The 50,073-nt window shown below is 50.4% G+C and carries 44 protein-coding genes and 1 tRNA gene; 13 read left to right on the top strand and 32 right to left on the bottom strand.

Annotated elements, in window-relative coordinates; translation table 11 throughout:
- From QGG23_07265 to QGG23_07255, 3 genes are all read right to left on the bottom strand, one after another.
- Positions 1–1,809: DNA polymerase domain-containing protein (locus QGG23_07265; GenBank protein MDP6049223.1), on the bottom strand; the 1,809-nt coding region annotated here is incomplete at its 3' end.
- 51 nt (positions 1,810–1,860) lie between these two features.
- Positions 1,861–2,739, bottom strand: coding sequence for an agmatinase (gene speB / locus QGG23_07260; protein ID MDP6049222.1), 879 nt, complete (start codon positions 2,737–2,739; stop codon positions 1,861–1,863).
- Positions 2,740–2,788: 49 nt separating this feature from the next.
- Complete coding sequence (locus QGG23_07255; protein MDP6049221.1) at positions 2,789–3,049, bottom strand: DUF211 domain-containing protein; 261 nt, start codon at positions 3,047–3,049, stop codon at positions 2,789–2,791.
- A 238-nt stretch (positions 3,050–3,287) separates the two neighbouring features.
- On the opposite strand from QGG23_07255, the gene QGG23_07250 reads away from it, so the two are divergent.
- Positions 3,288–3,935, top strand: a complete 648-nt coding sequence (locus QGG23_07250; GenBank protein MDP6049220.1) for a hypothetical protein — start codon at positions 3,288–3,290, stop codon at positions 3,933–3,935.
- Between the two features lie 339 nt (positions 3,936–4,274).
- Here the strand turns inward: QGG23_07250 and QGG23_07245 are convergent, their stop codons facing one another.
- The 9 genes from QGG23_07245 to amrS form a co-directional block, all read right to left on the bottom strand.
- Positions 4,275–6,050, bottom strand: a complete 1,776-nt coding sequence (locus tag QGG23_07245) for a ribosome biogenesis/translation initiation ATPase RLI (GenBank protein ID MDP6049219.1) — start codon at positions 6,048–6,050, stop codon at positions 4,275–4,277.
- A gap of 942 nt (positions 6,051–6,992) precedes the next feature.
- Positions 6,993–7,160 (bottom strand): hypothetical protein, encoded by a 168-nt coding sequence (locus QGG23_07240; GenBank protein ID MDP6049218.1) that lies wholly within the window; start codon positions 7,158–7,160, stop codon positions 6,993–6,995.
- Complete coding sequence (locus QGG23_07235; protein ID MDP6049217.1) at positions 7,157–7,762, bottom strand: 50S ribosome-binding GTPase; 606 nt, start codon at positions 7,760–7,762, stop codon at positions 7,157–7,159. Before QGG23_07235 ends, QGG23_07240 begins: the two co-directional genes overlap by 4 nt.
- Before the next feature lie 176 nt (positions 7,763–7,938).
- The gene (locus QGG23_07230; GenBank protein MDP6049216.1) at positions 7,939–8,322 is read right to left on the bottom strand and encodes an arcadin 1; all 384 of its coding nucleotides are present in this window, start codon (positions 8,320–8,322) and stop codon (positions 7,939–7,941) included.
- Positions 8,323–8,788: 466 nt separating this feature from the next.
- The gene (gene prs / locus QGG23_07225) at positions 8,789–9,688 is read right to left on the bottom strand and encodes a ribose-phosphate diphosphokinase (GenBank protein ID MDP6049215.1); all 900 of its coding nucleotides are present in this window, start codon (positions 9,686–9,688) and stop codon (positions 8,789–8,791) included.
- Between the two features lie 35 nt (positions 9,689–9,723).
- Positions 9,724–10,512 (bottom strand): AN1-type zinc finger domain-containing protein, encoded by a 789-nt coding sequence (locus QGG23_07220; protein MDP6049214.1) that lies wholly within the window; start codon positions 10,510–10,512, stop codon positions 9,724–9,726.
- 59 nt (positions 10,513–10,571) lie between these two features.
- Positions 10,572–11,735 carry an MFS transporter gene (locus QGG23_07215; GenBank protein MDP6049213.1) on the bottom strand — a complete coding sequence of 388 codons (1,164 nt, stop codon included), beginning with the start codon at positions 11,733–11,735 and terminating at the stop codon, positions 10,572–10,574.
- Positions 11,736–11,751: 16 nt separating this feature from the next.
- A complete protein-coding gene (locus QGG23_07210) occupies positions 11,752–12,363 on the bottom strand; it encodes a hypothetical protein (GenBank protein MDP6049212.1) in 612 nt (203 codons plus the stop codon).
- A gap of 93 nt (positions 12,364–12,456) precedes the next feature.
- Entirely contained in the window at positions 12,457–13,479 is a 1,023-nt protein-coding gene (amrS, locus tag QGG23_07205) for an AmmeMemoRadiSam system radical SAM enzyme (GenBank protein ID MDP6049211.1), read from the bottom strand.
- Between the two features lie 229 nt (positions 13,480–13,708).
- Here amrS and QGG23_07200 point away from each other — a divergent pair, with 229 nt between their 5' ends.
- Positions 13,709–14,827 carry a radical SAM protein gene (locus tag QGG23_07200; GenBank protein ID MDP6049210.1) on the top strand — a complete coding sequence of 373 codons (1,119 nt, stop codon included), beginning with the start codon at positions 13,709–13,711 and terminating at the stop codon, positions 14,825–14,827.
- 290 nt (positions 14,828–15,117) lie between these two features.
- On the opposite strand, the gene QGG23_07195 is transcribed toward QGG23_07200, so the two are convergent.
- The 4 genes from QGG23_07195 to QGG23_07180 form a co-directional block, all read right to left on the bottom strand.
- The gene (locus QGG23_07195; protein ID MDP6049209.1) at positions 15,118–16,473 is read right to left on the bottom strand and encodes a TldD/PmbA family protein; all 1,356 of its coding nucleotides are present in this window, start codon (positions 16,471–16,473) and stop codon (positions 15,118–15,120) included.
- Positions 16,474–16,485: 12 nt separating this feature from the next.
- Positions 16,486–17,862: a TldD/PmbA family protein gene (locus tag QGG23_07190; GenBank protein ID MDP6049208.1), complete on the bottom strand. Its 1,377-nt coding sequence runs from the start codon at positions 17,860–17,862 to the stop codon at positions 16,486–16,488.
- A 161-nt stretch (positions 17,863–18,023) separates the two neighbouring features.
- The gene (locus QGG23_07185) at positions 18,024–19,385 is read right to left on the bottom strand and encodes an amidase (protein ID MDP6049207.1); all 1,362 of its coding nucleotides are present in this window, start codon (positions 19,383–19,385) and stop codon (positions 18,024–18,026) included.
- Positions 19,386–19,433: 48 nt separating this feature from the next.
- The gene (locus QGG23_07180) at positions 19,434–19,640 is read right to left on the bottom strand and encodes a hypothetical protein (protein ID MDP6049206.1); all 207 of its coding nucleotides are present in this window, start codon (positions 19,638–19,640) and stop codon (positions 19,434–19,436) included.
- A 422-nt stretch (positions 19,641–20,062) separates the two neighbouring features.
- On the opposite strand from QGG23_07180, the gene QGG23_07175 reads away from it, so the two are divergent.
- On the top strand, positions 20,063–20,347 hold the full coding sequence (locus QGG23_07175) for a hypothetical protein (GenBank protein MDP6049205.1): 285 nt from the start codon (positions 20,063–20,065) through the stop codon (positions 20,345–20,347).
- Positions 20,348–20,371: 24 nt separating this feature from the next.
- On the opposite strand, the gene QGG23_07170 is transcribed toward QGG23_07175, so the two are convergent.
- The 5 genes from QGG23_07170 to QGG23_07150 all read right to left on the bottom strand — a co-directional run bounded on the left by QGG23_07170 (position 20,372) and on the right by QGG23_07150 (position 25,301).
- Positions 20,372–21,349 carry a 2-dehydropantoate 2-reductase N-terminal domain-containing protein gene (locus tag QGG23_07170; protein MDP6049204.1) on the bottom strand — a complete coding sequence of 326 codons (978 nt, stop codon included), beginning with the start codon at positions 21,347–21,349 and terminating at the stop codon, positions 20,372–20,374.
- Between the two features lie 352 nt (positions 21,350–21,701).
- Positions 21,702–22,106, bottom strand: a complete 405-nt coding sequence (locus QGG23_07165; protein MDP6049203.1) for a cupin domain-containing protein — start codon at positions 22,104–22,106, stop codon at positions 21,702–21,704.
- Between the two features lie 99 nt (positions 22,107–22,205).
- On the bottom strand, positions 22,206–23,267 hold the full coding sequence (locus QGG23_07160) for a hypothetical protein (GenBank protein MDP6049202.1): 1,062 nt from the start codon (positions 23,265–23,267) through the stop codon (positions 22,206–22,208).
- A 152-nt stretch (positions 23,268–23,419) separates the two neighbouring features.
- On the bottom strand, positions 23,420–24,673 hold the full coding sequence (locus QGG23_07155) for an amidohydrolase family protein (protein ID MDP6049201.1): 1,254 nt from the start codon (positions 24,671–24,673) through the stop codon (positions 23,420–23,422).
- A gap of 130 nt (positions 24,674–24,803) precedes the next feature.
- Positions 24,804–25,301, bottom strand: a complete 498-nt coding sequence (locus tag QGG23_07150; GenBank protein MDP6049200.1) for a DUF3830 family protein — start codon at positions 25,299–25,301, stop codon at positions 24,804–24,806.
- A gap of 212 nt (positions 25,302–25,513) precedes the next feature.
- Here QGG23_07150 and QGG23_07145 point away from each other — a divergent pair, with 212 nt between their 5' ends.
- Positions 25,514–26,269 carry an aldolase/citrate lyase family protein gene (locus QGG23_07145; protein MDP6049199.1) on the top strand — a complete coding sequence of 252 codons (756 nt, stop codon included), beginning with the start codon at positions 25,514–25,516 and terminating at the stop codon, positions 26,267–26,269.
- 398 nt (positions 26,270–26,667) lie between these two features.
- The gene (locus tag QGG23_07140) at positions 26,668–27,570 is read left to right on the top strand and encodes a ribonuclease Z (protein MDP6049198.1); all 903 of its coding nucleotides are present in this window, start codon (positions 26,668–26,670) and stop codon (positions 27,568–27,570) included.
- 5 nt (positions 27,571–27,575) lie between these two features.
- On the opposite strand, the gene QGG23_07135 is transcribed toward QGG23_07140, so the two are convergent.
- A complete protein-coding gene (locus QGG23_07135) occupies positions 27,576–28,349 on the bottom strand; it encodes a sugar phosphate isomerase/epimerase family protein (protein MDP6049197.1) in 774 nt (257 codons plus the stop codon).
- 655 nt (positions 28,350–29,004) lie between these two features.
- Between QGG23_07135 and QGG23_07130 the strand changes: the two genes are divergently transcribed.
- On the top strand, positions 29,005–29,199 hold the full coding sequence (locus QGG23_07130) for a hypothetical protein (GenBank protein ID MDP6049196.1): 195 nt from the start codon (positions 29,005–29,007) through the stop codon (positions 29,197–29,199).
- Positions 29,200–29,641: 442 nt separating this feature from the next.
- Here QGG23_07130 and QGG23_07125 read toward each other — a convergent pair whose 3' ends face one another.
- The 3 genes from QGG23_07125 to QGG23_07115 all read right to left on the bottom strand — a co-directional run bounded on the left by QGG23_07125 (position 29,642) and on the right by QGG23_07115 (position 31,952).
- On the bottom strand, positions 29,642–30,238 hold the full coding sequence (locus QGG23_07125; GenBank protein ID MDP6049195.1) for a hypothetical protein: 597 nt from the start codon (positions 30,236–30,238) through the stop codon (positions 29,642–29,644).
- Positions 30,239–30,417: 179 nt separating this feature from the next.
- Complete coding sequence (gene nifU, locus QGG23_07120; protein ID MDP6049194.1) at positions 30,418–30,786, bottom strand: Fe-S cluster assembly scaffold protein NifU; 369 nt, start codon at positions 30,784–30,786, stop codon at positions 30,418–30,420.
- Positions 30,786–31,952, bottom strand: coding sequence for a cysteine desulfurase family protein (locus QGG23_07115; protein MDP6049193.1), 1,167 nt, complete (start codon positions 31,950–31,952; stop codon positions 30,786–30,788). The genes nifU and QGG23_07115 overlap by 1 nt, the downstream gene beginning before the upstream one ends.
- A gap of 73 nt (positions 31,953–32,025) precedes the next feature.
- On the opposite strand from QGG23_07115, the gene QGG23_07110 reads away from it, so the two are divergent.
- Complete coding sequence (locus QGG23_07110; protein MDP6049192.1) at positions 32,026–32,469, top strand: NUDIX domain-containing protein; 444 nt, start codon at positions 32,026–32,028, stop codon at positions 32,467–32,469.
- Positions 32,470–32,481: 12 nt separating this feature from the next.
- Here QGG23_07110 and QGG23_07105 read toward each other — a convergent pair.
- From QGG23_07105 to QGG23_07090, 4 genes are all read right to left on the bottom strand, one after another.
- Positions 32,482–32,595, bottom strand: a tRNA-Tyr gene (locus QGG23_07105).
- An 89-nt stretch (positions 32,596–32,684) separates the two neighbouring features.
- Entirely contained in the window at positions 32,685–34,535 is a 1,851-nt protein-coding gene (locus tag QGG23_07100; protein MDP6049191.1) for an ASKHA domain-containing protein, read from the bottom strand.
- 53 nt (positions 34,536–34,588) lie between these two features.
- Positions 34,589–35,674 carry an S-methyl-5-thioribose-1-phosphate isomerase gene (mtnA, locus tag QGG23_07095; GenBank protein MDP6049190.1) on the bottom strand — a complete coding sequence of 362 codons (1,086 nt, stop codon included), beginning with the start codon at positions 35,672–35,674 and terminating at the stop codon, positions 34,589–34,591.
- A 140-nt stretch (positions 35,675–35,814) separates the two neighbouring features.
- On the bottom strand, positions 35,815–36,474 hold the full coding sequence (locus QGG23_07090) for an N-glycosylase/DNA lyase (protein MDP6049189.1): 660 nt from the start codon (positions 36,472–36,474) through the stop codon (positions 35,815–35,817).
- A gap of 160 nt (positions 36,475–36,634) precedes the next feature.
- Between QGG23_07090 and QGG23_07085 the strand changes: the two genes are divergently transcribed.
- Both QGG23_07085 and QGG23_07080 read left to right on the top strand, forming a co-directional pair.
- Positions 36,635–37,132 carry a DNA replication complex GINS family protein gene (locus QGG23_07085; GenBank protein MDP6049188.1) on the top strand — a complete coding sequence of 166 codons (498 nt, stop codon included), beginning with the start codon at positions 36,635–36,637 and terminating at the stop codon, positions 37,130–37,132.
- A gap of 474 nt (positions 37,133–37,606) precedes the next feature.
- The gene (locus QGG23_07080; protein MDP6049187.1) at positions 37,607–39,655 is read left to right on the top strand and encodes a minichromosome maintenance protein MCM; all 2,049 of its coding nucleotides are present in this window, start codon (positions 37,607–37,609) and stop codon (positions 39,653–39,655) included.
- A gap of 148 nt (positions 39,656–39,803) precedes the next feature.
- Here the strand turns inward: QGG23_07080 and QGG23_07075 are convergent, their stop codons facing one another.
- Positions 39,804–40,802, bottom strand: coding sequence for an SDR family oxidoreductase (locus tag QGG23_07075; protein ID MDP6049186.1), 999 nt, complete (start codon positions 40,800–40,802; stop codon positions 39,804–39,806).
- A gap of 763 nt (positions 40,803–41,565) precedes the next feature.
- Here QGG23_07075 and QGG23_07070 point away from each other — a divergent pair.
- The 4 genes from QGG23_07070 to polX all read left to right on the top strand — a co-directional run bounded on the left by QGG23_07070 (position 41,566) and on the right by polX (position 47,654).
- The gene (locus tag QGG23_07070; GenBank protein MDP6049185.1) at positions 41,566–43,101 is read left to right on the top strand and encodes a phenylalanine--tRNA ligase subunit alpha; all 1,536 of its coding nucleotides are present in this window, start codon (positions 41,566–41,568) and stop codon (positions 43,099–43,101) included.
- Positions 43,102–43,107: 6 nt separating this feature from the next.
- Positions 43,108–44,769, top strand: a complete 1,662-nt coding sequence (gene pheT, locus QGG23_07065) for a phenylalanine--tRNA ligase subunit beta (GenBank protein ID MDP6049184.1) — start codon at positions 43,108–43,110, stop codon at positions 44,767–44,769.
- A gap of 75 nt (positions 44,770–44,844) precedes the next feature.
- Entirely contained in the window at positions 44,845–45,720 is an 876-nt protein-coding gene (locus QGG23_07060; GenBank protein MDP6049183.1) for a DMT family transporter, read from the top strand.
- A gap of 215 nt (positions 45,721–45,935) precedes the next feature.
- Positions 45,936–47,654 (top strand): DNA polymerase/3'-5' exonuclease PolX, encoded by a 1,719-nt coding sequence (gene polX, locus QGG23_07055; GenBank protein ID MDP6049182.1) that lies wholly within the window; start codon positions 45,936–45,938, stop codon positions 47,652–47,654.
- On the opposite strand, the gene QGG23_07050 is transcribed toward polX, so the two are convergent.
- Entirely contained in the window at positions 47,651–48,304 is a 654-nt protein-coding gene (locus QGG23_07050; GenBank protein MDP6049181.1) for a VTT domain-containing protein, read from the bottom strand. The two genes, polX and QGG23_07050, sit on opposite strands and share 4 nt — an antisense overlap.
- Before the next feature lie 211 nt (positions 48,305–48,515).
- Positions 48,516–50,073: flippase (locus tag QGG23_07045; GenBank protein MDP6049180.1), on the bottom strand; the 1,558-nt coding region annotated here is incomplete at its 5' end.

The following is a 50,073-nucleotide window of genomic DNA, read 5'->3' as shown; positions in this document are numbered from 1 at the left end:
TGCGGTGCTCTCTGCGAGGGGCGGGCAGTATAGGGGGAAGCTCTCGGCGCCGAAGACTCCATAGCTGGCGTTGAGGAAGACCTTGAGGGCTGCCTGGACCACGTCGTAGTATGTGCGTTCCTCCGGTGTAAGGCTTGGGTCCTTAGCGAGGGGCTTGTACCTGAGAACCCTGAGGTCCTTGAGGCTCCCGATGATGAGGCTCGTCATCCCCTTCTTGTGGGTGCAGACGTAGTGGCTGGTCCCCGGAACCATCTTGCTCTTGCAATCCTCGTGGTTGCAGAGGAGGGTCTCGTAGCTCAGGTTCCAGTTCTTGATGGCGGACGGGTAGAGGCTGGCGAAGTCGAGGACGGTGACCCCGAAGTGGACTCCCGGTTTCGGGTCCTGGACGATGGCTCCCTGATACTTTTTGCCCTTGATCATTGCGGTGGTGGTGGTGCCCCCTTTGGCGAGGAGGATGTCCTGGGAGTTGGGTATGAGCCACCCTCTCCTCCTGTGCTCCCACTCCATGAGGGCCAGGATCCACCTGCTCACCCCCATCCGGGTGAGGTCCTCCATGGTCTGCTTGCTGATACGACTCATGATCACCATGAGCTGCATCGCGAGGTCACCGTTGAAACTCGTGAGCCCGTAGGTGATATCCGCGTCGTTGAGGCAGTACATCGCCAGCTCATCGAAGCTGAGGTCGTTGATGGTCCCCACGGGGATCTTCTTATTCCCCGTGACCCCCCTGGAGACGGCGTCCAGGGTGTTCTCCCTGTACTTGTTCCCGAAGGCATAGATCTTGATAGCGTTGTTCATGAAGAACCTGTAGAGGTCGATATGGAGCCCGTTCCTGAGGTATGCGAAGCGCCTCCCCACAGTGATAGGAATATCATTGTTGGAGAACGCCAGGTTCTGGGCCCTGTTCCTCAGGTAGCGGAGGTCGAAGTTGTCACCGTTGAAGGTCAATACGACGGGGTACTCGTCGAGAACCCTGAACACCTCGGCGATGAGGCTCTTCTCGTCCTCGTAGAACTCGACCTCGGCATCCTCGATCACCGGGAGAGTCGCTTCATCCCCGGTCTCGTTGAGAAGAATCACCCGTCTTAACCCGTCCGAGGCGGTGAAGCTGACCGCGGTGATGGGCTCTATGGCCTCCTCGGGGTTCGGTAGCCTGTTCGCGACGGAGGTACGGACCTCGATGTCCACAGCGACCCGCCTGATCTCGGGGACGGGGCACTGGAGGAGGCGGGCCCACTCGAGCATGTTCTCGGTGAACTCTGGGTCCTCACCGGCGAAGGCCTCCTGCATCTCGGCCTTGACATCCGGGGGGAGCGGGTAGTCTACAGGAATCAGGTTGCCCTCTTCCATCCTGTAGGGCATCCCGGGGATGAGCCTCCTGTCGTAGATGTAGTTCTGGTGGTATCTTATCCGGCTCTCCCAGGTCTCCCCGATGATGTTCCTGATGCCTCCGCCTGCTCCTCCCCCGATGGCGAGGGGGTTCGTGGCGACGACCTTGGTGACCATGATAGGCTCGTCAGCGAGGGCGTCAAACTTCTCCACCCGCTCCAGTGTGAGGAAGCCGGGGTAGTCCATCAGCCTGCGGTTGCCTCTGAGCTGCTCCGGGGTCTGCTTGGAGACGGCGTAGGAGAGGTGGCTGGTGTTGTCGTACCAGAGGTAGATCTGGCGGGACTCGGGCTCGTAGAGGCGGAGGAAGGCTTTCTCCTGTTTGCCGTCGTATCCGGCTGATAGGAAGTATGATGGGGGGAGGTCGTTGGGGGCCACCCTGCCCTTCGGCGCCGATACTTTTTCCTCAGATCTGAATCCCATTAGATTCGAGTAATTACTCTTCGAAGTACCATATATTGCCTGTTGTAATGATCATAAGGTGGTGTTCGCATGGAGATACATGCACTCAAGAATGATATATGCCGCTTGGATAGCTGTCATCCCAGAGTCGTAATAGGGGGAGACCTCTGTGAGATCAAATCCCACGACCTTGGCTCCCATGCACGCTTGGAGGATGTCCAGGAGCATGGAAACCTCGATGCCCTCAGGGGCTGGGTTCCCGACCGCAGGGGCGGAGGCTGGATTCACCACATCCATATCGATAGTGATGTAAATTGAGGAGGCCATTGAGCTCCAATCCATGAGGTCTCTAGTCCACGCCTTCAGGTTCCTTTTTGGCAAGTCTAGGCCCGAAATCACATTGATCCGGGACTCAGATCTGACAAACTCTATCTCCTCTCGGGACACTGCCCTGCTCCCCACGAGAACAAGCTCTAAGTCGATCTCCTCAATAGCCCTCCGCATAAATGTGCTGTGGGATATTATCTCGCCGAAGAGATTGTCTCTGAGGTCCATGTGGGCGTCGAAGGAAACGACCAAGTCGGGTTTTAAGGCCCTCATGGAGGCAAGGGAGATGGTGTGCTCCCCGCCTATCATCACAGGAATCTTGTCGGCGCCGATTATTCGAATAGTTTCCTCGATCTTACCCAGGTCGTCCACCGACTCTAAGTCGAGAACGTTACCGATATCCGCTATGGCGATATTCTTCGCATCTAGACCTGACCGTAGGCTGTATGACTCTAGGGCGAGGCTCGCCCTCCTTATAGCGTCTGGGGCAAATCGGGTGCCTGAACGATGGGATGTAGTCGCGTCTAGAGGAGCTCCGAATATTGAATACACGGCCTCCTCGAGGGGCTTAGTGGTGTCGAGGAAAGACTGTAACACTTGTCCTAAAAGGCTCTTCAAGGTCATTCACCTCTCATCTAAACTCTCCTTTTCGGAGGGAGCCTCCGCAAGCTTACTATGCTTCTACCGTGACCTTGTCGACACTGTGGATAGAGGCGCCCTGTTTCCCCATGTGCTCTTCGAGAATGCTGTAGTCGATGTCTTCGCCTTGGAGGAACACTCCTATAGTCTCTGTTTTCTCGTCCATCTCCACTAGACTAACCTCTACTATTTCAATCCCTTTGAGTTCCGCTAGGAACGATGCGAAATCCGGGAGAGGGGGTCTATGAAGTTTCAATACATCGAGAACCAACTCTTTGATCTTGGGTTCGTCCAAACTTTTCACAATTCCTTAGAATATTAACCTTTTAGATACTTACTCTCCCCGTGGAATTTAATTATTGTGAATCCTTGAACACAATAGAGCAAAAATAAGGTTATAGATACAGGTGCTCTGTTTCATAATGTTTATTAAAGCCAATAAGATGTCATGATTACGTGTGTCACCCAGAAATGGGAGAAAACAGACCATCTAATTCTGAACGTAGCATGGTGGCTATGGAGCGAATCATTAATTGAATGAATCTTCGCAGGACGACGATCCGGAAGGCGAGCAGAACGGGATAATAACTTGGCTGACTGGGTACCTTGATGAGGTAGGAACCTATTTGAGGGTTACCAGCGCACACATGATCCTCCGACGCTACTTTGCCATGAACGCCTTTGACGGTTCAATGACAAGTCTCGGCGTCGTGATCGGGGCATATATCACTAAAATCGTAGACCCCCTAGCGGTCATTGGCGTTATCCTGGTGAGTGGAATAGCAATGGCGGTCTCTGGGTTTTCGGGAACCTATATGACTGAGAGCGCGGAGAGGAGTAAAAGTCTCAACGAATTAGAGAGTGCCATGCTCACCAACCTTGACGAAACCATCTACGGGGAGGCGTCCCGGTTCGTAGCAGTCTTCGCTGCCTTCGTGGATGGCTCGGCCCCTTTCCTCGCATCTATTCCCACTGTGATCCCATTCTACCTCTCTTACATCGGGATCCTGCCCCACGGTTATGCATTTATGACCAGTATCGTAGCAAGCCTTTCTACCCTGTTCCTCCTCGGAGTCTTCCTAGGCCGTATCAGCGATAACAACGTTCTCTATTCTGGGGTGAAGATGGTGATCGCAGGAGTAACTGTAGCCTTGTTAGCCCTTCTGCTAAACGCTGATTAGCTGAAATTAAGGCTTTGGTCAGTTTTCAGACATGGATCAATCCGTAGTCAGTAGCGTCAAGTCTTGAGCTACCCCTGGTGAACTTGATGATAATCATGATGTCGGATTCCAAGACCTCTTGCCTATAGAGGTTCATTTCCCTGCAATCCTGGAACCCTCCAGCTTCAAGGTCATACTCTATACCTTAGCTACTCATCTTCATATATACTTTGAAGAGGGGGGGGATCTCCCTTTCTAGGATAAAGTCAAGGCATTTTAATATTACACCAACGGGATAAATCCGGTCTTTTTCAAGATCCAGATGAGCTGCTTGATCGGGGTTTGCTTCCCTATTTCACTTTATCGGACGTAATAATATCTTCCATCTCGTTTTTGCTCCCTATCGAGACGGGAGTCATCCTTATTGACCCGAGGCCGTTTGGTTTCAGCATCCCTACGGAATGTGATACCCATCTCTCCCAGGAACTGGTTCATACCATCCTCAAGCTTCAGGGGATCTTCACCCCTTCCTTCGGAGCCCGCCTCCCCAGTAAAGACCATAATCTTGTCGCTGATGAAGTCTTGGGCGACGATGTCGTGCTCCACAACAAATGCAGTGACCCCGTTCATCTTGGTGATACGCCGGATGGCTTTAGCCACAGCGAGGCGTTCCTCGACATCGAGGTAGGCACTGGGCTCGTCCAGGAGGTAGATATCAACGGGTCGGCTGAGGCACTCAGCGATTGCAACTCTCTGGAGCTCCCCCCCACTAAGGACGCTGATGTCTCGCTCCAGCATCCCCTTAACGTGAAGGGGTTCAATGACCTCCGCGCTGAACCACGGCTCAAGGTACTTTTCCCCAGCGGCTCTGCGGAGCACATCCTCCACAGTGCCATAGATAGTGCCTGTGAGGTATTGGGGCTTGTAGCTAACCTTGATATCCCCTCCAATCACTCTCCCCAAGTCGGGCTTCTCCACCCCCGCAAGGATTTTGATGAAAGTGGTTTTACCAATCCCGTTCTTCCCCAAGATGCCGATGACCTCCCCGATGCCTATCTCCCCGGCAGCCACGTTTAGAGTGAAGTCGCTAAAGGACTTTTTGAGATCGGTCCAGCTGATGAGGGAACTACTCCTTCGGCTGTGAGGGGTGGGCGGTTTGACGTGGAATATTATGGGGCTCTCCCGGAACCTGACGTTCTCGTCAGGGATATAGCCATTGATATAGATATTTATCCCCTCCCGGACCCCGTGGACGTTAGATACAATGCCATAAACGTCAGGCTCCCCGTAGAGGAGGAATATATCGTCGCTCAAATAGTCCAGAACCGCAAGGTCGTGCTCCGCCACGACAACCCTCCGTCCCTCCTTGACGAGGCCCCGGATCACACGGGAAGCCCGGACCCTCTGGTAGATATCCAGATGGCTAGATGGCTCATCGAGGAGGTACACCTCAGCGTCCTTAAGGAGGGCCGCGGCGATTGCGACCCTCTGGAGCTCCCCCCCACTGAGAACTGATAGCTCACGGTCTAGGATCGAGTCAATTTCCAGGGCTATAGTGAGCTCATTAAAGGCCCCTCTTTCATCCTGGGCCTCGAGAACCTCTGCGGCAGTCCCCTTAACAACTCTAGGAATGCGGTCGACGTATTGGGGTTTGTAGACAACCTTTCTCTTACCGGAGTATAGGGATTCCAGGTAGTCGTGCATAGGCTTCCCTGAGAAGCTCTCCACAACCTCATCCCGAGTAGGGGGCTCCGCGAATTTCCCAAGGTTGGGTGTGAGGTTTCCAGCGAGAATGTTGAGAAGAGTAGACTTTCCTATGGCATTCCTGCCCAAGAGACCGACGACGGCGCCCTCTCGAGGGACAGGAAGGCGGTAGAGGGTGAACTGGTTGTAGCCATAACGGTGGAGGTGCTCGGATTCGAGCTCGTCAGGGAGATTCACTATTCGAAGGGCATCGTATGGGCACTTACGGATGCAAATTCCGCAGCCGCTGCAGATGAACTCGGAGATGCGGATGCCATCGCTGTCGAGGCGTATGGCCTCACGGCGGGTACGGACCATAGGGCAGAAGCGGATGCACTCCGTGTTGCACTTATCCGACTTACACCTCTGCCTATCGATTACTGCAACCCTCAATCCCAGCACCGTTCAGCATTCAATTCTCAGAGCCCCTTATTTAAGGCTGAGAGTTTGGGAAGTCGGCTCAACCAACGTTTTTATCACATCATAAAGGGCAGGGCACAATGGGTAACCAAGCCCGCCCTACTTCTATTTTAGTCATAATGGGCATCGATGCGCGAGCAACAGCCTCGCCAGTGTTTCCAAGGTATCAATCCAATTCGGATGTAGGGATCAATCGCACGAGATGACCCTCCTCCTTCCAAGGGAAGAAAGACGTTATCAAGAGGAGTATTAATTTAGCATTTTTTGTCCAAAATGTTCCTGAACGGGCCATATAAAGGTCTCATAGAGTCTCCATTAATGATGGAAGAAGGGCTATAGTTTCTCTAATGTTGAAAGATTCACTAGAGGATGAACTCTGTGTTTCCCAAAAAAACAAGACGATTCGTAATACCAATCACATTTTTCAAGTATAGTAGAAAAATCTATTTAATATGATAACATTATTGATTTTTTCTTTGCAATTATCCTTAGAATCGATTAATGTGTTACAAGGTGGTATAATATTCGGATATGCCCTAGAGGGGAGAGTAAAAAGATCCATGAAACTTGTGGGAAAAAAGGGGAGCGAGCAAGGATTAGTATCGAGAATTAAATCCACATTATATCTGATTATGTATGTGTTATGCATCTTGTCCTTCGATGTATCGGTGGTCACGCCGCTGAACAATTCGAGCCTTTACTCGGAGCTGTCCCGGCTCAGGGGACTTACAACGAACGTCTCTGCTGAGTAGCCTCACCGTGCCCATCACTCACACAAATTCGTGAACAGGGTGCGAGGGGATTGCCTCGCTTGATATGACTTGAAAAAAATGTCGCGAAGATCATTATGATAATATCCGGCTGTGGATGCTGGTTTTGGGGGTACCTCTCCTTAGAGAGCATCCTTCAGATCGATTAGGAGACTCTACTATTATCCATCCTAGACATCTTCAACTCCATTGGGGGTAGGAGTTCCAGAACGTGAACCTCCTGCTTTTCTCCTTTGAGCCTTTCTCTGGGGCGTTTTTCTACGGATAATAATTTGGTCTCCCGAAAACCTGCCCCGATCTCTGGCTGGTTCATTTCACATTGCTGAAAGGAGTCCTAAACCCTTCTGCTGCCAGCTTCCTATGGATTACGTCTTTTAATGCACCTATGCCCTCCCCGGTCCTAGCACTCACTGGGAGGACCATGCATCCTGTCTTCGATGAGGCGTCCTCATCGATCCTATTCTTAACCTCTGACAAGATGGAGGCCCAGTCGCCCTTTAACTTGTCTAACTTGTTCGCAGCCACTACGGGCATCTCCCCTGTGGTCTCCCCAATGTATTGGATCATCTCCAAGTCAATGGGCACAATACCCTTCGCCTCCAACCTCTCCGAGACCTCCATGAACGTGGAGAGGTCCAAGACATGGATCGTCAGGGCGATTGCTTCCCCTTGGGACTCTAGGAACTCCAGGATCTCGTCCTTCACCTGGCTAGTGCCCCATATGGAGGCACCAGTGATCCTCCCATACCCCGGCATGTCTACAAGGGAGAGGCCCCGACTAAGGGGGTAGATGGAGACCCGCCTCGTGGTGCCAGGGCGTTTACCTGATCTGATGTTCAGGCCTGTGATCTTCCTGATGATGCTACTTTTCCCTGCGTTAGGCCTACCAGTGAACACGAGGAAGCGCTCATCCATCTCGTGTAACAATCCCTCCTCCACGTTTAGTATCTTTTCGATTAACCCCCTGGAACCGTGCCGACCTAAGGGAGATCGCGTTGAGATATAGGTGATAGATCAACTAGGCTAGGATGAACTCCGGAATCTGAGGAGTCGCGCTATTGAGACGAGCTTCTAAGTACCGCGTAAGCAGATTAGATCTCTTTGAAGCTCATGGTCCCGTTAACGATGGTTAGCTCATAGAGCTGGTTGGGATAAGGCTTGAGGTTGAAGCTCTCAAGCTCCTCCGCAGTAAGGATCAAGGTGAGCTTCCTCACCTGGTACTCTCTAGCGTCCCCGCCCGGGAGGGCTTTTTGGACCCCTTTACTGATCTGGACTACCATCTGACTGATCTCCGCGGGGAGATCCGTGGGGGTCATAGTAACCATAGGGGGGCGAGCCCTTACTTCGACGAAGTCTATTTGGAAGCCGTCTCTCCCCTCGACATCTTTGGTCGCCTTGACGGATTGAACCTTGATCTTGATCCTAGAACTCAGCATTATTCTGGTACCACTGATCAGGATAAGCCGCTCAATCAAATATGTTGCGGTAGATGTATGTTGAAATGACTCGGTTCATCAGCTTCAGACTTGTGGATCGTGTTTGACTCTTCATCCCTCATCTTCGAACAAAAGTTCTGAGATGTTAATCCTTCTGTCCGCGTACACGACTTCATTTGTCTTCTCCTCAATATACTCTTAGCGCACGATAGATCACCCGAGGAGATGCCCTTTAAAAAAAGTAGTCTCTTTGGGGAAAAGCGGAGGAGAGATTGAAACTGAAGTTGATTGCACGCCAAGTTTCTGTGAAGCGTCAATCGGGGGTATGAAGGACAGAAAACTATCGCAAAACTTGAGCTATATGCCTAGATATGAGTTCCATGGTCCGCGCTATTATGATGGGTTTAACTTCTTTAAGTGCATCCTACCCGTGACCTGACTATTATTCCTCTTTATATCCTATCAAAGAAGATACCTCAATATCCCTTGGGGTCTTTTGAGACCATCAATATTTTCCCTTGAGAAAACTTGATATCAAATCTGCAACTGTCACCTGAGATAGTGGAGACCCTACAGTATCAGTTGAGACGATGATATCTGCACCTGCCTCAATTATTTTCTCCATGGCGTTTCCTATGAAGAGGCCGTGGGTACAAGCAGCTGCGACGCGTCCGACACCCTGTTTTTTGAGGCCCCTGATGGCCATTGCAGTGGTCCCTCCACTGCTCACAATGTCGTCGAAGACTCCCACGTCCCTGCCCTGAACATCGAGGTCTCTCATAACCATCACGATCTCCCCATTGTGCAGGTCCCTTTCCTTTGTAAAAAAACCCACCTCGCCCCCAAGGACGGTCCCAGCATCCCTCGCCAGATCAACTGCTCCCACGTCTGGAGACAGGCTATAAGCACCCTCAAAACCGTTCTGCTTCAGATATTCGGCTAGGTCTGGCATCGCTGAGAGATTCTTTACTTGGATGCCCGCCTCGTTACAATATCCCTCCAAGGCCTCTTCCTCGTGGACATCGACGACGACTAGTAGGTCTACTCCAGATGCCCCTAGGAGCTTGGATAAGGTCTTTAAGCTCAGCGCTTCACCATCCAAGAACCTTTTGTCCTGGCGGGCATAGGCAAGGTATGGCACGACGCAGATTACCTCCTTGGCTCCGGCATCTCTGGCGGCATCGGCCATGAGGCATAGCTGGAGCAAGGACTTATCCGGATTGGGAAACATCGTCTGGACGACAGTGGCGATTTCCCCCCTTAGTGGCGCCTTTATCCTGATGTAACTCTCCCCGTCTGGGAAGAGGCGGTGCACCGCCGGATAAAACGCGACACCCAATCGTTCGGCGATTCTTACACCCAGTTCAAGGGACGCAGGTCCCGGGATAACCTTCATTTCAACCATATAAATCTTTGAAGATCTACAATATATCTCTCGCCCTATTGGACGTAAAAGAAGAGGATAGCAGCGGTAGTCGCCGTGACCAGCCAGGCCCTCCAGTCCCATCTAATGATCTTGATCCCGTCGAAGACCCCAAAGGGAAGTAGATTGAAGAGGGCGAGGTTTGAGTTGATAATGACGCCTAGGCGAGCCAGTTGATAAACTACAGATTCATTGGGATTCGTCCACATGAACATGATGTAAACGGCCGCCTGAGCGATATTTGTCAAGGGTCCGGAGAGGGATATTTTACCGTAGTCGTTTCCATACATCTGGCCTGCAATCATTACTGCTCCCGGGGCCAAGAGCTTGAACGGGGAGAAGAATGAGAACAAGGTTATCATAAGCCCTATAGTGTTCAGGCGGTACTCCGCCCAGAAGCCAAGTCTTTGGGCCATGAACTTATGGGCGAGTTCGTGAAGGAGGAAAGCCATGGTGAAGATCATTATTGCCATCACCCCGATGAAAGGTAACTGGGATATGATCCCCCAGAAGCTCATCAAGGGAATGGCGGCTACAATGAAGAGGCTGATACTGAGGTGCTGCATTTCCTTCTCGCTGAAGCGGAACAAGTTCCTCATTCCAGAGCGGTTTCTCGTTCCAGGAAACACGTAATCCGTGTCAGGCTCCGCGGACCCACTGCTCCAATTTGCCACGGGCCTCTGCTGGTAGACCCCGATGCACTCGTGGAACTCGGGAAGTCTGTGCTTAGAGCAATAGTACCCGCTGCAATAGTTACACCTGAAGGGGAGGACTTCGTCCTTGTTGCAACGGTCACATAAAACCATAGATTATCTTTTTCCCTTCTGGAAATACTGGCTAATACCCATATTTGAGGATTTCAGAATTAGGATTCGCGAGACACATCCTTCAATCTCAAGGACAAGGGAAGAATGAAAAGGACAAGCCCTGCGAGGCCCAAGTAGAGCGTCGATGGGCTGTACGCTTCTGCGATGGCGCCCCCCATTATTGGACCCAGGCTCATCCCTAATCCGTATACGAACTCGTGAAGACCCATGGAGGCGCCAAGGGCCTCCTTTGGCGATCCTTGGGCGATGTAATCTAATAGCACTGGTGTGATTATTCCCCCTGCGAATCCGTAGATAGCTAGGGGCAGGGCGAACTCAGATGTGGTGTCAGACTTTGAGACCATGACCAGGGCTACGCTCATGAGTATTGAGGACATCCAGAGGGACCTCCGGGTACCCCACCTCATCCAGCGCTCTCCTGAGAGGAAACCTATCCCCCTAACGGCATTGGTCATTGTGATGAGAAGGCCTATTGCCGAGGCTGATACACCGATGCCGCCCATGTGGCCAGGGAGGATCGCCATGTAGATACCCAGAACGATTGAGTAGGGGAGAATATTGACATAAGCAAGAGCGATGGGGCTGAGGGAGCTGAGCCCCTTCCAGATGCCCTCAGTCACAGTTCTAAGGGCAACTTTGCTGCTCAGTCTGGTCGAGATCAGGAACACGCTGGGAATGATGAGGGTGGAGATGAGGACGAACATGGCGGGGAAGCCATATCTATCTGAGACGAACCCACCGAGAATAGGGCCAACTACGAAGCCTGATATCCATGAGACATTGTAGCGTACCACTGATTTTGTGAACTCATCAGGGGGAGACAGATCTGCACTTAGCGTGCTCGCCGTGACCCAAAAGGAGGCGGAGGCAACGCCGAGGAGGACCCTCAAAGCGAAGAGCTGGGAAACCATACTCGTGAGGCTTAGGAGGACGGGCGCTAAGACCCCGAACGCGGTGAACACAAGGAAGAGACGGATCTTTTCGAAGCGATCAAGCATTAAGCCCACGAGGAGGGTCATGGCTGTATAGACAATGGATCCAATAGATCCTAGGAGGCCAAGCTCAACGTAAGTGGCTCCGATGCTTTCAGCAAAGACGGGGAGGAGAAATGTGATTGTGCCGTAGGCGGTCGAAATAAGGAAGATAGTGATATAAAGGGATTTGAGTAGTTCCCTCCTTTCCGTCACGGAGAGTTTGCTCACCTTTTTCACCTAGAGCCTAAAAAAAGAGTTTCTCAGCCGTCAGAGGGACTTCAATGACCATGTAGGTCTTCAGATCCCTGGTGATGTGCAAGATAGATGGGGAGAACCCCCTCACAGTATCTCTCCTAACGTAGCTCTCGGCAACTAAGGCCACCTTCTTGTAGAGGTTTACGAGTAAAGCGCCGGCTACGATCCGCCCTATCTGGGAGCAGACCTTGATGCCATGGCTAAAGAGCTTCAGAGTATGAGTGACCCTTGTAGCTATTAGGGGGACTATCAAGGAGAGTCGACCATCCAGGGAGTTCACCTTCGTCTGGCGCTGCGTTGACACCCCGATATAGCCTCCACCCGTTAGAACCCCCGTGCCCATGTGGACAATCATTCTGGCGTCCTCGAATATATCCTTGTTATCCGGGAGTTGCAACTGAACCCCCTGAGGCATGTATCCAATCTGATAGGTGACCATGATCACCCTCAGCCCGTTCCCCTCAAAGAACCGGAGAGACTCCAGATCGCAGTAATCTCTGGTAGATACGATGAGGACGGTGTTTATCCCCCGCTCCTTGGTCTCCTCAAGGGTTATTGTGAGCGTCTCCTTCAGGTTCTCCTTCCGGCTAATAAAGTTCAAAGCTGCTCTCCTGGTGCTTATATTTCTCTCTCCAATCGCTCAGGATTTTGTTCCGTGTAAACAAAAGCATTACGATGCCTCAGTCAGCCAGCCCTAGGCTTCGGGCTTCCCCACGATAGGGATATCTTCCTCACAGTTGAGGCAACGGTTCTCCGCGTTTAGGTGCCAGCCAGAGATGCTGTAACCCCTCCGCTCGATAACCTTCTCCCCGCATCCATGGCAGAAGGTGTCACCATACTCATCGAGGGAGACGTTCCCGACATAGACGTACCTTAGCCCCTCATCCAGTGCGATTTCCCTGGCCTTGTAGAGGGTCTCAATAGGGGTCGAGGGGAGGTGCCTGAACTCGTGGTGGGGGAAGAATCTGCTGAGATGGAGGGGGATATCGGGACCTAGCTCAGTGACTATGAACCTTGCCATGGCCTGGGTCTCGTCCTTGTCATCGTTTGTCCCTGGAATGACGAGAAAGGTCACCTCTACATGGACACCGTTATGCTTCAATTCTACCGTGGCGTCCAAGACATCTTGGAGGTTCCCAGCGCAGTATTTCCTGTAGAAGGAGGCGTTGAATGCTTTCCAGTCGACGTTTGCGGCGTCAATGATATCGACCACCTTGGCGAGGGCCTCCCGGGAGATATAGCCGTTAGTGACAAGGACGTTCTTGATATCTTTCTCCCGGGCGCTACGGGCGACGTCTTCAATGTAGTCTAGGTTAATGACGGGCTCGTTGTAGGTGTAAGCAATGCTGGCGCACTCCTGCCTCAGGGCCATCGCGACCACCTCTCGGGGAGAGGTGTAGCACGTTGTGATTTCACCGGGTTTCGATGCCGAAATGTGCCAATTCTGACACCAAGGACATGTGAAGTTGCAGCCAACGCTACTTATGGAGAATGATTTGCTCCCGGGGAGGAAATGGGCGAGAGGTTTCTTCTCAATAGGGTCGATAGCTATGGAAGAGAGCTGGCCGTAAGTGAGACTCATAAGACGTCCCTTCTGGTTCTCCTTGACGTTGCAGAACCCGCGTTTCCCAACTTGGATAACGCACTTATGGGGACAGATGGTACACCTGATGGCGTTTTCACTAAAGGTCTCATAGAACCTTGATTCCTTTTCCATGAGCATCGTGACCGATAATGTACACCCCCGATAAATTGTTTCCCCCTATGACTTAGCGGACCTTTAAGCACACGCGGGATATCATATAGGTTGACGGGTTACTCCATCGTGACTTTCCAACCCTTGTTATTTGTAATAATTCGAGACGATATTGCCTGTGATTAAAATTACTAAGGTGCGGATCTTTATGAAAACACTAAATCAGGAAAGATGAACAGCTTAGTAAGTCTTGTATACCATTCACACCGTAATCAGCTGGATGTGGAGATTTAGCCGCCCCGACGCTGCAAGGGCACTTGATGACGCGAGAGTCCGAAGAAGCCTACCCAGGTACGTCGATGTAGTGAAAAACGGAAAGCATGCAAAATTTCTCCTAAATACAATGATGAACGTCGATTTCTCACCACAAGATGCCACCGAGAGACTCTGGGAGTTCCATGAAAATCTACTGGAAACATATCCTCATATCGAAAAGAAGGCTGACGGCGGACAGTATCCAAATCAGTTGAGAGGGGAGAGATCGTTCTTGGACCTCAAAATAGAGCTTGGGAAGCGTATCATGAAGGGCTGCCATTTCTGTGAGAAGAGATGCAATACTGACCGCTTCTCCGGAGAGAAGGGTGAATGCTCGGCTGGAACAACATTCAGCCTCTCTAGCTGCTTTCCCCACTTGGGGGAGGAGCCCGAACTCGTCCCGTCAGGGACCGTTTTCACCCTGGGCTGCACAATCCAGTGCATCCACTGCCAGAACTGGGGCTTAAGCCAGTGGCAGGAACATGGGACCCCCATGGGTCCGAGGGGAATGGCGTTACTAATAGAGAGGCTGAGAGAGCAAGGGTGCAGGAACATCAATATGGTGGGCGGGGACCCCACGCCTTACTGTTGGCTCTGGCTTCGGACCATGGCCCACGTCGACGCCAGCATCGCTACAGTCTGGAATAGCAATAGCTACTACAGTAGGGAGACTAGCCTACTTCTCGCCGGATTCATCGATCTCTACCTCCTTGACTTTAAGTACGGGAACGATTCCTGTGCCGCCGAGATCTCCAGGGCCCCGGGATACTGGGAGGCATGTACCCGGAACCATCTTATGGCCGACAGGTATGGCGAGGTGATCATCCGGGTGCTGGTGCTCCCGGGACACAATAAATGCTGCACCAAGCCCATCTTGGAGTGGATTGCGGGAAACCTAGGCCCATGGACAAGGGTTAATCTAATGTTCCAATATCGGTCAGAATGGAGAGCCAGAGAACACAAAGAACTTGGAAGGAGATTAAATAGACAGGAGACAGACGAGGCATTACTGATCGCTCGGGAAGTTGGGTTGATGAACCTCGTGTCAGGGTGATGGGACTTCCACGAAAGTCTGTTAGTGACAAGAAACGACGATCTTAATCAAGTGATCAATTGGAATGGCATTGTCTCAGCGCGTGTGCTGTCACCTCGATCTGAACAAACAGTGCCACAACGCGTACTAAGGGGAGGGATCATCATCGCTTTTGGATCAAATTACCTGTTTTTCCTCAACCTAGACACGGTCAAGAACGTGACCATGGACATCACAATGGTTAGCGGGAAAATAGTGTAGAGCCTGAAGAGTGAATCGTGAGGGTAGCGTGGAGGGAAGCCTCAATCAGCCTACCTCCGGGATATCACGTTGACGTCATCGAAGACGATTTCCGGACCTATGAGGCCCTGAAGGGGGATGGTCTCCTTTGCCACCTCGACGCATTTGCTGAGGAGGTCAAAAGTGTTCCCCGAGATCATGAGACCGTGGACGGCACCAGCCATCTCCCCTTCCTCGATGAGGATCGCAGGGTTCCCTACGACGCTAAAGTCACCGGACTCAGGGTTGGAACTATGGGCCCCTTGAACGTTTCTGATAAGATAACCGTGGTCTATCTCGGAGACGATGTCTCGGATATCTCTCTTCCCGGGCTCCACCACGGTGTTGGTGCTCCCAATCTCCACTAGTCCTTGGCGCATTCTTCTCCTAGAATTCCCGGTGCTTTCCTCTCCCGTCTTATTCCCCCAGTATGTGTCCCAGAGGAACGATTTGAGGACCCCCTCTTTGATAATGGTGGTCCTCCTGCGGGGGACTCCCTCGTCATCCGCGAGAGAACTGTTTATTCCCGTGGGAATGGTCCCATCGTCAACTATAGTCAAGTTATCAGCGGCTATGGTTTCCCCTATCCTCCTGTTGAGCTTTGATTTCCCCCTAGCGACATTGTCCCCTCTCACAGCTTGGAAAAGGGTGTAACTGAGGATCTGGCTGTAGGCCCAAGGATGCATTACCACAGTGTGCTTCCCAGACTTTCCATCGACGGTATTCTTACACACCCTGAGGAGGCTGGCAATATCGTCTACAGCCGATTTGAGGTCTAGATCTATATGTCTCTTGACATCAACTGAGAAGACCATAGGGGTCACCCCCTGCTCAATCTGAGCTATTGCGCCGAGGTATGCATAGGCGATATTTCCCCTCTCCGAATGTGATATTCCACGGCTGTTGGCCAATGCAGTGTGATAGAGACTGATCCCCGACCCGCCGTAGGCCACAATCAGGCCCTCCTCTGCCTCCGTCGCCCTCCTCCTAAAGTCCTCGGCTATCTCTACGGCTTTCGAAGGTTCACACCTTGCGATGTCTTCATTCCATAAACCATTGATTGTAGGATAATCCTTTGGCTCCGGGAGGGCAACCCAGTCGGGGTCCTCGGTAGTGACCTTTGCGCTAGCCAAGGCCATTGCAAGGGCCTCGTCCGCCGCCTCCGTTGTAGGGATGTTGGTGAAGGCCGAGCCCATCCTCTTACCAATATAGAGCCTGATTGCGATGCCGTCTGAGAGCCTTTTCTCGACTCCGCTGATCTCCCCGCTCTTGACAATGACGTCGATCTCCGAGGTGGACCTTGAGAGCACCTCTACGTCGGAGGCTCCCAGCCGTTGCCCTTTCGAGACAATGTATCCGCTTAGCTCCAGTAGCTTCTTCTCGTCCATGTTAGTCTCCTCCTATCTTTGTCCCCCGAAAGTTATTCCACCCTCCATGAACCTGGTGGTAGGGCCTCCGTCCGAGATGAAGGCTTCCTGCCCTTTCCCACATCGGCCCGCTCCGAAAGTGATCTCGTCATCAGAGATGCCCTGGATCTGGAAAAGGGAGTCTGTGGCTATCCCTGAGATAGATAGGTCTGTCACGGGTAACCCGATCTCCCCTTCTACAATCTCGTAGGCCTCTTGGATCCCCACTTGGAAGCTGGCGTTCAGCTGGGCCTGGCCACCCCGCATGTCGAGGCAGTAGTACCCGAACTCGATGCCATCGAAGAGCTCGTCATTGGACCAGTCTCCAGTTTCAAAGAATGTACTTCTCATTCGGATGATAGGAGGGTGGAGATAGTTCTCGGCCCTGGCGTTCCCCGAGGCTTGGAGTCCAAGCTTCGAGGCGTACTCCCTATTGGTGAGTAGCCCCGTGAGGACGGAGTCCTTTATGAGCTCCACCCTGCTCGTGGGAACCCCCTCATCGTCGAAGCGGGTGGTTCCAACATTCCCTGGGAGGGTGCCGTCGTCGATCATGGTGACTCCTTCAGATGCGACGACTTTCCCAATTTTCCCGTTGAAAGTGCTGTTCACCGTGAGATCAGCCTCGGCCAGGTGGCCCAGAGCCTCATGGGCAAGGGTTCCCACCACCCTAGGCCCAATCACGCAGGGAAAACTACCGGCCTTAGGGGACACGCCTCCTAGCTGGAGCTTCACCTTTCTCGCTACCTCCTCCCCCATGAACTCGGGGGTCGCAAAATCATCCATGTACTCCCACCCTTGGGTGGTGGATGCCTCCTCATGCCTCGCGGAGCTCAAGCTGTCCCCTTCTTTTCCCGTCACCCACGGATAGCTCCACACCAACATTATGTCAGACTGGATTCTCGTCCCGTCCGACGTGGAGAGGTACTTCTTCCCCGAGGCGGATCTAACTTTGACGGTGACCGCCGTAATCCGGGGATCATAACCCTTGATCACCTTAGTCATAGACTCTAAATAGTTAATCTTCTCCTCGATGGGGACATGCCTGGGGTCCCTCGCCACCTTTATCTCATCTACGTCACGCACCGCCTTTATATCTGAGAGCACTATGGCTTCCCTGCGCGACGCAGCCGCCGCCTTCGCCATTCTATAAGCATTATCGACTGCGCCTTCAAGGGCGCTAAGGTCCCCCGTAGATACAAACCCCCACGCCCCGTCCATAAGCACCCGCACCGCGACGCCCTGCTCTATCCTCTGGGTGAGAGCGGTGACCCGGAAGTCGTCCATCTGAATATACTCGACGAACCCCGACTCCCCTCTCAACTCTACGTAGGCTGCCCCTAAGTCCCGGCCTCTTTCTAAAGCCTTCTCCAACAGATCAAACAGTGAAAGTCACCCGATATGCAAAAGATAGTTCAACTCCCTTTAATTCTATTGAGTCTGGTGGATTCGCAAGGGCTACGTGTGTGGACATTTACATTCAAGGCTAAATCTGCTATTCGTACTAGAAAGTTGGAACCTCTGGATATCTGACCCTACACTTTAGGAACTAGGTTTTTCGGGTGTTTGAGATGCCAATCTGTCTTGGATTGATACTTCCGGGCTACAGCGATTATCGTATTTTCCTTGTATGGTCTCCCCATAAACTGGATCCCCGTGGGTAGCACCATCGAGGTGAACCCATTCGGGATGGAGATAGATGGAAGACCTGCCCCGTTCCCGACCGCCCCCATAGTGTCCCGGACGGTTCCCGGTGCGGCCTTTCTGAACTTTTGACTTATTGGGGACGCCGGTGAGTTCCTAGAGGGGGCTACTACTGCATCAAAGGGCTCCATGGCTTCGTTGACTATTTCACAGATAACACCTCTCAGCCTTAATGCCTTTAGATAGTCCTTGGCTAGCACCGTTGTCCTAGCGTACGGGCCATAATGGCACTCTGGGGCGGTCAACTCTCCTGCCAAGCCGTTTTCAGTGAAATCTTCAAAGGCGCTTGCTGCCTCCCCATTCAATATGGTCCGCGTGACCGCCTCATATGGGAGGTCAGGTAACTCAATATTCTCGATGCTCGCGAAACCCTCAAGGACTCTGAGGGAGCTCTCGAAGTTTTCTTTGACGGCCTCATCGCAACTCTCAAGGGCCCCTTGGAGAATAGCGAGCTTAAAATGGGATCCAGAGTCAACGTCATCATAGTCATATTTGATGTCAGCGGCGGTCTGGTCTTTGGGGTCTGGTCCCGCAATGGCTTCTAAAACGATACCACAGTCGTCCGCGGTCAGGCAGAGGGGCCCGAGTTTATCAAGGGTCCAGCTTAGTGCCATGGCTCCAAATCGGCTCACCCGCCCATATGTAGGTCGGAGACCTGCAACTCCGCAGTTATTAGCCGGACTGAGGATTGAGCCCCAGGTCTCGGAGCCGATCGCGAAGGGCACCAAACCTGCCGCCACTGCCGCCCCTGAACCGCTTGAGGACCCTCCTGTCCACATATCTGGATCCCATGGATTCCGCCCGGGACCTGTGAAAGAGGCGTTTGGTTGGTGGTAACCCATGCCTCCAGCGATCTCCACCATCGCCAGTTTTGAGGCCAATACTGCACCGGCATCATCCAGCTTCATGATAATGCTGGCATCATAGTCAAACGTCCGGTTCCTGAAAGGGGCGGCACCCCAAGAGGTAGGTATTCCACCGGAGGTGGCCAGGAGGTCCTTGGCGCCGTAGGGTATACCGTGGAGGGGTCCCCTGTAGTTTCCCTCTCGAATCTCAGTCTCGGCTCTCTCAGCCTGCTCCATCGCTCTCTCCTTTGTGACGGTGACAATGGCGTTGTACCTCGGCCCGAGGGTCTCCAACCGCTCTATGAACTTCCCTGTGAGCTCGATGGGTGATACGGATCCGTCTCGGATGAAGGAGCCGAGTTCCCGGATCGACTTGTAGATTGGGTTCGGCGTTCTTTATGCCCCCTTCAGGAAGGGCTTAAAGATGAAGAAGGGTTCGTTGTTATTTCCCAGCTTTACGGATCTTAGGGCTTCAGCGTCCTTTGTGATGCCTTCCACCCCTTTCAGGACCTCCTCTAGCTCCTCTGCGCTTAGCAGATTCTCGTATCGTTCTTTCACCATTCGGAACAGAAAATCTGCTTCTTTTTGATTCTCATTAACCATGGGTAGGTCTTACTCTGGAAGGCATTATAATTTAGGCTCAAACCCCCTCCCTTTCTCTCTCTTACTCTTTAAACACACAAAAACACGAAAAAAACACACACCGCCGGTTGCATACCTTATACACACAGTGTTGAAAGAATCCGCTCCAGATGTCCACAACTGTATGCATGGATGTAAGCAGATCTACGGTTAGGATTGACTTCTTGTCTCAAAATCTCCACTGGATTCGAAGCTTAACAAGCTTATGAGATCAGCTGTATTCACAAAAGATGAATTTAGGCTAGTGGTGCAGAACCGGGAAGTCCCGTAACGCCCCTTGAATTCTCTCTTGAGTCAAATAGATGAGAGAACGGTATCGGGAATGGCCTCAATATATCGGCGATGAGAGAAGATATTGCTAATGCGATGAGACATTTGAAGATATGCCTGAGGAGGAAATAAAAGTGGAGAAGACTCAGTACATGCGTTCTCTTGGGCTAACGATATATTCGCGAAGAGGAGGGTTCTTACCGCCCCTTGTAAATATCAAGGACTTGATTAAGGGAGGTCAGAATATAGGTAAGATGTGGACCTTCTTTGACGACGTTGTTGAGAAGAAAAAGTCCCCAGTAGATGGGATGATTGTAGGTTACTACTGTGGTGTTCTTTGTATCGGTTCAGGTCAATGGCGAATATTTGAGTTATTCGCGTCCACGGGGTACCGTTAATAGCCTTTTTTCAAATGCTCAGAATCATCCAATTTTTCTCAATAAGTCTTGAATGGAATATTTTCCGGGTTTCTCTCCATTTATAGCCATTTTATGCGCCACCCTGCAGACTATTTCATTATAGGGTGTTTCAATGTTTAGCATCTTACCTAAATCAACAACATCCCCGTTAATTTGCCAGACTTCAATGTTTCCCGTTTCTCTAACAAGACTTTGCCAAGATGAAACTATCGTACTATTTTCTAGGAATATTTTATTCCGAATTATTTCGCCCCGCTCTTTTCCCGCCCTATATTTAAACAAATCAAGGTCTTCCCACTTTATCCCAACTCTGCTCCAGACCTGTTTAGCCTCATATCTTAAACTTCTTTGGAAACTATCTTGGTCCCCTTTCCCATCAGTTATCGCTAGGAGGGCGTGCCCTAGGCTCTGGAGACACTTAGCCCCTTTTGTCATCATAACTTCCTTATTCAAGCCCCCTGCAAAACCCGAGTCCTTCAGAGACTCGGCAACTTTTTTTGCGATGCAATCTATACCACGTGGGTAGGCTCCTACCTCTACAAAGCATCTACCATTATTTACGCTGTCGTAAACTATTCCTGGCTTTAGGAAAATACCTGCCATGGATATTACTCCCCCATAAATATTGGTGAACACTCTCTGTGCAAGAGGCTCAGTGCTTATCCCATTCTGGAAACAGAAAACTGGTATATCTCTACCAGCGCTTGCTCGCAATTGTCCTAAACTTCTTAGCACATGTTGTGATTTCATGGTTAGAAATATTACATCATCATCTTTGAAAGATTTTATTCTTGATATATTGTTATATGCAGGGATATCTAGTATATACTTATCATCAGGAGTATTCAATTCTAATCCATTTTTATTTATTATATTCGCATGATGAGTATTAGCTATCAATAATACATCATTATTTGCCTTATACATATGTCCTCCAATAATGCTACCCACTGCACCTGCACCATATATTATGAAACGCATATCACAAGAAAATGCCTTTTTTAAAATATAACGCTTATGAGAATGGGATTAGTAAGAAAAGGAATGCGGTGATCAGCTCAATTTTAGTGGTAATTTTTTCCATAGTACCTCTTTTTTCTTTCGAGTATACTGAAATATATATCCAGTCCCCCTCAACCTGTTTTACAATTCATATACCGAATGATTGAATTTTGTTGCACTCGCGCGCGGATATTATGCATTTTTACGAGAATGTCTTAGAATATTCTTTATCTATTTCCGGAACCTTCGTGAATTCCTTATTCTGTTTTCCTCTTCTCCTTCTCTAACCATACAAAAACACGAAAAACACGCGTATACACATACGCACAGTTTAACACTTAGACATGGGGTATGCCATGTCTTCTTTGTATAGCGCTTTTTTGAGAACAGGACATTCATCACAATAAACTGCAACCGCTACCCAGTTTTCATTTCCAACAACTCGTGCTGGATGTTCAGTGTCTGGGGGAATCAGAAAACATGTGCCCTCCTCCAACAAGTAATCTTTACCATCTAGTTGAAAAAGCGCTTTCCCTTTTATAGTGTATACCATTTCTTCTCCCAGGTGAACATGGGATGTACCCGTGGCTCCAGGTGGCACGTCAATATACGCCATCTTGAGATAATTATTGCCAGTGGTTTTGGGAGAAAAGAATACTCGCCTGAAGATTTGACCAAAATGCTCTTCTTTAAGACCATTGATTCGTTTGATTTTTGGTTTATTTTTCTGAACCATTTAGATCAACTTTGGGTCAGCCATCTTACATTAATAAAATACGTGCATGAATGGGTTCTTTCGGTGCGTATGTTATTCTAATAAGCTGAAAAACGAGACTCAGGAGAACTGGAGCATACGCGCGGGGTTTTTCTCAAGGATAACGCGAATTTGCTTATCTGATACATCTTTCATGCGCATGAGGGGAACAACAGTTGTCAAGATATGGTCATAGCCGGGACCACCATACTGACGTAGATCGGTCTTATTGAAAACATCGTGAGAGATGAGGATTTGCTCCAGATACCCTTGGTCGATGAGATACTTGATACAATCTATCCGTTTCCAATCAGAGAGCCCATAAATTGTTTTATTGGGGAGCATAATTGGATTTTGGGTGTTACCGAAGCTATCGTACTCGATGAAGCACCCAGTGTCGGCCAGCTCTGATGTGAGGTCAAAGTCGTTTCCATGACGGTTCTCCACGTGGCTCATAACGGTATTGTTGATGTCACCGCCGTTATCGTTTAGCAACTCGATAATCTCGATGGGGGCAGCCTGGCTATGCCCAGGGTGAATATTCACAGGTACTCCGGTCTTTTGTTGGGTCAGTGCAACTGCTCCCAGCACTTTGATTTCGGTTTCTTTTAGGGGATAAGAGCACCCGATCTCTCCAAGTATCCCGGCTTTTATCCCTGTGCCCCCCACACCAACGGTAATATCGCGCACAATTTCCTCGACTATCTCGTCCTCTGTTTTGCTATGAAGCTCTGATGGATGACTTTGTCCAATGTAATATCCGGCCCCCATTACGATGTTGACGTCGGTTGCTCGAGATATGCGTGCTAATCCCTTCGGGTTACGATGTAACCCTATATTCCCAACATCAACAACTGTTCCTCCGCCCCCTTTCTTGAAACGATCCAGCTCAATGATGGCCCGCTCTTCATTCAATAGTTTCAGATTATCAAGACACCTGTTTTGATTTCTCTTGATCCATTCGAGATTCTCGATAGAAACCCTTGCATGGCTGAGTAACTTCTGGCTAGCTATCTCCGGCTCAGTAAACAAGAAGCTAGCATCGCATAGTATATGCTCGTGCGTTAGGGCGATACCTGTATCCTCGGCGTCTATCGTGCCCAATACTGTCTGGATCTTTCTTGATGATTTCTGTCTTGACATATTCTTACCTTGAAATTCTTATGATAAAAACTATTTGAAACAAGATCGGCTCTGTTTTTTTCGCGTAGCGCGTGTGCCCGAGTCGGCCATCGATGGGGAAAGAATTTATGCACCATGTCTTCTGGCCTCCAAGGCATGTACGCAGGTGTTTCCTAGAACCGCTTTACAATTATCTCTCCGCCCTTAATGACCATGCCGATCCTATCTTCCACTTGAAGCATGGAGATGTCCCTAAGGGGATCACCATTGATAACGACAAAATCGGCCAGCTTGCTCGACTCCAGGGTGCCTGTTGAGTCTTCCATCATCATGGCCTCGGATGACACCTTAGTTGCTGAGACTATGGCCTCCATAGGGGACAGCCCCCCCTCTACGAGCCTCTGGAGGTCCAGCGCGTTCATCCCCATGGCGCGACCGCCTAGGCTGTCTCCTCCGCTGAAATCGGTGCCTGAGGCGATCTTCACGCCATATTCATGGGCGATGCGTAGAGACTCATTCTGCCAACTGTTGAAGAGTTTCTTTTCCTCGTCGATATGCCCTGCGAAATCCGGCCCCTCGATAACCACGGCTAGGGTCGGTGAGTATATCTTGTCTTCCTTTAGCATCAGCTTGGCACACTCCTCGTCAAACTCGCGGGCGTGTTCGAAGGTGTCCACTCCGGCCCTAAGGCCGGTCATGATGGATTCTTTTCCTTGGCAGTGAGAGGCGACTGTAGAATAGGCCCTATGGGCCTCATCGCAGATGGCCTTAACCTCATCATATGAGAAGCTTGGCATACACTTGGGGAATATCCGGCTCTCGCCCCATAGTCCGCTGGCTATCTTAATGAAGTCTGCGCCCTCCCTGAACCGTGTCCTCACCAGTCTGAGGCACTCTGGCACACCGTTAGGATGCTCTCTACCCAAGGCCTCTGCTTGTTCCACGGGCATAGGATCTCTTCCGACATGTCCGTAGGTGTTACTTATGCTCCCCCCTGCCGCCATAATCCTAGGGCCTGGGGTGGTCCCCTCTTCGATGGCCCTCTTTAGGCCTATGGCGATGTTGCTGCCGCAGTCTTTGGCTCCGGTGTATCCCATGTATAGCATGGCTTTGGCATCGTTAGCTGCCCTGAATGCTCTCCACAACTCTCCCATGCGCCCCCTTCCTGGATAGCCCATTCCCGAGCTCGCTGGTCTGCCTCCGCTAAAGTGGAGGTGGGCGTCAATGAGGCCCGGTATCATGGTTCTACCATCCAAGTTTAGGGTCTTCACGTTATTCGGAACCTCAACCTCCCCTCTTCCGCCTACCGCCGTTATTTTTGACTCGTTTACGAGCAGCGTGACGTTCTCGAGTGGATTTCCCCCATTTCCGTCTATCAGAGTAAAGTTTGAAAAAGCAATTTCCCTGTTTTTCATGTCGCCCGACAATACTTTTCGGCTTTGAGTTAATATGTAATATCACGCGTGGTCTTAACAACTGGAGGATCATTAACCGTTGTAGGGCCCCGTGGATAAAAAAAGGAGCCCATAATTCTGCGGACCCGTGCGCGATCGTGCCTTATTTTTTCTTCCTGATTATTACCTCGGTTCTTCCTTCACGGGCAATTTTCCTGCCGACGGAGCGGAGTACGTCGAGGTCCTGGTTAATCTCACCGAAAATATAGCTGGGCAGAACACCGTATTCTGGTCCTGAAAAGACAGATTTACCGTATGTTATGAAGAGCCCGGGGCTTATAGGGTGAAAGCTCAGCTCCCCCCGGCAACCATAGATATGGGGGTTCTCGCCGTAGTCTGGATACATAGGATCCGGCCAGAGCCCAGCCTTCCTAGTTGCCTGCCTCAGGCGGGAGCCGTGGACCTGGAGTCCACTTCCCGACCACTGCTGGTGGGAGATTGGCTCCTCTAGGGGTAGAACGTCCAACAGCATAGCGCAGGTTCTCGGCGCCTTGTTGTCGAGAAGATCCGCTACGAGGGTGATCCCGTTTATCTCCAGCTCGAGCTGTATCCCTGAGGGGTGTTCCTTTCTCTCGGGTATAGTATCTTTCAGATAATCCATGTTTGCACCTCATCAAGATCTTCTTTAATGTAATATAGAACTATTCTGTTTGGATTAGTTTATTTTTTTTATTTGATATTTATCATGTTAGGATGGACTCCGGATCTTGGAATGCATATCTTTCTGAGCTGGCTGGTAGCCTGGTTTTTTTTTAAATCTTCAGCTCCTGTTTCCAAGGATACAAATACCGTAAAAACGTTGTTTGAGTCACAATGAAAAATCTAGTCAAGGAAAAACTCCGAAGAGGAGGAAACGCCTTGGGGACCTTTGTGGAGCTCGGGCACCCAGACGTGACCGAGATCCTCAGCCACAGCGGGCTTGACTATTTGCTGATCGATGGGGAGCACAGTCCCATGGGATTTGAGACCATGGAGCGCATGATTCGGGCCATGATGGGTACTGACTGCACGCCAATCGTGCGGCCTCAATGGAACGACCCTGTCATCATCAAGCGTATCTTAGATTTGGGGGCACACGGTATCGTCGTGCCTTGGGTGAACAACGAGGATGAGGCAAGGGCGGCGGTGAGCGCGGCGAGGTATCCCCCGGAGGGTATTAGGGGCTGGGGCCCGAGAACCGCTGCGAGATGGGATCCAGATTATAGGGAGACCGCCAACGAAGAAGTGCTCGTGGCCGTCCAGATTGAGACGGAGGAGGCTCTCAATAACTTTGATGCCATTATTGGAGTTGACGGGGTCGACGCCTGCTATATCGGTCCCTGGGATTTGAGTAACAATCTCGGGTTCAGCGTCCCTCCAGACTACGAAAATAAGGTGTTCACCGATGCCGTTGAGCAGGTGCTTAAAGTGGCCACTGATCACGGAAAGCCCGCCGGTATGTGGTGTAACCTTGACAGCGTAGTATGGGCTGTAAAGAAGGGTTTCAGGTTTAACACCGTCATCAACGCTGATCTGATGCTTGCGTATGGCGCTGCCGAAGCTGTGAAAAGAGGAAGGGAAGCAGGGTAACCTCGGTCTCGGTAGTGGGGTTCCACCCCGTCGCCTGGCAGAAATTCACGTTTGGTCAATCCCTAGCTTAGTGAGGATAGTTTGTGCACTCTATAACTTCGTCCACGCGCGAGCAATGACTTGACCCCTCCCTATTTTCTTTTAAAATAAACTTTAGTACCCTATTTTTTTTGTGCCCAAGTCTCAAAATAAGACCGCGAGGATGATCGTCATGATTTGTGCAAGCGGCTGCTTGACTTTCCTTGTTGCGTGTTGATACACATGGAAAAAAGATGAGTGAATACTCCATCGTTATCTCGCTTTCAGGTTACTCCGTGCTGAGAAACAGCATTTAAGGGTCCATATGCCCCTTTATGAGCAACACGCCTCAAACGATCATGTCCTCTGGAGTTGACCTGTTGAAGATAATATTCCTCGGAACTGGAGGCACAATGCCCACTCAGCGAAGAGGGGTATCCGCAATTGCGCTAAAGAGGAACCGGGAGCTTATCCTCTTTGACTGTGGCGAAGGAACCCAGCGTCGCATGTTAGAGGCAGGTCTTGGGTTCCGAAGACCAACTAAAGTCTTCATCAGCCACCTCCATGGGGACCATGTTCTGGGCCTCCCTGGCTTACTCCAGTCCATGACCCTTCTCAACCGGGAGAAGCCACTAGAGGTCTATGGTCCAACGGGCCTAAAGAATTTTATTAGAGCCTTCAGCGAAACCCTAGGTGGTCCCGGATTTCCAGTTAAGTTATACGAGATCGTCTCTGAGGGGGTCGTCTACCAAGGATACGAGTACTCTATGGCAGCAGTGGAGGCGGACCACGAACCTCCCAGCTGGTCCTATATCCTCAAGGAACACCCTAAGCCTGGGAGGTTCCATCCAGAAAAGGCAGAGGCTCTCGATGTGCCGAAAGGGACCCTATGGAAGCGGCTTCAGCAGGGGGAGGATGTGGTACTCGAGGATGGGAGATCCATAAAATCTTTGGAGATTGTCGACCCGCCTAGATTGGGACTCAAGGTCACTTACAGCGGAGACACAAGGCCCAGTGAGAAGCTTGCTATGGCTGCCGAAGGATCTGATCTCCTCATCCACGAGGCCACTTTTGACGACACGCTAACAGAGAGGGCTGGGATATACAGGCACTCCACAGCCGCCCAGGCCGCAGAGATCGCTGTCAAAGCAAATGTGAAAAAGCTGATTCTCACCCATATCAGCTCCAGATACCCCGAACCTTTTCACCTCCTAGAGGCGGCGAAGGCGATATTCTCTGAGACAACAATCGCTGAGGATCTCTATGAGATAGAGTTGTCTTGATGCTATCACTTCAAATCTTCAAGGAGCCGGATGCTCTCTGAAATGGCATTGTGGGACTCTATGGTGACCCAGCCGTCGAAGTGTGACTCTCTGAGGGCCTCCATAACCTTGCCCCAGTCGACGGTACCTTCGCCTATCCGGAGGTGGGTATCCCTATCTCCTTGGTTGTCGCTCGCGTGGACGTGGGCTATCCTGTCCCCGAATCTCCTGATGAACTCTAGCTCTTCGCCCCTGATATGAGCGTGGGCGATGTCGAGGACCATAGGCGGCTCAAACCCAACTTGGTTGAAGAAGCGCCTGAAATCTTCCACTGACTTCATTAGGAAGGGGAAGGGCTCCGGGAGATTTTCTATCATGGCCCTTACCCCCAGGGTTTTGGCATATTCTACGAGGCGCCTAACTGATTCAATGTTGATACTCCAGGCCGTTCCCTTGGGGAGTGCCCATTCTAGAGCTGTAGTATTCCCAGGGTGAAAGATCCATCTGTCTGCTCCCAGATCCGAAGCATACTTGATGGAGGACTCTAGGCGTCCTAGGATGGTCTCCCGTACATACGGGTCATTCGCCCCTATATTGACATCCGTATAAGGAGAGTGAACCGCATATTCCAAGCCGTGGGCCTCTTTGATCTCTAGGAACGCCTCGACCCGGGAGCGGGACAGCGCGTGGGGCCCGGTGTCCATTAACTCGATGAACTTGGTTGGAGCCCTTAGGATAAGTGGCATTACCTCCTCTAGCGGCTTGTTTAGACAGAAAAGAGTGGATACAGCGATCTCCATGGATAACTTGTAGAGGTGATGGTTCCCTTTGAAGGTTAGCCTCTGTTGATCAGAATGGTTAACTCTTTTATTTCATCCTACTACCAAAATCGATTAGAGTCGTGACAACTTGATTGAGCTGAACCAAGGGGGCCTACTGAGTCGAGGCCATTGACTGGAATCCCCTCAATTTCCTCTGATATCTCACCTATCGGGGCTCCACATACAACTCGATCATCATCTTGGACGAGAAGACCACCCTCGTCGATATGGTGAAGAAAAAGTTCTTCTCAGATATGTTGGAATATTCAGTGAGATCGTGGACCCTGCAAGATTAACTACCTAGTCTCCTACCACACGGAACCAGATCACACGGGATGCATCGTAAAGCTCCTTAGGTTCACAAAAAATGCAGAGATCGTTGCCTGAGATTTGGGTGTGAAAAACCTTCGAAGATACCATAGGGATGATCTAGAGATATCACCTCTATAATGGACACATCCTTGATAAGCCGGGGCACAGGGGCCCTCAGGTTAACAGCGGTCCCCTGAGTCACTGGCCTGGCTCGATGGTCAACTGAATCCCTGAGAACAAGGTGCTTTTTTCCATCTATTCACTTTAGCAACACATCTCCTCCTTAGAGAGGTTCTCTAACGAGGCTAAACCGGATGTACTGATGAACGAGACGCGCATTCATTACGTCCATATGTTCATGTATCTTTCAAATAGCGTTGGTAGGCCTCTTAAGACGTTAGGAGCCTTGGAGATCGATGTAATAGGTCCCAGCCATGGTATCCTTTGGATGAGTATTATCTGGAAAGTCATGGAGAACTACCTTGGATGCATCGCGGGGAGGCACTTCAAAAGGTGATCATCGTTTATGACACTATGTGGAATTGTACCCCCGCAATTGCTAGGGACACCTTGGTGAAGACTTGGTTGAAGGCGGCATTGAGGTCTATCTGCACACGATTGGAGTCTCCATAACGGCGACGCCCTCGGTGATATCCTTAAGGCAAAAGCGGTGCTAGTTGATTCCCCTTCATTACCATTAAGGTCTTCTTTCTTGTCGCCTCATTTTTAACTTTATAAAGGGATTTAAACCCCAATCAAAGTTCGGAGCTTTCTTCTGCTCCTGAGTTTAGGAAGGGGGAGTGAGGAAAGACTTTGAATCTGACCGAGTCTGTGGGAATTGAGTTTTTCGAAGCGGACCTCTAATGTAAGTTCAGGCCTAACGCTAGGTGCCTGCTGAAAGCTAAGGCGTTAGGCAGAACCCTCGCGGAAAAAAATACTTGTCACCTAACTTCTCGTCCCTAGATCATGGGGAGAAGGAAGTTTACATAGAAGATCATCTGAAACCAGGTCAGAAAAGAACTCAACACCACTCCTGCGGCGATCTGCATCTTGTTGTGGGCTTTGAGCTCGAGTCTCGCCCAGGCCACTGGGATCAAGAGAAGCAATAGGGGGGCTATTCTGCTTCCGAGTTGGAATATCAAGGCCGTAAGAGGCCCCATGACCCCGACCATATGGATGCTTATCTTCCACGAAAGGGTGATGAAGAGCATCACGATAGCGTTTCCAAAGTAGCATGCCATCAGGGCAGTGACCGCAAACGGGGCCTTAAACCAGAGGAGGCATATGACTCCCATGAGGTATGACGCCATGGCCCAAAGAAATGGCTCGGTCCTCGTGGACCTGTCCGAAGCGTAGATGTCCGGGATTGTTCCCTTCCTGACCAAATAATAGGTAGAGGAGAGAGGTAGCACAGCCCCGAATATGGTGGCTATCGCTATGATTAAGTTGGGGTTTTCGTGCCTCTGGGTAAGTATAAGGGGTACGAAGGTCAGCACGGCTAATAGGGGGGCGTTCATAGCTGCTGAGATAAAATTTGCAAGTTGTCTCTTATTCAATAATATTTCACTTACCGTATATATCCAGCTAGGATTAATACCGGCTTTTAACCTTTACTTGTTGAGGGCAACAGCAGGTCAATACTTTTCCTCCCTCAACACTACAGACCATTGTAAAAATGCAGTCTCCATCATCAATGATGGGTTTGCAGATTGGGCAAGGAGTGAACTATTTTCGCTCATTTCTTTTTCCCACGGTAGTCCTTGATGGCCTCGTGGAGGGCGTCTGCAGCGAGGTTGCTACAGTGCATCTTTACAGGGGGGAGCCCCCCAAGCTCGTCTGCGACAGTCTGCTTGGTGATCTCCATGGCTTTGTCTAATGTCTTTCCCTTAGCGAGTTCTGTGGTCATGCTAGTAGTGGCTATTGCTGCTCCGCATCCAAAGGTCCTGAACTTGATATCGTCAATTTTATCATCTTTGACCTTGATGTAGATGGACATCATGTCACCGCAGACTGGATTTCCCACTGAGCCGACCCCGTCGGCGTCTTCAAGCTCCCCGACGTTCCGGGGGTTTCTAAAGTGGTCTAGAACCTTCTCGCCGTACATCATCTCAGCTCCTCGGGGGTGAGAGGCGACATCGCGCGCAATCTTCCTACAACCTCTGACATCTGCTCTATTACGTAATTCACATGCGCTTTGTTATTTACCTTTCCCAGCGTATAGACGAGACTACCATGAGCCTCCTCGTGCTTCAGCCCTATAGCCCTGAGTACATGTGAGGGTTCTAGGGTCTTCGCAGTACAAGCTGATCCCGAGGAGACGTTGATACCGAGTTGGTCGAGGCTTAGGATGAGGGCCTCTCCCTCGATATAGCTGAATCTTATGTTCGCGTTGTTGGGTAGTCTCACGCTTGGGTGGCCATTTAGGTAGGACTCCGGGATGGTTTCGATCACTCCTCCGATCAGAGCATCGCGAAGACCGGAGAGGCGCTTTCCCTCGGCGCCCATCTCAGCAGAAGCAAAATCAGCTGCAGCTCCCATCCCCACGATTCCCGGGACATTCTCGGATCCAGATCTGATCCCATTCTCTTGACCCCCTCCGATTATCTGGGGCTTCACCCTCAGCCCCTTCTTAATATAAAGAGCTCCCACCCCTTTTGGTCCGTATAATTCATTGGAGGATATGGTCATGAAATCCACGCTCTTCGTATTGACGGCTATCTGCCCGGCGGCAGCAGTAGCATCAGTATGAAACAATGCGCCATTCCTGTGAGCGATCTCCATCGCTTTCTCAATGGGCTGGATGGTTCCAATCTCTCCGTTGGCTGCCATGACTGAAACTAAAATAGTCTTGTCGTTCACTAGGCCTTCTAGTTCCCCGAGTTCAACGATTCCCTGATTGTTCACGGGAGCATATTTAACCTCAAAGCCCTCCTTGTAGAGCTCCTTCCCAACGTTAATGGATGAGATATGCTCTATGGCTGAAAGGATAATGCGGTTTCCTTTTTTCTTGTATCTCCGGGTTGCACCCCCAATCCCGAGGTTGTTGGCTTCGGTCGCGGAGGATGTGAAGACGATCTCCGCTGCCTCAGCCCCGATGAGGGAGGCCACCTGTTGTCTAGCTCGGTTTACTGATTTGAGGGCATCGAAGCCCTTTCCGTGGAAGCTGGCTGGGTTCCCATAGGTTTCCATGAAGTATGGGGTCATTACCTCTAAGACTCTAGGGTCAACTGGCTTCCCGGCTCCGTGATCCATGTAAACTTTCATGGACATCTCATTAGGATTGAGGTGGGCTTTTAAAAACCTTCAGCATTTGATGCTTTATGGAAGACGGGAGCGAACAAAGATGGCCAAAAATGGAAAACTAGGATGGATTGATTGGGAACTGTTCAAGCAGATTAGGGCGTCCATGCCCCTAGCCAGCGTCGATATCCTGGCGATCCACCAGGGGAGGCTGCTCCTTATGAGACGTGTAAATGATCCAGGGAGGGGTGTTTGGTTCATTCCGGGGGGAAGGATCAGATACGGGGAGACTCTGAATGATGCGGTGCTTAGGGAGCTCAGGGAAGAAACGAGCCTCATACCTGTTAGCATGGAGGTGAAGGGGAGCATGTGCCACTTCTGGAGCGATGCCCACTACGTTACAACTTTTTTCAGGATCGATGTATCCGGAGACATTGTTTGTATGAATGATGAACACGACAAGTACCTATGGGTCTCCGTGCTCCCCGATGATACTCATCCTCTGGTTAGGGAGATGGTTGAGCGAGCGGGGATATTTGAGAAGTGATGTAGAGAGCGGTCCCGCCCCCCGGAGTTGAACCGGGAACCCTCCGGTGTCTGCTCATGGCTTGATTACCATCGCCCCGCAGGGCGTTGACTACAGCCGGATGCTCTGCCATTGAGCTAGGGCGGGTTACGATTCCGATATCCGGCTCGGAACAAGAAAGATTCATTCCTCATAGATTTAAGTCATTTTGTTAGGTTAATCTACCTAACAAGAGCCTATCTGGCCCCTCCCCTTCCGGGGAAGTACTCTTTCGCCCCCGGTAAGTAGAGAGCTCTGCTGTATTCCTCCATAAACTCCACGTCGACGAGGAGGTCAACGTAGACTGTTCTTTCAGCGATTTCTTTTGCCTCTCTCTTTTTCTCCATTGACATAAGCGTCGCGTAGGCCCCGGAGAGGCTCCCGTTACCGATGGGATGTACCCCTGCGTTAGGGAGCTCCGGGAAGATACCTAGCTTCATCGCGTTTCCGAGGTCGGTGTATGTGCCAAAGGCCCCAGCGATGTAGAGGTGACGTATGTCATAGATGCTGACCTTGAGCTTTTTCATGAGCACCGTGATGGCGCCGCAGGCCGCGGCCTTGGAGTCTATCACGTAGTCAAGGTCAGCCTGGGTGAGGACAATATCCTGACCTATAGTGGTCTTGTGTTCTGGGACGACGACGTATTCGAGTCCCCACTTACCCTCACGGACCAGATCTGTCTTGCCGATGATGAGCTTTCCCGCAAAGTCTAGGAGTCCCACACCGAAGAGCTCTGCAACAAGGTCTATGATCCCTGAGCCACAGATTCCTTTCACCCTTACGTTTCCGATGGTGGTATATTCCGCCTCGTAGGTCTTTGGATCAATAGTGACATGGTCTATGCCTCCTCTGGCACCTCGCATTCCGTGGCGGACACCTGTCCCCTCGAAAGCGGGGCCTGAGGCGCAGCTGCTGCTGAAGAGCCAGCTGTTATTCCCGAAGATGATCTCCCCGTTGGTGCCAAGGTCTACCATGAGGCTGAGCTCCTCACTCTTGTGCATCCCAGAGGCGAGGACGTCCCCTATTGCGTCACCTCCGAGAAATCTGCTAACGTTGGGGACGCAGTAGGCATATGCCTCAGGGTTGACGTTGAGACCAAGGTTTTTTGCCTTCCTGATTATAGGCTCTCTGGAGACCTCGACGTTAGCGATCTCGAGGTATTCAGGATTTATCCCTGCAAAAAGGTGGTTCATCACCGTGTTGCCCCCGGCACAGACGTCTGTAATATCGTTGGGGTCGACTCCAGTCTCTCTAGTGACCTGGGCGATGACGTCGTTTATGGCACTCACTACGATCTTCTGGAGCTTGTTGAGCCCTTCCTTGGTGCGGGCGAAGGAGATCCGGGTTACAAGCTCCTCACCGTATGTAATCTGGCGGTTCATCTCCGAAGCCCGAGCCATGATATTTCCCGTGTTGAGATCTACAAGAAACCCAACTACGGTGGTAGTGCCAATGTCAACGGCGAGGCCGTAGTTGTAGGCCGTCCTTTCCCCGGGCTCTATGTCAATAATCTCCGGGAATCCATTGGTCTTGGAGACTGTGGCTGTGACGGGACCGTCCCCAATGACCTGTAGCTCTCCATAGACCTCCTCTCCCACCCGAGGCTGGACTCCCATGTAGCCCTTAAGCCTGATGGCTCTATGGGGAATCAGCAGGGAGTTATTAACGAAGGGCAATGCCGCGACAAGGTGCTTCCGGGAGCTGGGATCTGGTTCATCTAGGATTAGCTCGGCGCTGAGGAGTATCTGGGGTTTGTTTATTCTGCTCTCCGTGGGTATAGTGAATACGCAGTTGCTGAGGAGGCGAGTGGTGCATGCAAGCTGGTAACCCTCTTCTAGCTCCTTATGACTCAGAAACTTCAGGGGGGCGTCGGAGAAGACCTTGATGTCTCCGCTCTCGTGGATAACTCGGCACTTTCCGCAGAACCCCTTGCCCCCACAGAGGCTCTCGATTCTTACTCCGCCCTCCTGCATCACCGTGAGTAGGGTGTCTCCTCTCTTGGCGGTCAGCTCGATGTTAAGGGGATTGATGAGAACTTTCAAGGTCACGGATATAAATTCACGATGGGGGCCATAAAAACATTTCACGTTAGATCGTTGGTCTATCCATCGAAAATTTTCTTTATGTTCTTTTCAAAGGGTGGGCGTATTATTCCCTTTTCAGTGATGAACCCGTTGACGTAGCGAGCCGGTGTTACATCAAAAGCGGGGTTCCTGACCTTGAAGTCTTCTCCCGCTATCATCACCCTGCAATCTTTACCGGCTTCGTCTACTCCCCACATGCTCGTAATCTCCTCGGGTCCCCGCTCCTCTATCTCAATCTCATCCCCGCTCCGGGTATTGAAGTCGAAGGTCATCCGGGGGGCTGCGACATAGAACGGTATGCCGTTTTCACTAGCAACTACTGCCTTCTCATAGGTCCCGATCTTGTTAGCGACATCTCCGTTGGCGGCGATTCTGTCGGCCCCCGTGATGAGGAGGTCAACCTCACCCCGGAGCATAAAGTGACCCGCGGCATTGTCGACGATGAGGGCATAGGGGATTCCCTCCTGCTTCATTTCCCATGCTGTTAGCCTAGCCCCCTGGCACCGAGGTCGGGTCTCATCGACCCAGACGAAGATCCTCTTTCCACTAGCGTGGGCGTGGCGGATGGGACTCAGGGCGGTACCATAGTCGATGAATGCAAGGGCCCCTGCATTGCAATGAGTAAGTACCTTGTATCCCTCCTCTATGAGGGTGTTACCATGCTCCCCTATTCTTTTTGATGCTTCAAGATCCTCCTCAGCGATTCTGTCTGCTTCGGCTACAATAGCTTCAACTCTTTTGGGGATAGTGCAGATGGAACCAGCTGTGAGGCACCTATCAATAGCAGCGAAGAGGTTCGCTGCTGTGGGCCGAGTGTTCCTTAGCATGTCTGCGGATTCATTTATGTATTCATTGAATTTTTTCGGGGCGAGGTCTTTTGCTTCTAACGCAGCCTGGGCCATACCATATCCTGCAGCTACTCCGATGGCTCCGGCTCCTCTAAGGATCATGATATTAATGGCCTCCGCTGTGTCCCTATGGTTTTTCAAGGTAAGTATCTTGAACCTGTGAGGGAGGGCCCTTTGGTCTATGAGTTTAACGTCTGAACCATCTCTCCAAATGGTATAGCTGCTCTTTTCTTCGCCGTTTACTGTGATTCTCATGATTTGCTCTCCCTGATGTAAATCTCAGGTTCCAGTGGTAAAAAAGATTAGCTTACGCGCGAAAAAACAAAATAATAAAATGTGATTAATGATTCAGCACATTTAACGGGGCCAACGGAAGGGGCTTTCGACATCGGAAGTTATTTGAGGACCTTCCCAGTCTTTCGGAACCAGAGGTAGAGGTCCATCTCCCCAAGGGGCATGTCTATCCTCCTAGAGACCTCGGCGAGGATGCCCTCGTATTCTAGATATCTCCTTTTGGTGATGCTCTTCGGTCGCTCGTCAAGGATGCCGTGGTCTACCATATTGGAAAGTATATGGCGATCTATGATCGCTATATCTAGGTAACCGACGTTTCTAAGAAAGTGGCTGGACTCCTTCCAGCCAATGCCTTTGACGTTCTTCACGAGCCATTCCCGGGCGGCCTTAATATCTTCGAATCCCTGGATTGTCCCCTTAAGTGTGGGGGCCAACTTCCTGGCGTTGAATATGTACTCTGCTCGTTTCTCGGCGAACCTGTGTCCCTGAGTCTTCAGGACCTCCTTCACTTGGTCGAGGTCGCTGTTGAGGAGGGCATTGCGATCGCAGAGGGCGTTGACACAGAGCTGGCCCAGTCTGGCACTTGAGTAAGCTGTAAGAAGGCAGTATGCGAGTTCCTCAAACCATTTCTCGGTGCCCGTCTTCTTGACCTCGAGGAACTCAGCTATCCGGTTCTCAACAATGGTACGGAGCGCAGGGTCATCTCTGAGTTTGAGGACCTCACCGGTCATGGTCTTAACTCCTATTGACGGTGCTGTCATCACTTCTCTTACTCTGTGGGTTAGACGACAGGATTTAAAGATGGTTAAAGTTGTTCTCATTCTGATGAAGAATAGTTTCTTAATATTAGATCCTATACTATAGCTGGATAGTTCTATGTTTTCGCTGAGCGATGCTTATTTTGATTTAGAGAATATGCAGGTGAGGGTCATCACCACCCATAAGGTGCCGGTTGTGGAAACCTCTGGTATCTCTATCAAAGAGACTGAGGTGGGGCGGGAGCTCACCATTTCCCTCTGGGTCGCGATGATGCTTATTGATGCTGGTCTCGCTAGGTTCACGGAAGATGGTGTAACAGATGAAGAGTGGACTCAAATACACTATCGGGAGCGGTTCCAGCCTCTTGGGAAGCCTTCTCCTCTTCCTGATGACTTCTACTCCAAGGTTTATCTCACATTCATGAGGGAGATGAGGGTGATGTCTGGGGAATCAGCTAGCGCTGAAAAAATGGATCGAATGAGAGGTCGTTTTCGGGATATTCTAGAAAGTCGAATTGCTAAGATCACCAGGATCGCATCGGCAGAGGTGACCGCCCCGACCCGAGGGCTCCAGCCCGAGGAGACCGCCCTGTATAAAGACCTGTTCGCCCGGATTTCGTCATGGAGAAGATCTATGAAAAAACTTGGAAACAAAGACTAGCGCGCGCCCTGTCTCTGCCAGAACCGATGGGATTCCTTCTTAAAAATGCGTAAAGCTTCATAGGAATATTTTTTGATTGATAATTTTATTTGTAACATAATGTAGTATAACTTATATTTTATTAGACATTTCTTTCTTGTTCTCTTTATCAACTCAAAGTTTTTTTTATCTTCTACTTCTTTCTCGTTAAATGAGGATAATTTGATGAATTTCTGATTTTATTATCTCCAGATTCTCTAAACTTTACACTAACATGTATAATTTGATCTAATTGGAAAAATTTTTATTTTTCATGCCTAATAACAATTCCCAAAACTTGGATACCCTCCAATACATCAAATTACCTCGTGTTCACAGGTCATCTTTTCACTACTTATGAAATTACTGCTTCATATGTCAAGAAATTTCTAATGAGCGAATTAACCTGAAAAGAACGAAATTTTATTACATTCTGATCTTAATTCTACGTACTCCATGGCGAATCTGATCCAATCTGAGGAGTCCTTCACCCGTTTCATAGAGGGCTTCAGGGACGAGAGGGGCGAGGTAAAGTACGAGCAGACCCTCTCGGAGATGGCTGTAAAGGGTCTGAAATCTTTCACCGTAGACTTCAAGGACCTTTATTCCTTCGATCCAGACCTCGCCCGTACCACCTTGGATGCCCCTGGGGACCAACTCAAACAGTTCAGCATTGCCGCTTTCCAAAAGCTCCGCATCCGGGACCCCGCACACGCGGACTCGATCCGGGGGATAAATGTAAGATTCAGAGCTCTCCCCACAGAAACCGCCCTGCGCCGTATCGGAGCAGAGCATATCGGTCACCTAGTCATGGTCACAGGGATCATTGTTAGGGCCACCAGCATCCAGCCCTTCATCCTCAAGGCCGACTTCACCTGTGGCCAGTGCGGTGAGATCCTCGGTATTGACCAGACCGACCAGTTTCTCAAGACTCCACGGGAGTGCACCACCTGTGGCAGTCGCAGGGGCTTCGAGCTAAATGCTAAGACGTCTGTCTTCATCGACTCTCAGCGCTTAGCGATCCAGGAGCGTCCCGAGGAGCTCCCTGCTGGGCAGCTCCCCCGCCAGGTTAATGTGGATGTAAAGGATGATATCGTAGACGTCGCCCGACCCGGGGATAGGGTAAGTATTACTGGTGTTCTCAACCTGATCCGGAAGCAGACCCGTGGGGGCGCTCTCAGGGTTTTCGATTTTACCCTTGAGGCAAACAACGTGGACGTGAGCGGCCGAGAGATGGAGCTTCTAGAGCTCACCGAAGAGGATGAAGAGGAGATCCGAGAGATTGCCCAAGACCCATGGGTTCATCGCCGACTCCTCCAAAGCATCGCTCCTAGCATCTTCGGCCTCGACGAGATCAAGGAGTCAATCCTGTACCTTCTCTTCAACGGAGTGTCCAAGAACCTCCCGGACGTTCGCATTAGGGGAGACATCAACGTTCTCCTAGTGGGGGACCCGGGTACCGGTAAGAGCCAGCTCCTCATGTATGCCTCAAAGGTTGCTCCCCGGGGGCTCATGACTACAGGTAGAGGGTCTACAGCTGCTGGGCTCACCGCAGCTGTAGTCAAGGAGGGAGGCACGGGGAGCTTCACCCTTGAGGCAGGCGCCCTCGTTCTGGGGGACAAGGGGATCGTTTGCATCGACGAGATGGATAAGATGAGAGACGAAGACCGGGGCGCGATCCATCCTGCTATGGAGCAGCAGGTAGTGAGCATCGCCAAGGGGGGCATTGTCGCGACCCTCAACGCTAGGACCAGCATTCTCGCTGCCGCGAACCCAACTCTGGGCAGGTACAACCCTTATCAGACCATCGCCCAGAACATCAGCCTCCCCGTCACCCTCCTGAGCCGCTTCGACCTAATCTTTATCCTTAGGGATATTCCTGAAAAGGATAGAGACTCAAAGATGGCAGAGCACATCCTCAGGCTCCACCTCGCCGCAGGGTCCCCAGACACTGCTCACCTTAACACGGAACTCCTTAGGAAGTACATCAGCTATGCAAGGCGCACCGACCCCGTTATCACCGAGGATGTAGTCCAAGCCTTTCAGGACTATTATGTCAAGATGAGGACCGCTAGTCTCCAAGGGGGCGAGGCCTCTGCAGTGAGCATCACTGCTCGCCAGCTTGAGTCCCTAGTTCGCCTCGCGGAGGCTAGGGCTAGGGTCCATCTAAGGGAGGAGGTCACCGTTGAGGATGCCGAGGCCGCTATATCTCTGATGCAGAGGAGCTTAGAGCAGGTTGGTATTGACGTAGAGACCGGAGAGCAGGACATTGACTTACTCTATACTGGAAAGCCCCGAAGCCTCCAGAATAAGCTCCAGTCAGTCCTTGGGGTTATAGGGGAAATGGACCGGATCGAGGGAATGGTCAGGGACGACGATCTCTATGAGGCCCTCAGCTCGGACCATGGAATTGGGAGGACAGAAGCGGCCAAGCTCATTGGGACCCTCATGAGGGACGGGACTATCTACTCTCCAAGGCCAGGGTATTATAAGAGAACAGTCTGATTCCCCCCCTTCCTTTTCATCCTGGGTTCAGGGTAACTTAAGGTCCGATGCTTCGCAGAGTGAATAAAGAACTCCATTATATTGCTCTAAGTTCTGCCTGCGAAGCGAGATATGAACGGAGTTATTCCATAACCAGAAACCTCTAAAATCAACCGTGGGAGGTGGTGTCCCTATCAAAATACAGTATCTTCATTCCTGCATCCCCAATTGTATCTTTAAGCATGGTGTCGTAGTAAACTTTCTCAGGAAGTTCATACGATACGTAGACTGCTTTTGTAAGTTTACTCTTCCAGTTTGTGACCGTATTTTTTACACCATTTTCCCTCAAATAATCAGCGAGCTGTTTGGATCCAAACCTCTGCCCGGTTACACCCTTAGCGTCCTGTAAAGCTAGGAAACTCCAAGCTTCACTGAATGCCTCTACAATTGAGTCATCATCTGCGTACTTTTCTTTTATCTCATCCGGTAGTTTGCGCTCATCTTTCGACTTGAGTTTGCTTGGTCTTAGCTTCTTACCTTCGGGGGCAGATGGACTAAGGGAGTTGACGGCTATATTGTGCTGGTAGAACTCCATGGCAAGGCATTGGGTTAACCCCTCTAAACCATACTTTGATGGACAGTACGCAACCTCTGCGACGAATCCCTTGGTTGCGGAACCTGAGGATATATTGATGATACTCCCTTTACCCTGTTTTTTCATCATGGGTAAGAACAGCTTACTCAGGATGAACGGGGCACGCAAGTTTATCGAGATCGACCTATCCCATTCCCTGATAGTCGTGTCATCAAATACCTTCCAGAGGTTATCCGCTGCACAGTTGACCAGGGTATCTAGTCTTCCGTATTGTTCTTTTATATAGTCTTTCAACTGGGTCATACCATCTAGTATTAGTAGATCTGTTGGGAAGATTGCACATTTTCCACCTTTTCCTTCAATGGTCTCTTTTAGGATCAGTAATTCATCCGTCGTGCGGGATGCGGCAACGACTTCAGCACCCTCCTTAGCATATGCGAGGGCCATATATTTTCCAAATCCCCGCCCAGCCCCAGTAACGAGAATCACCTTCCCCTTTAGACTGTTCATAAGTAAAAAATTCCATGCATGTCTATTATCCTTTTTGTGGAAACTCCTGCCCTTTTCATACATTGAGACATGGAAACTAGGAGAATATTTCCCCATTAGGGGGGCCCATTAGTTAATAGATCCTAATTTACGAGAACCTAGGCTGGAGAGTCTTGACTGAATCCGTTTTATAGGTTTTTGGTATCACTTACTACTTGACATATGATATGACAGGTTTTACCACAGGGTTTGTTGCCCAATAGTATCCCGTTACATAAACAGAGGATTTCTAGGCTGATTGGTGTGCCAGTCAGAAATATCAGGCTTTTTTCGTATTTTTTTGAGTGTGTATAGTAAGAGTAACTTGTGGACATGATTTCAATACATCATTAATATTTTTATAAGTATCGGGATATACCAGTTTACATGAACTAAATTACTAAACATATCTCAGACCCACGCGTGGATTCGTAGAAAATGGTTGTACGATTTTTTCAATTTTTTCTCGTCAGTGGGCCATCTTTATACATGTTGATGGCGATTTGAATGAAATGAATCGTCATTCATGATGGGACCGAGCAATACCTTCTCCATGATAATGTTATACTCATCAAGGATAATCGGATCAAATCCGTGGAAAAATAATATTCTGGGTCTATCGCGCGATGCAATTTTGACTTTCAGATTTCCAGTAGGACTTATACACAAATAACAAGAAATTCCTCACGATGCAAAGGAATCAAATATTTCCTTTAAAGCACGAAGGACCCCTTACAATTCTTTTCTCGCTCTAAGGGACCTTCCGTTACAATTTTAAAGATAAGCTCTAGCCTCTATTGGTGGATTGGTGAGCCCTTTGAATCCTAAAGTTACGGCGGCGAGGCTTCACGAAAACGAGAGAAGGGTCCTCCTCGCTTTAGAGGGGAGAGGAAGCGCGACTACCCAGGAGCTAAGCGCTGAGACGGGGATCGCGAGAGATACTGTGGAGAAAGCGTCGGCATGGGCGGAGACAAAGGGAGTCGTCTCTTTTCGGGAGGAGGTCTTACGCAACTTTGACCTCACGGAAGAGGGGCAACTGTATATCGATGAGGGTCTGCCAGAGATGAGGCTGATCACTCTTGTAGCAAAAGGTAAGAACGAAATATCTGCATTAAAAAAGGAATTTTCACGATTAAATATCGCCTTAGTGTGGGTCAGAAGGAACGGTTGGGCCACAATCAAGGATGGTAAACTTAGTTTGACTCTAGAAGGTTCGAATAGCATTGGTTTACCTACTCTTGATGAGGGTATTCTGCACAACATTAGAAACAACTCAGTTACCCGAAATCCATCGGCAATTTATAGTGAGAGATTAGATTTGTTGATTAGACGGAATTTAGTCGTTTCCATCGAGGACATGAAACGATGGGTTAAACTTACAGAATATGGGAAAACCCTTCTACCTACACTTAAAAAGATGAGAGAGACTCGTGTCATCACTCAGATTACGCCCAAGATCCTTCAGAACGAATCGTGGAAAGGAGCCAGTTTTCAAGAATATGACGTAACCCTCCCTGTGCCTATCATATACCCGGGGAAGCGCCATTTCATCAGCTCCATCATCGACTACATTCGTCGCTTTTGGGTTGAGCTCGGCTTCAAGGAGATGACCGGAGATTACCTTGAGCTGAGCTTTTGGAACTTTGATGCCCTCTACCAGCCCCAAGATCACCCAGCCAGGGATCTCGCAGACACGTTCTACCTAAAGACCCCCTATAAAGGGCGCCTCCCGAACAGTGATATAGTAGAGAATGTGAGGCGGACTCACGAGAACGGCTGGACCACGGGCTCCACGGGATGGATGTATAAGTGGGACCCAGAGGTCTCTACCAGGAACTGTCTCCGAACCCACACTACAAGCCTCAGCGTAAACCAGATCGCGAAGCTCGTCGCCGACGATCTCCCCGGGAAATTCTTCAGCGTTGGCAGGGTCTTCAGAAACGAGACTATAGACTGGAACCACCTCGCTGAGTTCTACCAGACGGACGGTATAGTCATTGGAGAAGGAGTCACATTCAGGAATATGCAGGGCTACCTCAAGGCCTACCTTGAGGGGCTTGGGCTGAAGAAGTTTAGGTTCAGGCCCGGCTTTTTCCCCTACACAGAGATGAGCATGGAAGCAGAGGTCTGGATTGAGGAGCGCAGCCAATGGATGGAACTCTTTGGTGCAGGGATGTTCCGCCCAGAGGTAGTGAAGCCCCTCCTCGGAGTCGATGTTCCCGTCCTCGCTTGGGGCCCCGGATTTGATAGGCTCATAATGCAAAGTTACGGTATCGACAGCATTCGGAAACTTTACGGCAATGACCTGGAGCTGCTTCGTAATGCCAGGCTCTGGATGGAGTAAAAAAAGATGCCTGTAATAACAGTCAATATGAAAGACCTCCAAGAGCTCCTAGGAAAGAAGGTCACTACCGTAGAGCTGAAGGATAGGCTCCCTATGATGGGAACTGGGTGGGATGGGGAGACCGATGAAGGGTTCAACCTTGAGGTATTTCCCAACAGGCCGGACCTCCTTTCCCTCGAGGGACTCGCTCGGGCCTACTCAACATTCACCGGTCTCAAGAGAGGACTTAAACGATATGCTGTAACGGACTCTGGATACCGTGTCACAGTGGAAAATAAGGTGGAGGGCATCCGACCTTGGTTCGTCACCGCAGTGGTGAAGGACGTGGAGTTAAACGACTCTCTCCTAAGGAGCATCATCCAAATGCAGGAAAAGCTCCACATCACCCACGGCCGCAGGCGCAGGAAGGTCGCCATTGGCCTCCACAATATGGAGTCCGTCGAGTTCCCTATCACGTATACCACTAAACCTCCTGGCTTCAAATTCAGGCCTCTAGGAGAGAGGTTTGAGAAGGACCTCACCCAGATCCTCACTGAGATGCAAAAGGGCCTGGAGTACGCATGGATAGTGGATGGCTTTGAGGAGTATCCCATGATCTTAGACAAGAATGGGATGGTCCTTAGCATGCCTCCTATCATCAACGGGGAGTCCACCCGCCTCAGTGAGACGACCCGGGAGATCTTCGTCGACGTCACTGGCACCGATCTCAAGGCAATCACAGAGGTCCTCAACATTATCGTTACCACCTTCGCAGACCGGGGAGCCACGGTCTACACCGTCGAGAACCATTATCCTGACGGAACTGTGCTTAAAACCCCGGATCTCAGGCCTAAGACCATGGCTCTGAATATTGATTACGTGAACGGCACCCTAGGTATGGAGTACACCCCGGAGGAGGTTACCGTTCTCCTCGCGGGAATGGGCCACGATGCCCAGACAGGGGAGACCATCACCGTGGAGTACCCCTGTTACAGAACTGATATTATGCATCCCATGGACCTCGTCGAGGACGTTGCCATCTCCTATGGATATGACAAGTTCGTCCCCGAGATCCCCGAGATCGCTACAGAGGCTGGGGAAGAACGACTGGAGGTCTTCAGCAGAGGGATCAGGAACTTCCTAGTCGGCTTCGGCTTCCAAGAGGTTGTCACCTTCATGATGACCAGCCCCGAGAAGCTCTTCCATCGCATGACCCTACCCGTAGAACCCATCGTGGAGACCTCGAACCCAAAGATGGAGGGATACACTTGCATCAGGAATAGTCTTCTCCCCGGACTCATGGAGGTCCTCGCCTCTAACAAGCATCACTCCCACCCCCAGAATATCTATGAGGTCGACGACGCTGTCCTTCTAGACCCCTCCACGGCGACCGGAGCAAGGTCCGAGAAGAGGCTAGCCTTGGCGCTTTGCCATGCCCGGGCCAACTTCTCCGAGGTCAAAGCAGTCCTCAACAGCATCCTCAAGAATCTTGCTGTTGAGGCCGAGATCGAGGAGGGTGGTCTTGACTGCTTCATAGAGGGAAGGCGGTTCATCGCTACGGTAGATGGGGAGCCTTTATGCTGGGCTGGTGAAGTGAAGCCTGAATCTATCGAGGCTTGGGATCTTGAAATCCCCGTAGCAGCCCTCGAGATGAACGTGGAAAAGCTTTTCAAGCTTACCATGGCCTGAGAATCTCTTCTTCTACCCTCCGGGTTCTCAGGCTGCAGTTTTATATCCTCGCCGCCCACTCATCCATGATTCGCAGTGGAGGATAAGCCTGGCTTCCCCCCTAACGTTGCTCTTCTGGCTAGCATCATATCTGTCTCAACGGCATCGATCCTCATAAGAATGAGTGGTGCCCCCCCCCTCGCTATTGCTACCTACCGCCTCGTCTTCTCGACCTTCATCCTACTCCCCTTCTACGTCCGATCTGGGGGGTTCAATCGTCTGTTAGCATCCAGCTTCAGGGATCTTCTGTCTCTTGCTACGGTAGGTGTTGTCCTGGCCATCCACTTTGGCTCCTGGATCACGAGCCTCAGCCTAACCTCAGTGGCGAGCTCGGTGCTCTTTGTCCACGTTGATCCTATCTTCGTGGCGGTAGTATCTCACTTTTACCTCAAGGAGAGAATCGCGCGGGGGACTCTGGTAGGAATAACCCTGGCGTTTTTAGGCGCATCGACTATTGCCTTTAGCGACGCAGGTGTCAGTGATGTAAGCCTTCTAGGTGACTTTCTCGCGTTGATTGGGGCACTCATGCTGGGGTTCTACATTCTTGCTGGGAGGAGATTGCGCCAAAGCCTCAACTTGGTAAGCTATGTGACGCCTGTCTACGCCTTTTCTGCTGTAACTCTTGCCCTGGCGAGCCTAGCAGGCGGGACTAGCCTCTGGCCTTATCCCCAAAAAGAGCTCCTCCTGTTTCTCATGATTGCTCTCGTTCCCATGATTTTCGGTCATACCGTCTACAACTGGACCCTGAAATGGCTCTCCGCCCCCCTGGTATCCATCAGCCTTCTGGGGGAGCCGGTGGGGGCCACGATCCTAGCCTATATTTTTTTCGATGAGGTCCCCTCGATTCTCGCTCTTTCCGGGGGGGCGCTTATACTTCTAGGAATCTGTCTATGTGTCCGCAGCGCGCGCTAACTTGGTTTTTTCATACTGATACTATAACAAATCAATTTCAGGAAATATAGTAATCGAAAATGCAGCATTTTTTTTTATGGAAGAATAACACTCAGGCGCGATGGAATAACGAATCCTTTGACATTATCCCGCTATCTTTGAACCAGAAACGGCACTGCCTTTCATTTCTCTGCTATTAGTTTAAGTGGTTTAAGCCCGTCTCTCCCTTGAACTAGATGAGCGCCAACACCCAGGTCTCCAAGGTCCTCTACCAGATCGGGGAGGTCCTCATCATCAAGGACGACAAGTTCAGGAGTAAAGCCTTCAATACCGCCTCTCAGAGGATCTCCGGCCTTACCGAAGACATAAGGAAGATCTATGATCGGGGAGAACTCCAGACGATCCAGGGGGTTGGAAAGGGCATCGCTGCTGTTATAGCAGAACTCCTTGATACTGGGGACTCCACGGTCCTGAATGAGCTCGAGGCGAGCATTCCCCCTGGGATTCGGGCGATGATGGCTCTTGAGGGGATTGGCCCCAAGAAGGCGGTGCTCCTCCAGAAGGCGCTGGGTACACTCTCCATCGAAGACCTTGAGAAAGCAGCGAAGGGGGGTAAAGTCCAAGTGATCAAGGGATTCGGGAAGAAGACCGAGGCCAACATCTTGGAGGCCATTGATGTGCTTAGGAGCCATCAAGGCAGGTTTCTGTTAGGGGCGGTGGTCCCCCTAATTGAGGAGATTAAGGCGTACCTGTTGGAATCGAACGCTGTCCTAGCTGTGGAGGTTGCCGGCTCAGCAAGGCGGAGGAGGGAGACGGTGGGTGACCTCGACATCCTCGTCTCCTCATTGATGCCTAATGCAGTGTCCGAGAGGTTTATATCAATGTCACCTGTTACGCGGGTCGTATCTCACGGTTCCACGAGGAGCACCGTCTTTATGGAGGACTCACTTCAAGTCGATCTGCGGGTGGTCCACCCGAGGTCTTATGGGGCTGCCCTGCAGTACTTTACGGGCTCCAAGGATCACAACATTAAGCTACGTAACATAGCCGTCAGGGCGGGGTACAAGCTCAACGAGTACGGCCTCTTCTATAGGGAGACCGACGAGGTCGTTATGGGCGATAACGAGAAAGGGATCTACCGAGCTCTGGAGATGGATTGGATTCCTCCGGAGCTCCGGGAGAATCGAGGGGAGATTGAGGCAGCGGTAAGGGACACGCTCCCCAACTTAGTCACAATGGACGACATCAAAGGAGACTTCCATATTCACAGTACCTGGAGTGATGGCGCCGCTAACATCGAGGCCATGGCAGAAAAGGCACTGAGCCTGGGGCTCGAGTTCATGGCCATCTGCGACCACACCAAGAGCCTCTCCATCGCGAACGGTCTCAATGAGGACCAGCTCAGGGAGCAGATGAAACAGATTGACCGAATCAACGAGGATCTAGATGGTTTCACCATCCTAAAAGGGACAGAGTGCGATATTCTCCCAGACGGGCGTATGGACCTTCCAAACTCCCTCCTTAGGGACCTGGACTTTGTGGTGGGGAGCGTCCATAGTGCTTTCCGTCAGGACGCCGATACGATGACAAAAAGGATCCTCAAGGCGATCCACAATGAGAACGTTGACTGTATCGGTCACCCAACGGGGAGGCTCATTCAGAAGCGTCGCTCCTATGATGTGAACCTTGGGAGGGTCTTCGAGGCTGCAGCAGAGCAAGGGGTTATGATGGAGGTCAACTCATACCCCGAGAGGCTAGACCTCAATGACGTCAACTGCAAGGCGGCGAAGGAACAGGGCGTAAAAATGGTCATTGGAACCGACAGCCATTCGCCTAGCCAAATGGAGTTTATGTCTTTTGGAGTATCCGTGGCCCGGAGGGGATGGCTTGAGAAGGAGAACGTGGCGAATAGCTACTCTCTGGAAGAACTTGAGCCACTTTTATCAGGAAACTAGAGGAAGAGCCTCTCAAACCAGCCAAAGATGAGGTCTCTGCTCTTTTTCCAGGTCACCAGGATAGAGAAAATGAGGGATCCCCCTACCATGACAAATGAGGCCGTCATGCCTCCTACAGAACCAGTGAGACTTGTGAACACGATGCCTCCAATCACGGCCCCCAGGGTATACAAGGTCGTCTTCCCGATACACTCTACTATAAAGAGCTTCGCGAATGGAAGCTTTCTCGACCCTGCAAGGAGCACAATAGGGGTGTCAGGCAGTGGAGTCACCGCCACCAGGAGGACCGCCCAGAGGCCGTACTTTTTGATCCATTTGCTCAACCGGCTGTCGTCCTCGAGATTCTCCTCGAAGCTTTCAGCGACTCCCCAGCCCAGGAAATATGTACTGATCTCCCCAATGGCTGCCCCGATTCCGGCGCTGGCGCCGAGGACGATCGGATTGTAAATTGAGGCGAGAGGGAGGAACATGGGGATAAACATATCTCGTGCCACCACCGTGAGATGGCTCATCATTGAGGCGATGAATATTCCACCGAGACCGAAATGGCCCAGGGTCTCAGGATTCACAGTCCAACGCCAGAGCAAGACCCCTGAGAGGATCGCGACAAAGGCGACCGCCGTCAGACTTATTATAGCTTTTGGCTTCATCTTCTCTCCTCGAAAGGATGTTTTTTACCTCGTTATATCAGAGGCGAGATTTCAGGTTATTGGTGGAGTAGGGGGTTATAGAATACCCCTCCTGGCTATCCTTAGGAGCTGAGACTCTGCCTTCGCGCGCGAGCCCTAATAATTTGCGATAACCCAACGTTGATTGACAGAAATCAGTATTTTTATCATAATATTCAACTCAGACAGAGTCTTACGTTCTTGCTTGAGTTTTCTCGATAATTGTTAGGAACAGATTGAAGAATGGCTGGAGAGGTCCAGTGGATGAAAGGATTCGTCGTAGATTTGTTACGTCAGATATTGTTAGCGTTTTGAATAGCATAATCATTATTAGGTATATCACCGCGTAGGCTGTTCCGCCTAGGAATAGTTGAGGCCAGTCTTTAAGATATAATGTTGGTAGGATAAGGTTGATTGGAGCAAAGGCAATGGCTGAGGAGAGATAGATCTTACCCGAAGATTTCCAGTCTAATAAGAAATCAAAGTTCCGGCTTATCCAGAACAGGATATAGAGGACTCCTGTAAGGGTGGCGATATTCATGGTTATCAGGAGTCCAGTGACGCCCATCAGGGGAATAAGGTAAAGGCTTAGAGGTAGCCCGATGATGAAAACCAGCACGCTGCTGATGAATTGTGGCCTCGTTTTCCCTTGGCCGTTGAGAAGCCCACCGTTTATCTGGTAGCCGAGCCCTATCAGCAGAAACGGAATGCAGACAAGCCTAAGGTAGTAGGGTGTATACCTATAATCATTGCCAAAGACGATATGCACGATTGGGTCGGACAAAAGGATAAGAACAGAAGTAATGGGAATAGTAATTAGTGCAGAGTACTTTACAGCGTTCTTATATACTTTCTCCAATTGACCATTGTCATTTTTAGGTATTTTTGAGAATAGAGGAAATAAAACAGTAGAAATCGGTATTGTGAAGAAAGCTATAATCATCGGGAAATTCGTTGCAGCCTGATAATTTCCTACATCAGAAGGAGTTACATTCAATGCCATCAGGAAGTTGTAGATCTGTAATATTACACCGTTTAGAAGTATTGAAAGGAAAAGAGGTACCCCATATGAAAGTAATTTTTTTGATGCTTCCATAATGTAGGTAGTCTTTTCGACTTCTTTTTTCTGCTTCACATATGTAAACAGTATTATACCGATTCCAACAAGCCCTGCTACTAAAATTGAAGTAGTATGTCCTGCGGCAGCTCCTATGACCCCAAATCCAAAAAATACTAGTAATGGCGCAAATATGCTCTTTATTATGGATTGTATTATAACAAGAAGACTCACTAGTTTCATTCTTTCGTATCCAATGAAAATTGATTTAGCCGTATTGAGCAAGGACATGGCAACAAGGTTCAAGGAGGATACTTGAATCAGCACACGGATTTCGGGTTGGTGGAATACTTGTGTGGCTAGAAAACCAGATAATAGGAAGACCAGTATGGTTAGAAAAAAACCTACAAGCACATCAATAGTAAGACCCGCTTTAAGAAATATTACTGCCTCATTAGTTCTTCCTTCTGAACGATATTGAGCTATATATTTTATTAGCGCACTATTTACTCCGAGATCTAGGAATATCCCTGCGATATTAATTGGAATCATTGCGATCGTGAATTGCCCGTAATTGGTTGCTCCTAGAACTCTAACGATAAGGATCATTGCCAATGCCGTTATAATCGTTGACGAGATTTGCCCAATCATAAGGATCAGACTACCCCTTGCTGAATTCTGAAGATAATCAGTA

The sequence above is a fragment of the Candidatus Bathyarchaeota archaeon genome (genome assembly GCA_030739585.1).
Classification (GTDB): Archaea; Thermoproteota; Bathyarchaeia; order TCS64; family TCS64.
This window is presented reverse-complemented; position numbering and strand designations above follow the sequence as displayed.

Bases quoted from the DNA above. Each gene is read 5' to 3' on its own strand.
- QGG23_07135 (MDP6049197.1), bottom strand. From the start codon at position 28,349: ATGGAGATCGCTGTATCCACTCTTTTCTGTCTAAACAAGCCGCTAGAG.
- QGG23_07195 (MDP6049209.1), bottom strand. From the start codon at position 16,473: ATGGACGAGAAGAAGCTACTGGAGCTAAGCGGATACATTGTCTCGAAA.
- QGG23_07090 (MDP6049189.1), bottom strand. From the start codon at position 36,474: ATGACAGCACCGTCAATAGGAGTTAAGACCATGACCGGTGAGGTCCTC.
- QGG23_07075 (MDP6049186.1), bottom strand. From the start codon at position 40,802: ATGTATGAAAAGGGCAGGAGTTTCCACAAAAAGGATAATAGACATGCA.
- QGG23_07080 (MDP6049187.1), top strand. From the start codon at position 37,607: ATGGCGAATCTGATCCAATCTGAGGAGTCCTTCACCCGTTTCATAGAG.
- QGG23_07150 (MDP6049200.1), bottom strand. From the start codon at position 25,301: ATGGATTATCTGAAAGATACTATACCCGAGAGAAAGGAACACCCCTCA.
- QGG23_07165 (MDP6049203.1), bottom strand. From the start codon at position 22,106: ATGGTTCAGAAAAATAAACCAAAAATCAAACGAATCAATGGTCTTAAA.
- QGG23_07130 (MDP6049196.1), top strand. From the start codon at position 29,005: ATGAACGAGACGCGCATTCATTACGTCCATATGTTCATGTATCTTTCA.
- amrS (MDP6049211.1), bottom strand. From the start codon at position 13,479: ATGGAAAAGGAATCAAGGTTCTATGAGACCTTTAGTGAAAACGCCATC.
- QGG23_07240 (MDP6049218.1), bottom strand. From the start codon at position 7,160: ATGAACCAGCCAGAGATCGGGGCAGGTTTTCGGGAGACCAAATTATTA.
- QGG23_07175 (MDP6049205.1), top strand. From the start codon at position 20,063: ATGCCTGAGGAGGAAATAAAAGTGGAGAAGACTCAGTACATGCGTTCT.
- QGG23_07170 (MDP6049204.1), bottom strand. From the start codon at position 21,349: ATGCGTTTCATAATATATGGTGCAGGTGCAGTGGGTAGCATTATTGGA.
- QGG23_07110 (MDP6049192.1), top strand. From the start codon at position 32,026: ATGGCCAAAAATGGAAAACTAGGATGGATTGATTGGGAACTGTTCAAG.
- QGG23_07180 (MDP6049206.1), bottom strand. From the start codon at position 19,640: ATGGTTAATGAGAATCAAAAAGAAGCAGATTTTCTGTTCCGAATGGTG.
- QGG23_07050 (MDP6049181.1), bottom strand. From the start codon at position 48,304: ATGAAGCCAAAAGCTATAATAAGTCTGACGGCGGTCGCCTTTGTCGCG.
- QGG23_07235 (MDP6049217.1), bottom strand. From the start codon at position 7,762: ATGGATGAGCGCTTCCTCGTGTTCACTGGTAGGCCTAACGCAGGGAAA.
- nifU (MDP6049194.1), bottom strand. From the start codon at position 30,786: ATGTACGGCGAGAAGGTTCTAGACCACTTTAGAAACCCCCGGAACGTC.
- mtnA (MDP6049190.1), bottom strand. From the start codon at position 35,674: ATGAGAATCACAGTAAACGGCGAAGAAAAGAGCAGCTATACCATTTGG.
- pheT (MDP6049184.1), top strand. From the start codon at position 43,108: ATGCCTGTAATAACAGTCAATATGAAAGACCTCCAAGAGCTCCTAGGA.
- prs (MDP6049215.1), bottom strand. From the start codon at position 9,688: ATGGTTGAAATGAAGGTTATCCCGGGACCTGCGTCCCTTGAACTGGGT.
- QGG23_07220 (MDP6049214.1), bottom strand. From the start codon at position 10,512: ATGGTTTTATGTGACCGTTGCAACAAGGACGAAGTCCTCCCCTTCAGG.
- speB (MDP6049222.1), bottom strand. From the start codon at position 2,739: ATGACCTTGAAGAGCCTTTTAGGACAAGTGTTACAGTCTTTCCTCGAC.
- polX (MDP6049182.1), top strand. From the start codon at position 45,936: ATGAGCGCCAACACCCAGGTCTCCAAGGTCCTCTACCAGATCGGGGAG.
- QGG23_07115 (MDP6049193.1), bottom strand. From the start codon at position 31,952: ATGTCCATGAAAGTTTACATGGATCACGGAGCCGGGAAGCCAGTTGAC.
- QGG23_07160 (MDP6049202.1), bottom strand. From the start codon at position 23,267: ATGTCAAGACAGAAATCATCAAGAAAGATCCAGACAGTATTGGGCACG.
- QGG23_07145 (MDP6049199.1), top strand. From the start codon at position 25,514: ATGAAAAATCTAGTCAAGGAAAAACTCCGAAGAGGAGGAAACGCCTTG.